Annotated in this window: 50 protein-coding genes (2 of these 50 running past the window's edge); 26 read left to right on the forward strand and 24 right to left on the reverse strand. The window is 60.7% G+C overall.

All coding sequences use genetic code 11. The features are described from left to right. The 3 genes in view from AB9L16_RS09480 to AB9L16_RS09490 are tightly spaced (at most 24 nt apart) and all read right to left on the reverse strand, a layout consistent with a single transcriptional unit that may run on beyond the window. On the reverse strand, positions 1-335 hold the 5' portion of the coding sequence (locus AB9L16_RS09480) for an acetyl-CoA C-acetyltransferase (RefSeq protein WP_375123425.1). 847 nt of this gene lie to the left of the window's left edge; 335 of the gene's 1,182 nt are visible here — the first part of the coding sequence; the start codon lies at positions 333-335; its stop codon lies beyond the left edge, outside the window. Between the two features lie 11 nt (positions 336-346). Continuing rightward, on the reverse strand, positions 347-1,012 hold the full coding sequence (locus tag AB9L16_RS09485; RefSeq protein WP_016774134.1) for a CoA transferase subunit B: 666 nt from the start codon (positions 1,010-1,012) through the stop codon (positions 347-349). Between the two features lie 24 nt (positions 1,013-1,036). Continuing rightward, a complete protein-coding gene (locus tag AB9L16_RS09490) occupies positions 1,037-1,735 on the reverse strand; it encodes a CoA transferase subunit A (RefSeq protein WP_110645843.1) in 699 nt (232 codons plus the stop codon). A 225-nt stretch (positions 1,736-1,960) separates the two neighbouring features. Between AB9L16_RS09490 and AB9L16_RS09495 the strand changes: the two genes are divergently transcribed. After that, positions 1,961-2,896 carry a LysR family transcriptional regulator gene (locus AB9L16_RS09495; protein WP_252879856.1) on the forward strand — a complete coding sequence of 312 codons (936 nt, stop codon included), beginning with the start codon at positions 1,961-1,963 and terminating at the stop codon, positions 2,894-2,896. A gap of 44 nt (positions 2,897-2,940) precedes the next feature. Here AB9L16_RS09495 and AB9L16_RS09500 read toward each other — a convergent pair whose 3' ends face one another. Together AB9L16_RS09500 and AB9L16_RS09505 are read right to left on the reverse strand one after the other, a co-directional pair. Next, positions 2,941-3,558 carry a DNA-3-methyladenine glycosylase family protein gene (locus tag AB9L16_RS09500; protein WP_375123426.1) on the reverse strand — a complete coding sequence of 206 codons (618 nt, stop codon included), beginning with the start codon at positions 3,556-3,558 and terminating at the stop codon, positions 2,941-2,943. Between the two features lie 58 nt (positions 3,559-3,616). Beyond that, the gene (locus tag AB9L16_RS09505; protein WP_375123427.1) at positions 3,617-4,699 is read right to left on the reverse strand and encodes a bifunctional transcriptional activator/DNA repair enzyme AdaA; all 1,083 of its coding nucleotides are present in this window, start codon (positions 4,697-4,699) and stop codon (positions 3,617-3,619) included. Between the two features lie 109 nt (positions 4,700-4,808). Between AB9L16_RS09505 and AB9L16_RS09510 the strand changes: the two genes are divergently transcribed. Then, positions 4,809-5,240 carry a VOC family protein gene (locus AB9L16_RS09510; RefSeq protein ID WP_375123428.1) on the forward strand — a complete coding sequence of 144 codons (432 nt, stop codon included), beginning with the start codon at positions 4,809-4,811 and terminating at the stop codon, positions 5,238-5,240. Here AB9L16_RS09510 and AB9L16_RS09515 read toward each other — a convergent pair. Beyond that, a complete protein-coding gene (locus AB9L16_RS09515) occupies positions 5,222-6,340 on the reverse strand; it encodes a carboxylate-amine ligase (protein ID WP_375123429.1) in 1,119 nt (372 codons plus the stop codon). The genes AB9L16_RS09510 and AB9L16_RS09515 overlap by 19 nt on opposite strands. A gap of 161 nt (positions 6,341-6,501) precedes the next feature. Here AB9L16_RS09515 and AB9L16_RS09520 point away from each other — a divergent pair, with 161 nt between their 5' ends. The 4 genes from AB9L16_RS09520 to AB9L16_RS09535 all read left to right on the forward strand — a co-directional run bounded on the left by AB9L16_RS09520 (position 6,502) and on the right by AB9L16_RS09535 (position 10,625). Next, positions 6,502-6,777 (forward strand): hypothetical protein, encoded by a 276-nt coding sequence (locus tag AB9L16_RS09520; RefSeq protein WP_122746962.1) that lies wholly within the window; start codon positions 6,502-6,504, stop codon positions 6,775-6,777. A gap of 194 nt (positions 6,778-6,971) precedes the next feature. Continuing rightward, positions 6,972-7,577 carry a biliverdin-producing heme oxygenase gene (locus tag AB9L16_RS09525; protein WP_041478637.1) on the forward strand — a complete coding sequence of 202 codons (606 nt, stop codon included), beginning with the start codon at positions 6,972-6,974 and terminating at the stop codon, positions 7,575-7,577. After that, complete coding sequence (locus AB9L16_RS09530; RefSeq protein ID WP_375123430.1) at positions 7,574-9,811, forward strand: ATP-binding protein; 2,238 nt, start codon at positions 7,574-7,576, stop codon at positions 9,809-9,811. Before AB9L16_RS09525 ends, AB9L16_RS09530 begins: the two co-directional genes overlap by 4 nt. Positions 9,812-10,037: 226 nt before the next feature. Beyond that, complete coding sequence (locus AB9L16_RS09535; protein WP_122750638.1) at positions 10,038-10,625, forward strand: LysE family translocator; 588 nt, start codon at positions 10,038-10,040, stop codon at positions 10,623-10,625. Between the two features lie 143 nt (positions 10,626-10,768). Here the strand turns inward: AB9L16_RS09535 and AB9L16_RS09540 are convergent, their stop codons facing one another. Continuing rightward, the gene (locus tag AB9L16_RS09540; protein ID WP_375123431.1) at positions 10,769-11,602 is read right to left on the reverse strand and encodes a helix-turn-helix domain-containing protein; all 834 of its coding nucleotides are present in this window, start codon (positions 11,600-11,602) and stop codon (positions 10,769-10,771) included. Between the two features lie 167 nt (positions 11,603-11,769). Between AB9L16_RS09540 and AB9L16_RS09545 the strand changes: the two genes are divergently transcribed. Continuing rightward, positions 11,770-12,162: a GFA family protein gene (locus AB9L16_RS09545; protein WP_375123432.1), complete on the forward strand. Its 393-nt coding sequence runs from the start codon at positions 11,770-11,772 to the stop codon at positions 12,160-12,162. A gap of 1,107 nt (positions 12,163-13,269) precedes the next feature. Here the strand turns inward: AB9L16_RS09545 and AB9L16_RS09550 are convergent. After that, positions 13,270-14,100, reverse strand: a complete 831-nt coding sequence (locus AB9L16_RS09550) for an alpha/beta hydrolase (RefSeq protein ID WP_323621748.1) — start codon at positions 14,098-14,100, stop codon at positions 13,270-13,272. Positions 14,101-14,347: 247 nt separating this feature from the next. Between AB9L16_RS09550 and AB9L16_RS09555 the strand changes: the two genes are divergently transcribed. Genes AB9L16_RS09555 through AB9L16_RS09570 form a run of 4 tightly spaced genes read left to right on the forward strand, consistent with a single transcriptional unit; the run spans position 14,348 to position 18,585 of the window. Then, the gene (locus tag AB9L16_RS09555; RefSeq protein ID WP_041478642.1) at positions 14,348-14,803 is read left to right on the forward strand and encodes a (2Fe-2S)-binding protein; all 456 of its coding nucleotides are present in this window, start codon (positions 14,348-14,350) and stop codon (positions 14,801-14,803) included. Between the two features lie 22 nt (positions 14,804-14,825). Then, complete coding sequence (locus tag AB9L16_RS09560) at positions 14,826-16,988, forward strand: molybdopterin cofactor-binding domain-containing protein (RefSeq protein WP_375123433.1); 2,163 nt, start codon at positions 14,826-14,828, stop codon at positions 16,986-16,988. A gap of 1 nt (position 16,989) precedes the next feature. Beyond that, positions 16,990-17,568 carry a hypothetical protein gene (locus AB9L16_RS09565; protein ID WP_375123434.1) on the forward strand — a complete coding sequence of 193 codons (579 nt, stop codon included), beginning with the start codon at positions 16,990-16,992 and terminating at the stop codon, positions 17,566-17,568. 54 nt (positions 17,569-17,622) lie between these two features. Beyond that, on the forward strand, positions 17,623-18,585 hold the full coding sequence (locus tag AB9L16_RS09570; protein WP_095179571.1) for a sensor domain-containing diguanylate cyclase: 963 nt from the start codon (positions 17,623-17,625) through the stop codon (positions 18,583-18,585). Between the two features lie 266 nt (positions 18,586-18,851). Here the strand turns inward: AB9L16_RS09570 and AB9L16_RS09575 are convergent, their stop codons facing one another. The 9 genes from AB9L16_RS09575 to gloB form a co-directional block, all read right to left on the reverse strand. Then, on the reverse strand, positions 18,852-22,019 hold the full coding sequence (locus tag AB9L16_RS09575) for a hypothetical protein (RefSeq protein ID WP_375123435.1): 3,168 nt from the start codon (positions 22,017-22,019) through the stop codon (positions 18,852-18,854). Between the two features lie 107 nt (positions 22,020-22,126). Continuing rightward, entirely contained in the window at positions 22,127-22,921 is a 795-nt protein-coding gene (gene fabI, locus AB9L16_RS09580) for an enoyl-ACP reductase FabI (RefSeq protein ID WP_003202751.1), read from the reverse strand. 19 nt (positions 22,922-22,940) lie between these two features. Further along, positions 22,941-24,551, reverse strand: a complete 1,611-nt coding sequence (locus AB9L16_RS09585; RefSeq protein ID WP_375123436.1) for an ABC transporter ATP-binding protein — start codon at positions 24,549-24,551, stop codon at positions 22,941-22,943. A gap of 1 nt (position 24,552) precedes the next feature. Beyond that, entirely contained in the window at positions 24,553-25,572 is a 1,020-nt protein-coding gene (locus AB9L16_RS09590; protein ID WP_016774153.1) for an ABC transporter permease, read from the reverse strand. Position 25,573: 1 nt separating this feature from the next. Further along, complete coding sequence (locus AB9L16_RS09595) at positions 25,574-26,647, reverse strand: microcin C ABC transporter permease YejB (RefSeq protein ID WP_095179573.1); 1,074 nt, start codon at positions 26,645-26,647, stop codon at positions 25,574-25,576. Positions 26,648-26,651: 4 nt separating this feature from the next. Further along, on the reverse strand, positions 26,652-28,493 hold the full coding sequence (locus AB9L16_RS09600) for an extracellular solute-binding protein (protein WP_252885761.1): 1,842 nt from the start codon (positions 28,491-28,493) through the stop codon (positions 26,652-26,654). After that, positions 28,490-30,322: an extracellular solute-binding protein gene (locus tag AB9L16_RS09605; protein ID WP_056784667.1), complete on the reverse strand. Its 1,833-nt coding sequence runs from the start codon at positions 30,320-30,322 to the stop codon at positions 28,490-28,492. Before AB9L16_RS09605 ends, AB9L16_RS09600 begins: the two co-directional genes overlap by 4 nt. A gap of 328 nt (positions 30,323-30,650) precedes the next feature. After that, positions 30,651-32,114, reverse strand: a complete 1,464-nt coding sequence (locus AB9L16_RS09610) for a transglycosylase SLT domain-containing protein (RefSeq protein ID WP_041480626.1) — start codon at positions 32,112-32,114, stop codon at positions 30,651-30,653. A 99-nt stretch (positions 32,115-32,213) separates the two neighbouring features. Continuing rightward, positions 32,214-32,981 (reverse strand): hydroxyacylglutathione hydrolase, encoded by a 768-nt coding sequence (gene gloB, locus AB9L16_RS09615; protein WP_375123437.1) that lies wholly within the window; start codon positions 32,979-32,981, stop codon positions 32,214-32,216. 66 nt (positions 32,982-33,047) lie between these two features. On the opposite strand from gloB, the gene AB9L16_RS09620 reads away from it, so the two are divergent. The 4 genes from AB9L16_RS09620 to AB9L16_RS09635 all read left to right on the forward strand — a co-directional run bounded on the left by AB9L16_RS09620 (position 33,048) and on the right by AB9L16_RS09635 (position 36,270). Beyond that, positions 33,048-33,806 (forward strand): class I SAM-dependent methyltransferase, encoded by a 759-nt coding sequence (locus AB9L16_RS09620; protein WP_041480625.1) that lies wholly within the window; start codon positions 33,048-33,050, stop codon positions 33,804-33,806. A gap of 91 nt (positions 33,807-33,897) precedes the next feature. Further along, positions 33,898-34,368, forward strand: a complete 471-nt coding sequence (rnhA, locus tag AB9L16_RS09625; protein WP_375123438.1) for a ribonuclease HI — start codon at positions 33,898-33,900, stop codon at positions 34,366-34,368. A gap of 212 nt (positions 34,369-34,580) precedes the next feature. Further along, positions 34,581-35,339, forward strand: coding sequence for a DNA polymerase III subunit epsilon (gene dnaQ, locus AB9L16_RS09630; RefSeq protein WP_041480624.1), 759 nt, complete (start codon positions 34,581-34,583; stop codon positions 35,337-35,339). Between the two features lie 316 nt (positions 35,340-35,655). Next, the gene (locus AB9L16_RS09635) at positions 35,656-36,270 is read left to right on the forward strand and encodes a GNAT family N-acetyltransferase (RefSeq protein WP_375123439.1); all 615 of its coding nucleotides are present in this window, start codon (positions 35,656-35,658) and stop codon (positions 36,268-36,270) included. On the opposite strand, the gene AB9L16_RS09640 is transcribed toward AB9L16_RS09635, so the two are convergent. After that, complete coding sequence (locus AB9L16_RS09640) at positions 36,236-37,129, reverse strand: LysR family transcriptional regulator (RefSeq protein ID WP_375123440.1); 894 nt, start codon at positions 37,127-37,129, stop codon at positions 36,236-36,238. The genes AB9L16_RS09635 and AB9L16_RS09640 overlap by 35 nt on opposite strands. Before the next feature lie 85 nt (positions 37,130-37,214). Then, on the reverse strand, positions 37,215-37,445 hold the full coding sequence (locus tag AB9L16_RS09645) for a hypothetical protein (protein ID WP_071171849.1): 231 nt from the start codon (positions 37,443-37,445) through the stop codon (positions 37,215-37,217). Between the two features lie 183 nt (positions 37,446-37,628). Between AB9L16_RS09645 and AB9L16_RS09650 the strand changes: the two genes are divergently transcribed. Both AB9L16_RS09650 and AB9L16_RS09655 read left to right on the forward strand, forming a co-directional pair. Further along, the gene (locus tag AB9L16_RS09650) at positions 37,629-38,186 is read left to right on the forward strand and encodes an NADPH-dependent FMN reductase (protein ID WP_039763234.1); all 558 of its coding nucleotides are present in this window, start codon (positions 37,629-37,631) and stop codon (positions 38,184-38,186) included. 149 nt (positions 38,187-38,335) lie between these two features. After that, on the forward strand, positions 38,336-39,619 hold the full coding sequence (locus AB9L16_RS09655) for an arsenic transporter (protein ID WP_375123441.1): 1,284 nt from the start codon (positions 38,336-38,338) through the stop codon (positions 39,617-39,619). 110 nt (positions 39,620-39,729) lie between these two features. Here the strand turns inward: AB9L16_RS09655 and AB9L16_RS09660 are convergent, their stop codons facing one another. After that, entirely contained in the window at positions 39,730-40,680 is a 951-nt protein-coding gene (locus AB9L16_RS09660; RefSeq protein ID WP_375123442.1) for a DUF1853 family protein, read from the reverse strand. Positions 40,681-40,794: 114 nt separating this feature from the next. Between AB9L16_RS09660 and AB9L16_RS09665 the strand changes: the two genes are divergently transcribed. Genes AB9L16_RS09665 through pepN form a run of 6 tightly spaced genes read left to right on the forward strand, consistent with a single transcriptional unit; the run spans position 40,795 to position 47,312 of the window. Then, the gene (locus AB9L16_RS09665; protein WP_041480619.1) at positions 40,795-41,685 is read left to right on the forward strand and encodes an NAD(+) kinase; all 891 of its coding nucleotides are present in this window, start codon (positions 40,795-40,797) and stop codon (positions 41,683-41,685) included. Further along, a complete protein-coding gene (locus tag AB9L16_RS09670) occupies positions 41,685-42,656 on the forward strand; it encodes a metallophosphoesterase (protein WP_375123443.1) in 972 nt (323 codons plus the stop codon). Before AB9L16_RS09665 ends, AB9L16_RS09670 begins: the two co-directional genes overlap by 1 nt. Next, positions 42,653-43,522 carry a rhomboid family intramembrane serine protease gene (locus AB9L16_RS09675; protein WP_375123444.1) on the forward strand — a complete coding sequence of 290 codons (870 nt, stop codon included), beginning with the start codon at positions 42,653-42,655 and terminating at the stop codon, positions 43,520-43,522. Before AB9L16_RS09670 ends, AB9L16_RS09675 begins: the two co-directional genes overlap by 4 nt. 34 nt (positions 43,523-43,556) lie before the next feature. Next, entirely contained in the window at positions 43,557-43,817 is a 261-nt protein-coding gene (locus AB9L16_RS09680) for a YeaC family protein (RefSeq protein ID WP_095179581.1), read from the forward strand. Further along, positions 43,814-44,644: a DUF2797 domain-containing protein gene (locus tag AB9L16_RS09685; protein WP_375123445.1), complete on the forward strand. Its 831-nt coding sequence runs from the start codon at positions 43,814-43,816 to the stop codon at positions 44,642-44,644. The genes AB9L16_RS09680 and AB9L16_RS09685 overlap by 4 nt, the downstream gene beginning before the upstream one ends. Positions 44,645-44,654: 10 nt before the next feature. Then, positions 44,655-47,312 (forward strand): aminopeptidase N, encoded by a 2,658-nt coding sequence (gene pepN, locus AB9L16_RS09690; protein ID WP_375123446.1) that lies wholly within the window; start codon positions 44,655-44,657, stop codon positions 47,310-47,312. A 186-nt stretch (positions 47,313-47,498) separates the two neighbouring features. Here the strand turns inward: pepN and katG are convergent, their stop codons facing one another. Continuing rightward, positions 47,499-49,775 (reverse strand): catalase/peroxidase HPI, encoded by a 2,277-nt coding sequence (gene katG / locus AB9L16_RS09695; RefSeq protein WP_310215757.1) that lies wholly within the window; start codon positions 49,773-49,775, stop codon positions 47,499-47,501. A 260-nt stretch (positions 49,776-50,035) separates the two neighbouring features. Between katG and AB9L16_RS09700 the strand changes: the two genes are divergently transcribed. Beyond that, on the forward strand, positions 50,036-50,464 hold the full coding sequence (locus tag AB9L16_RS09700) for a hypothetical protein (RefSeq protein ID WP_095179584.1): 429 nt from the start codon (positions 50,036-50,038) through the stop codon (positions 50,462-50,464). Positions 50,465-50,473: 9 nt separating this feature from the next. On the opposite strand, the gene AB9L16_RS09705 is transcribed toward AB9L16_RS09700, so the two are convergent. Next, positions 50,474-52,684, reverse strand: coding sequence for an LTA synthase family protein (locus tag AB9L16_RS09705; protein WP_252883574.1), 2,211 nt, complete (start codon positions 52,682-52,684; stop codon positions 50,474-50,476). Between the two features lie 327 nt (positions 52,685-53,011). On the opposite strand from AB9L16_RS09705, the gene AB9L16_RS09710 reads away from it, so the two are divergent. Then, positions 53,012-54,028 (forward strand): ABC transporter substrate-binding protein, encoded by a 1,017-nt coding sequence (locus tag AB9L16_RS09710; RefSeq protein ID WP_150742724.1) that lies wholly within the window; start codon positions 53,012-53,014, stop codon positions 54,026-54,028. Positions 54,029-54,248: 220 nt separating this feature from the next. On the opposite strand, the gene AB9L16_RS09715 is transcribed toward AB9L16_RS09710, so the two are convergent. Further along, positions 54,249-54,728 carry a copper chaperone PCu(A)C gene (locus tag AB9L16_RS09715; RefSeq protein ID WP_375123447.1) on the reverse strand — a complete coding sequence of 160 codons (480 nt, stop codon included), beginning with the start codon at positions 54,726-54,728 and terminating at the stop codon, positions 54,249-54,251. Continuing rightward, positions 54,728-55,333 carry an SCO family protein gene (locus tag AB9L16_RS09720; RefSeq protein ID WP_016774221.1) on the reverse strand — a complete coding sequence of 202 codons (606 nt, stop codon included), beginning with the start codon at positions 55,331-55,333 and terminating at the stop codon, positions 54,728-54,730. Before AB9L16_RS09720 ends, AB9L16_RS09715 begins: the two co-directional genes overlap by 1 nt. Before the next feature lie 273 nt (positions 55,334-55,606). Here AB9L16_RS09720 and AB9L16_RS09725 point away from each other — a divergent pair, with 273 nt between their 5' ends. Beyond that, positions 55,607-56,468, forward strand: partial view of a Gfo/Idh/MocA family protein gene (locus AB9L16_RS09725; protein ID WP_375123448.1) — the 5' portion only. The gene runs 65 nt beyond the window's last position; the window shows 862 of its 927 coding nt (coding positions 1-862); it begins with the start codon at positions 55,607-55,609; the stop codon falls past the right edge of the window.

Below are 56,468 nucleotides of genomic sequence, written 5' to 3' on the forward strand. Positions count from 1 at the left end.
GCGATGATCACCTCGGCGTCGCCGCAACGGATCGCTTGCGCGCCCAGGTGCAGAGCCTTGAGGCCGGAACCGCAAACCTTGTTCAGGGTCATGGCCGGTACGGCGTGGGGCAGGCCAGCCTTGATTGCGGCTTGACGTGCCGGGTTCTGCCCGGCGCCAGCGGTGAGCACCTGGCCCATGATCACTTCATCGACCTGCGCACCGTCGAGGCCGGTCTGCTCGAGCAACTGGCGGATCACCGCCGCGCCCAGGTCTACTGCGGATACATTGGCCAGGGAGCCCTGAAAACTGCCGATCGCGGTACGCGTGGCGGCAACAATGACGACGTCTTGCATGTGCGAATTCCTCACTGGGCAGCGAACTGCATTTCCGGTACGTGATCCGGGACGATCAGTTTACCAGCGGTTTTGGCGACGATTTCCTCAACACTGACGCCAGGTGCGCGTTCCTTGAGGACAAAAGCGCCATTTTCGATTTCCAGATAGGCGAGGTCGGTCAGCACGCGCTTGATGCAGCCGGCACCGGTCAGCGGCAGGCTGCATTTGGCCAGCAGCTTGGACTCACCGTCCTTGGACGCGTGGGTCATGATGACAATGATGTTGTCGGCGCCGGCCACCAGATCCATCGCGCCGCCCATGCCCTTGACCAGTTTGCCGGGGATCATCCACGAAGCGATGTTGCCTTCAACATCCACTTCAAAGGCACCAAGGACGGTCAGGTCGACATGGCCGCCGCGGATCATCGCGAAGGATTCGGCGGAATTGAAGATCGACGCGCCGATCCGAGCCGTCACCGTTTGTTTACCGGCGTTGATCATGTCGGCATCGATGGTTTCTTCGGTCGGGAACGGGCCCATGCCGAGCAGGCCGTTTTCCGATTGCAGCATGACTTCCATGCCTTCGGGGATGTAGTTGGCGACCAGGGTCGGAATGCCGATGCCGAGGTTCACGTAGTAGCCGTCCTGCATTTCGCGGGCGACGCGCTGAGCCATTTGTTCGCGGGTAAGTGCCATGTTGTTGTTCTCCGTAGGCCTGAATTATTTGCGGACGGTGCGCTGTTCGATGCGTTTTTCGAACGTGCCGCAAATGACCCGGTCGACGTAGATGCCCGGGGTGTGGATCTGCGTCGGGTCGAGTTCGCCGGGCTCGACGATTTCCTCGACTTCGACCACGGTGATCTTGCCGGCGGTCGCGGCCAGCGGGTTGAAATTCTGCGCGGTGTGACGGTAAACGACGTTACCGAAATGGTCGGCCTTCCAGCCTTTGACGATGGCGAAGTCGCCGGTGATGGATTCTTCCATCAGGTACTTGCGGCCCTTGAACTCGCGCACTTCCTTGCCTTCAGCAACCGGGGTGCCAACGCCAGTGGCGGTGAAGAACGCCGGAATGCCGGCGCCGCCCGCGCGCATCTTCTCGGCGAGGGTGCCTTGCGGGGTGAGGATGACTTCGATCTCGCCCTTGAGCAGTTGCTCTTCAAACAGCTTGTTCTCGCCGACGTAGGAGGCGATGACTTTGCTGATCTGGCGGTCGGTGAGCAGCACGCCAAGGCCGAAACCATCGACGCCGCAGTTGTTGGAAACCACGGTGAGATCACGGGTGCCCTTGCGCTTGATCTCGGCGATCAGGTTTTCCGGAATGCCGCACAGACCAAAGCCGCCGGCGATGACTGTCATGCCGTCTTCCAGCCCGGCCATCGCTTCCTCGTAGGAATACACACGCTTGTCGAAACCTGCCATAGGCACCTCTTTTATTATTTGCGGGCGGCTGGCTAGCCGAATGACTGGAGTGTCTCTCTGCTGGATATATTTGTTAAGTTGATTTTTCCGGTTGATTGATTGATAAATCTCACCAATACGCGTTCGGCGATGATCGTTCCCACGCAGGAGCGTGGGAACGATCAGGGCCATCGCATCACGGCTTGCAGCTTGACGCTTGCCGCTCGCAACTGGAGCAAAGCGACCATGACCATCAAACAGATCCGGGCCTTTCTCGCCGTGGCCCACAGCCTCAGTTTTGCTGTGGCCTGCGAGCGTCTGCACCTGTCGCAGTCAGCGCTCAGCCTGACCATCAAGGCGCTGGAAGAGGGCCTGGGAGGGCGTCTGTTCAGCCGCAACACGCGTAATGTCGCGCTGACCCCGGAAGGCGAGTCCCTGCTGCCGCTGGCGCGCCGCTTGATCGCCGACTGGGACAACGCCGAAGACGAGATGCGCCAGCGTTTCAGCCTGCAACGCGGACGCGTGACGCTGGCGGCGATGCCGTCGTTTGCCGGCAATCTGCTGCCGCCGATTCTCAAGAGCTTCCGCGCGCGTTATCCGAACGTCAACGTGACGGTCAACGACGTGATCAACGAGCAAGTGCTGGAAATGGTCCGCGATCGTCAGGTTGAACTCGGTGTGGCGTTCGCGCCGATGCAGAGCACATCGATGACGTTCACGCCTTTGTATGTCGATCGTTTTGTCGCCGTGGTGCCGGCCGATTCAGCGCTGGCCGGTCGCGCCGACATCGATTGGCAGACCTTGCTGGAGCAACCGTTCATCACCCTGCAGCGGCCATCAACGGTGCGGGTGATGCTGGAAGAGCATTTGCAGGCGCGCGGAATGAAGTTGCCGGTGGAGTTCGAGAGTCATCAATTGGCGACGGTCGGGCGAATGGTTGCCAGCGGGCTTGGGGTCAGCGCGGTGCCGGCATTGTGCGCGGGGCAAATGCGTGAGCTGGGCGCGCATTGCCTGACCTTGAATGATTCGGTGGAACGGGCGATTGGTGTGTTGACCGAGCCGGGCAATGACCTGTCGGCGGCGGCGCAGGCGTTGTTCGAGATTCTCAAGGCTGAAGATTTGCAGCGCCAGTTCGATTTCCCCCTCACCCCAGGAACGCGGAAACAGAGCGTCGAACGCTGATTCAGTGTGGGAGCGAGCCTGCTCGCGAAGAACGATAACGCGGTCTAAACCTTGGCCACGCGCCACAGATACCAGGCCGCGACCGTCCGATAAGGCTTCCACGCCTGGCCAATCTCGATCATCTGTTTGCGCGTTGGCTGCACCTCCAGTCCCTTCAAGCGCCGATATCCCTCACGCACGCCAAAATCATCCGCCGGCAGGATGTCCATGCGTTCGAGGCTGTAGATCAACAGCATCTCCACGGTCCAGCGGCCGACCCCGCGCAGGCTGGTCAGGCGTTCTATCATGGTTTCATCGTCCATCGCCCGCGCAGTCGGGTAATCCGGCACCACGCCATCCAGCGTCGCCTGGGCGATCCCTTGAATCGTCGCAATCTTGCTCGCCGAAAAACCACAAGCACGCAGTCGCTCGACCTCGGTAGCCAGAATCTGCTGCGGACGCGGAAACGCCTGGCCGGGGAACAACTCCACCAAACGCCCAAGGATCGCATCGCCGGCCTTGGCGTGCAGTTGCTGATAGGCAATCGCCCGGACCAGCGATTCATAAGGGTCGCGTGCCGGATGTGGCTGATGCAGACATGGCCCGACGCTGCTGACATGGCGCTGCCAGTCAGTGTCTATCGCGGCCAGAAAAGCGCTGGCCGTCTCATACATGTCAGCCATCTTGCGGTGATTCGAACGTACTCATCGAAATCCTTGTTTGCGTGTTGGATCGCATGGCTCAAAAAGCCAATTGTTGAGTCATTTGCAGCGCAGCGTTTTCCAGCCTGAGCAGGAATGCCTTGCGCGGTTGTCCGCCACCATAGCCGGTCAGCGATCCGTCTGCGCCGATCACTCGGTGGCACGGCACCACAATCGACAGGCGATTGTGCCCGTTGGCCAGGCCGACGGCACGGCTGGCGCCGGGTTTGCCCAAGCCTGCCGCGATGGCGCCGTACGTGCTCGTGCGGCCATAGGGAATTTGCAGCAGCGCCGCCCACACCTCGCGTGCAAAAGCGCTGCCGGGCAGGTGCAGCGGCACGCTGAACTGAGTCAGTTTGCCGGCGAAATAATCCGCCAGTTGCACCTCAATCTGCTGCAAGTGGGCGTTATGCCCCGGCGCAACCGCGTAGCCATAACGATTCTGCAGCGCTTCGACTTCGCGGGTCAGCGCCGGTCGATCGAGAAACTCCAACAACACCAGCCCACGCTGCTCAGCCATGGCGATCATCGGCCCCAGCGGCGTGGTCAGGCGGGTGAACAGCAACGGCTCACTGTTGGCCGCACGGCCCGGGGTGATGTGGAAGGACTTCTGAAACGCATCGCGAAAACCGCTGAGCGACTCGTAGCCGGAGTCGAACGCCGCGTGATCGATCGAAGTGCCTTGCCTGATCCCGCCCAGGGCCATGCCAAGGCGACGTGTGCGCAGCCAGGCGTGGAAGGTCATACCGAAGTGCTGCTTGAACCAGCGTCGCAGTTTCAGCGGTTCGATGCCCTCGGCGAGCAATTGCGCATCGCTCCAGCGCCGTTCGGGATCGGCGTCCACCGCATTGAGCAGGCGCTGCACCCAGTCCGGGGCAATGGCTGCCGCGTCCAGCGGTTTGCAGCGCAGGCAGGCGCGGTAACCAGCGCACAGGCATTCGTCGGCGTGGGCGAAGAATTCGACGTTTTCCGGTTTCGGCTTGCGCGCCGTGCAACTGGGACGGCAAAAGATCCCGGTGGTTTTCACGGCGGTGAAGAACACGCCTTCATAGGCAGTGTCGCGCTCGAGCATGGCGCGAACCATTTCGGCGTGGGGCGGCAGGACAGCGGCTGGTATGTTCATGGCCAGAGAGTAAATCCGCTTTGTCGATGGCTCCACCGAAAAATCGACAGTGAATTTTTTCCCTTGTGCAGCACAATGAGCGGGTCGCCGCTTTCGAGGAAGCCAACTCATGCATCCGTTTTCCATTCAGCACATCGATCATATCGTCCTGCGCGTCGCCGACCTGCAACGCAGCATCGATTTCTACGCCAGGGTGTTTGGCGCCGAAGTGGTCAGGCATAACCAGCCACTGGGGCTGGTGCACCTGCGGGCCGGTACGTCGATGATCGATCTCGTCGATTTGGCGGGCGAACTCGGGCGCAAGGGCGGTGGCGCGGCGCAGGCGCAGCGACGCAATGTCGACCACTTCTGCCTGCGCATCGAACCGTTCGACGAAGCCGCGCTCATCGCCCATCTGCAATCGTTCGGGCTGACCGTTGCACAAGCCGCCAGGCGTTTTGGCGCCGAGGGTTACGGCTTGTCGCTGTACTGTTTTGACCCGGACGGCAATCAGGTCGAACTCAAAGGCCCGTCCGAGAGCGATCAGCCAGCGGTTTCCTGAAGCAGCAGCTCGGCCACTTGCCCGAGGGCCGAACGGCCGTTTTGCGCTTGTTCAGACGCCAGATTGAACAGCGCCAGTTGCCGATCGGCGCTGGTGCCGCTGTCGATGATCGTCCGCGCACGCTCGAACAACTGCGCCGCGCCCAATACCTGTGCCGTTTCGGCAAAACGCTGCTCGGCCAGTTCCAGCCATTGCGCGAGCGAACAGTCGCCGTCGATGCCTTCGACCAAAAAGCGCGCATGAATCCCCTGATGTTTGGCCCGCCAGCGATTTTCCTCCAGCATCGAACGTGCGGTCTGGTCATAGAGCAATCCTGGCCGCCGCTGCGCACTGGCGTGAGCCACCAATACGCGGAAAAACGCCGCCAGGGTCAGCGCATCGTCGACGCGAGGGCAAGCGTCGGTCATACGCAGTTCCAGGGTCGGAAAACGCGCGGCCGGGCGCACGCCCCACCAACACTCGCCGGGCTTGCTGATCGCGCCGATACGCATGAGCAACGCCAAGTGTTCGTCGTAATGGCGCTGATCGGCAAACAGCGGCGGGATGCCCATGCGTGGCCACTCGTCACACGCGGTCTGCCGATAGCTCATGAAGCCGCTGGCGGCGCCATCCCAGATCGGCGACGAACAGCTCAGTGCCAACAGCAGCGGCGTCCAGGGCAGCACTTCGTTCATCACCGCAATGCGATCCAGCGGCTCTGCCACCTCGACGTGCACATGCAGCCCCGACAACACGCTGCGCCGGGCAACATGGCCGTAGCGCTCGAACAGATGATGGAAATGTTCCTCGTCGGTCGGAACCTGCTCGCGCCAGTCGGCCAGCGGATGACTGCCGGCGCTGAGCACGCCCAGAGCAAACGGTTCAAGGGCTGCACCCAAGGCCTGACGGCTGCCACGCAGAAAATCACTGGCGTGCTCGAAATCGCTGAATACCGGCGAAGCCACTTCGATCTGCCCCTGAAACATCTCCGTGGCAAACCACACACCCAGCGCCGCCCGGCAAGCCTCGATGGCCTGTGGCGGCGGACTGCCGATCATGCGCAGGCTCTGCAGGTCAGTGAGAAAGTACTCTTCCTCAATGCCGAATCGCGGGTGGCTCATGACGGTGCTCGAGCAAGTGGTTCTCTTGAGAACCGTGCGCCGTTGCGGTGGTTCACGCCAGGCGACCAGTGCCCCGCGAATGCACCGTTGGTCTTGTCCATTGCACTTGAGCGGCCAGGGCGTTTCCAAACAAGTCCGATCAACGTGTTCTGGAGGCAGACATGAGCAACCCATCCAGCAACGACAAAGCACTTAACCAAACCGTCAATCCCAACGACGACGGCTTCGCCATCGGCACGGCCGGGCGTGATGAAGACCCTAACGCCACCACCGACTGGGATGTCAGTCGTGACAACGAAGATGTCATGACGCCGGACGATACTCGCGGCCTGCCCGGTTATCCCGGGGCCGAAAAAAACAATCCTTCGAAACCCGTTGCCGACAGCAGCGTACCGGCCAACGGCGACCCATCGGTGCAGAACGACGGCGCTGATTGAGGTGGTCAGCAGTGGCGGGATAGTGGCGTCGGTCGAACTTTTCTGATCCGGCGCCACTCTGAACCTGTCATAGGGTCGCAGTTCGACAGAAAAAACGCTTCGGCAGTCAGAAAAAGCTGCGTGGCGTGATAAATTCCCCCCACGTCGAGCCCACCCAGAATGGCCCCTGCCGGGTCCCACCAAGAGCGATCTACATGCAAGCAAAGGCCCGTGAGGTTTATGTGCCACCGGTGCTGCAAGATCTGCGGGCCGGCACAGCCGAACTGCACATCGCACTGGAAAAACGCCTTCCTTTTTTTACCGATACCCTCGATACCCCCGCATTCGAGCGCTTGATGGCGGCCTATTACGGTTTTTATCAGCCGCTGGAACGGGCGTTGCTCGCCAGTGGCGCTGTCCCGGATGATTTCGATCTGACGCCTCGTTTGAAGGCCGAGACCTTGCACGCCGACCTGCGCGCACTGGGCGCGACGACCAATGATTTGCCGCTGTGCGAGGACTTGCCGGTGATCGACTCCAGCGCCGCCAGTCTCGGTGTTTTGTACGTGCTCGAGGGCGCCACTCTCGGCGGACAGATCCTGCGTCGGGAGATCGCCGCGCGGCTGAATCTGGACGCCGACAATGGCGCTGCCTTCCTCGATGTCTACGGCGCGGCCACCGGGCGGCGCTGGCGCGAGTTCATCGAATACCTGAGCAACCGGCCCATGGCGGCCAGCGAACGCGCGGCCGTGGTCAGCGCAGCACAAACCACATTCAGCTGTTTCGAGCAGTGGCTCGAGCGCCAGGAGGTACTGGCATGAACCCGCAAGACCCACAAGCCTTTGAAGAACTGCTGGCCAACTGTGCCGACGAGCCGATCCGCTTTCCTGGCGCGATCCAGCCCCATGGTTTGCTGCTGACCCTGACCGAGCCTGCGCTGCAGATCATTCAGGTCAGCGCCAACGTCGAAGCCCTGCTGGCCCGCGCGCCCGAATCCTTGATCGGCCAGCCGCTGCACAGCCTGATCGGCGCCGAACACACCGCGCACGTGCTCGAAGCCTTGCAGCAGACAGCGTTTTCCGAGGCGGCGCCGCTACGATTCGAGCTCAACGGCACTGAATTCGAAGGTTTGCTGCACCGCCATCAGGGCGTGCTGATTCTCGAGCTGGAAATTCATGTGAAGAATTTCCAGCCGCGCAACGTCGCCGGGGTCAATACCCACCTGGGCCGCATGCTCCAGCGCCTGCAAGCGGCGACCACGCTGCAGGCCCTGTACGACATCAGCGTCAAGGAAATCCAGGCGATGACCGGTTACGACCGGGTGCTGATCTATCGCTTCGAGGAAGAGGGCCACGGTCAGGTCATCGCCGAAGCGTCCGATCCGTCGATGGAAGTGTTCAACGGCCTTTTCTTCCCGGCTTCGGACATTCCCGAGCAGGCGCGCGAGCTGTATCGCACCAACTGGTTGCGGATCATCCCCAACGCCGATTATCAGCCAGTGCCACTGGTGCCGAAGCTGCGCCCGGACACGCAGACGCCGCTGGACCTCAGTTTCGCCACGCTGCGCAGCGTCTCGCCGATTCACTGTCAGTACATGAAGAACATGGGCGTGCTGTCGTCGATGAGCATTTCGCTGCTCAAGGGCGACAAGCTCTGGGGCCTGATCAGCTGCGGCAATCGCCAGCCGCTGCACGTGCCGCATGAATTGCGCATGGCTTGCCAGACCATCGGCCAGGTCCTGTCGTTGCAGATCAGTGCCATGGAAACCCTTGAACTGACCCGCCAGCGTGAAGAGAAGGTCGAAGCGCTGGCGCGGCTCAATCAGGCGATGGTCGATTCGCCGCAAAATGTTTTCGACGGCCTCGCCCAGCAGCCAGCGACGCTGATGGCGCTGGTCAATGCCGGCGGCATCGCGATCATCGAAGACAAGCAGTTGCACCGTTACGGCAACTGCCCGGCGCCGGAAGAAATTCGCGCGCTGCACAAGTGGTTGCAGGCGCGCGGCGAGCCGGTGTTCGCCAGCCATCACCTGTCCAGCGTTTACCCGCCGGCGGCGCAGTATCAGTCTGTGGCCAGCGGTGTGCTCGCCATGAGCCTGCCCAAACCGGTGGACAACGGCGTGCTGTGGTTCCGTCCGGAAGTGAAGGAAAACATCAACTGGAGCGGTGACCCGCGCAAGCCGCTGGATCTGGAAACCTCCGACGCCGGGATGCGCCTGCGTCCGCGTACTTCGTTCGAGATCTGGATGGTCGAGATGGCCGGGATCTCCACCAAGTGGAGCCACGGTGACCGGTTCGCCGCCAATGATCTGCGCCGTTCAGCGCTGGAAAACGATCTGGCCCGTCAGGTACGTCGCGAGCAGGCGGCTGTGCAGGCGCGCGATGATCTGGTGGCGGTGGTTTCCCACGACCTGCGCAACCCGATGACGGTGATTTCGATGCTCTGCGGCATGATGCAGAAAGCCTTCAGCTCGGAAGGCGCGCACACTTCGCGGCGTATCTCCACTGCAATCGACACCATGCAGCAGGCCACGGCGCGGATGAACACGCTGCTGGAAGACCTGCTCGATACCTCGAAAATCGATGCCGGGCGTTACTCGATCACCCCGCAGGCGCTGGAGGTCGGGCACATCTTTGAAGAGGCACAAGCGTTGCTGTCGCCTCTGGCCCATGACAAGGACATCAGCATTTCCTTCCAGGCCGATCCTGACCTGCGCATCCACGCCGACCCCGAGCGGCTGTTTCAGGTGCTGTCGAACCTGGTGGGCAACGCCATCAAGTTCACCCCGCGCATGGGCACCGTCGGCGTACACGCGAAATCGGTGGGCGACGAGATCGTGTTCATCGTGCGTGACAGTGGTGAAGGCATTCCCAAGGAGCACTTGCCGCATGTGTTCGACCGCTACTGGACGATAAAGGAAGGCAACCCGACCGGCACTGGCCTGGGTTTGTACATCACCCAAGGCATCGTCGAAGCCCATGGCGGCCAGATCGTCGCCGAGAGCGAGCCGGGGCAGGGCAGCGAATTCCGCTTCACCGTGCCGCGCCTCGCCTGAGTGCCCCCTGTAGGTTTTGATCGTTCCCATGCTCTGCGTGGGAATGCCTCTACGGACGCTCTGCGTTCGGCTCTGAATGGGACGCAGAGCGTCCCGGGCTGCATTCCCACGCAGAGCGTGGGAACGATCAGATCAGATTCGTATCCTCAGGGTCATTTTCTTCAATACCGCAAATCCCCCGCTCGCTACCGTAGCCACCTCGTTCCTCGATTGAAGCAGGTGTGCAATGAGTCTGATTCTTTCCATGGCGGCGTTTGCCCTCGCCGCATCCATCACCCCCGGGCCGGTCAATATCGTCGCCTTGAGTTCCGGCGCGCAGTACGGTTTCCGCGCCAGCCAGCGGCACGTGGCCGGGGCGACGTTGGGGTTTGTGCTGTTGCTGGTGCTGATGGGCTTGGGCCTGCATGAGGTGCTGCAATTGTGGCCGTTCATGACCCGCGTGGTGCAATGGGCCGGGGTGGCGTTCCTGTTGTTCATGGCCTGGAAACTGGCCAGCGATGACGGCCAACTGAACACCAGCGAGTCCGGCCGTGCGCCGTCGATGCTCTATGGCGCGGTGATGCAATGGCTCAACCCCAAGGCCTGGCTGGCATGCGTCGCCGGCATGGGCGCGTTTGTCGCCGACGGCGAGGCGCGGCTGGTCTGGCAGTTTGCGGCGGTGTATCTGGTGATCTGCTATCTGTCGGTGGGCTGCTGGGCGTATGCCGGGACGTTTTTGCGCGGTTATCTGAGCAATGCCGCCGGGATGCGCTGGTTCAATCGGTTGATGGCGTTGTTGCTGGCGGTGAGTGCGCTTTATTTGCTGTTCACTTGATTGACAGGCCCACCACAACCCCCTGTGGGAGCGAGCCTGCTCGCGAATGCGGTGGATCAGTCAGTGAAGTGTTGAATGACACACCGCTTTCGCGAGCAGGCTCGCTCCCACAAGGGGGGTAGTGTTCAACTTCGAGTATGAAGTCAGCCGCGATACTGCCCCGGCGTTGCCGCCAGATGTTGTTTGAACGCTCGCTGAAAATGCGCCTGATCGGCAAACCCGGCCTGGAGCGCGACATCGGCAATCAACTGGCCGCTGCGCAAGCGCTCGCGGGCGAACTGGATGCGCTGGTTGACCAGGAAGGCATGGGGCGTCATCCCGTAGCGCTGCTTGAACGCGCGAATCAGGTATGACGGCGACAGCTGCGCCGCCGCGCAAATCGCCTCGAGGCTGAGCACTTCGGTGCAATGTCCCCGGATGAAATCAGCGGCGCGTTCCAGCTTGAAATTCGGCTCATCGACGGGCTCATCCGCCGGATTGAGGCGGACCTGCAAATCACTGAAAAACTCTACCGCCGCGCTGTGTTTCGCCAGCGCCTCCATTTGGTCGTCGAGCAAAACCTCATACAACCCCATCAATTTGCCGAACAGCTCGGCATCAGCCAGATGCGTGTCGGAAAATCGCCGGAATTCCAGCTCCCCGGCAAACCCCAATTGATGCTGCAAATCCGTCAGCCACGGCGTTTCGACATACAACATCACGTACGACCAAGGCTGATCATCGATCGGATTGCAGGCGTGTACATCGCCGGGATTCATCAGCACCACGGTGCCGGCCGCCACCTCAAATTGCGCCTGCTCATGCACATAGGTACTGCGCCCGGCGGTGATTGCGCCGATGGAAAAGTGCGCATGGGAATGCCGCGCATAACAGACTTCACGCCCATCCGCGATCGCCCGCGCTTCGATGAAGGGCAGGGCGTCGTCGCGCCAGAAGCGCGGGGCTTTCTCGGGGTTTTTCGCAGCGGCGTGTTTCATCGTGATCGTCCCGGCAGGTCAGCGTCCGAGTGTATTAGCTCTGGCCGGCGAATGCCCGTTGCAGTGCGGCAACATTGAGTTCTTTCATCTGAAACATCGTCTGCATTGCAGCGCCGACTGTTATAGGCTCTGGGGGCGTGACACCACGAGCGCGATGGAGCTGAACCATGACTGCATTTACCGGCGGATGCCTGTGCGGCGATGTGCGTTTTGAAGCCTCTGGCGAGCCTTACCGGGTCGGGCTGTGCCATTGCCTGGACTGTCGCAAGATCCACGGTGCGCTGTTTCATGCCTCGGCGATTTTTCCTGAGGACGCGGTGACCATCAGCGGTGAAACCCATGAGTATCAAGGGCGGCACTTTTGCCCGCGCTGTGGTTCGTCGGTGTTCAATCGCAGTGGTGATGAGGTCGAGGTGAACCTCGACGCGCTGGATGCGCCGGATCAGTTGAAGCCGACCTATGAGAGCTGGATTGTGCGGCGTGAATCGTGGTTGCCGGATTTTCCGCTGGCCAGGCATTACCGTGGTGATCGTGAAGGCAAAGGGCGGGCAGAGGGGTAGGGGATTGATTCAGCCTTCAGCACGCTTGCGATTTCTGTGGGGGCGAGTCTGCTCGCGAAGGCTTTTTGTCAGGCGGTGGTTTTTTTTGAGTGAGTACATATCCGTTGCTGCGGTAACGGCTGCTTATGGTTCCGCCCTTACGGCGGGTCACCTTTTTCAAACGCCAAAAAGGTAACCCAAAAGGCTTGCTCCTGCGTTCGGCCCTCGCAGGCTCGGGTTCCTTCGCTGCGGGATCGATCCGGGCGCAGCGGCTCCGGTTTGCTTCGCTGCACCTCCTTCCGCTGTGTCTGGCTGCGCCAGACGGTCGCTGCGCTCCCACGCCCGGATCAATCCCTCCACTCAGCCTTCCGACGTCGCCGGTGGATCAAGATCAAAAGCAGGCGAGCTGACACTCGGCCTAAGGCGAACGCGGAGACTGTAGGAGCTGCCGAAGGCTGCGATCTTTTGCTCTTGCTCTTGCTCTTGCTCTTGCTCTTGTAGGAGTGAGCCTGCTCGCGATAGCTATCTCAAAGATACGAATGAACAGCAGATCTACCCTGATCCCTGTGGGAGCTGGCTTGCCAGCGATGGCGGCCTTGTAGCCGACCAGTCTCTGACGGATATACCCAATCCCAACTGTGGGAGCTGGCTTGCCAGCGATGGCGGCCTTATAGCCGACCAGTCTCTGGCGGATATACCCAATTCCAACTGTGGGAGCTGGCTTGCCAGCGATGGCGGCCTTATAGCCGACCAGTCTCTGGCGGATATACCCAATTCCAACTGTGGGAGCTGGCTTGCCAGCGATGGCGGCCTTATAGCCGACCAGTCTCTGGCGGATATACCCAATTCCAACTGTGGGAGCTGGCTTGCCAGCGATGGCGGCCTTATAGCCGACCAGTCTCTGACGGGTACACCCAATTTCAACTGTGGGAGCTGGCTTGCCAGCGATGGCGGCCTTGTAGCCGACCAGTCTCTGACGGATATACCCAATCCCAACTGTGGGAGCGAGCCTGCTCGCGAAAGCGGAGTGTCATTCGCAGATAATTGGACTGTAGAGACGCCTCGCGGGCAAGCCCGCTCCCACAGGGGATCAGTGTTTGCCAATTGCAGTAAGCCTGATTGAGGCGGTTACCCGCGAATAAACGCCAACAAATCAGCATTGATGGTTTCCGCTTGCGTCGTCGGCATGCCATGCGGAAATCCCGGGTACGACTTCAGTGTGCCGTTGGGCAGCAGTTTCGCCGATAACGGTGCGGAGTTGGCGTAGGGCACGATCTGGTCATCCTCGCCGTGCATCACCAACACCGGCACGGTGACTTTTTTCAGGTCTTCGGTGAAGTCAGTCTGCGAGAACGCGACGATGCCGTCGTAGTGCGCCTTGGCGCCACCGATCATGCCCTGGCGCCACCAGTTGGCGATGGTCCCTTCCGACGGCTCGGCGCCAGGGCGGTTGTAGCCGTAGAAAGGTCCGCTCGGCACATCGCGATAAAACTGCGCACGATTTGCCGCCAACTGCGCCTGAAAGCCATCGAACACCGATTTCGGCAAACCGCCCGGGTTGCTTTCGGTCTGCACCATCAGCGGTGGTACGGCGCTTATCAATACCGCTTTGCTGACCTTGTCCTGACCATGCCGGGCGATGTAATGGATCACTTCGCCGCCGCCGGTGGAATGGCCGACGTGGACAACGTTGCGCGTACCCAGATGATTGACCACCGCCAGCACATCGTCGGCGTAGTGATCCATGTCGTGGCCGTCCCAGACCTGGCTTGAGCGGCCATGCCCGCGTCGATCATGAGCAATCACCCGAAAGCCCTGTGCCAGGAAAAACAGCATTTGCGCATCCCAGTCATCCGAGCTGAGCGGCCAGCCGTGGTGGAAGTGGATCACCGGCGCGTCGCGCGGCCCCCAGTCCTTGTAGAAGATGTCGACGCCGTCTCGAGTGGTGACAAAGCCCATATTCGTTACTCCTGACCTGTGATGGACAACCGCGAGGTTCGCGGGCCGGTTGCGCAGAGATACGACGACTCAGTGCGAGCCGTTATCAACTGTAGGAGCAAAGCCGGGGTCTGCATGACCGCTGGTCACAACGTGTGGCTTGCTGCGCAAATTAGGCTTTGCTGAAAGGGATAAGCGCGGGCGTCCGTAGGTTTTTGCGACCACAGCGACGCCCCTTTGCAATACGTGAGTCTGAGGAAATCACCCGATGCTGACCCTGAATATCAATGGCAAGGACCAAGAGCTCGATGTCCCCGCCGACATGCCGCTGCTCTGGGTTCTGCGCGATATCGCGCACCTGACCGGGACCAAGTTCGGTTGCGGCATGGCCCAGTGCGGCGCCTGCACCGTGCACGTCGACGGCGCGCCATTACGCTCCTGCATTACCCCGGCGACTGCCGTCGCCCATGGGCAGAAAATCCTCACCATCGAGGGCTTGTCCACCGATGGCTCGCACCCGGTGCAGCAGGCCTGGGCCGAGCTGGACGTGGTGCAGTGCGGTTATTGCCAGTCCGGGCAGATCATGTCCGCCGCCGCGTTGCTGGCGAAAATTCCCAAGCCCACCGACAGCGATATCGATCAGGCGCTCTCCGGCAATATCTGCCGCTGCGGCACCTATCCGCGCATTCGCGCTGCGGTCAAACGCGCCGCCGAAATCGGCTGATTCATTCTGTGGGAGATGAACGATGAACAGTCCCGTATCGCGTCGCGGTTTTCTCAAGGGCAGCGCACTGTTAAGCGGCGGCCTGATGGTGGCGTTTGTGGTGCCCGGGGCCAACCGCTTTGCCCGGGCGGCAGAAAATCAGAACAAGACCTTCGCGCCCAACGCGTTCCTGCGCATCGCGGCGGACAACAGCGTCACCGTGCTGCTCGGTCATTCGGAAATGGGCCAGGGCATCTGGACCGGCCTGACCATGCTGATCGCCGAAGAACTGGACGCCGACTGGTCGAAAATCCGCGTCGAGCACTCGCCAGCCTCAGCGGCGGATTACGGGTTGCCAGCATTTGGCGGCATGCAGATCACCGGTGGCTCGACGTCGACCTGGATGGAATTCGACCGCTATCGACTGGCCGGGGCGACGGCACGGCAGATGCTGGTGGAAGCGGCTGCGAAACGTTTCGACGTCGCGCCGTCGACGATTCGCACTGAGTCCGGCGTGGTCATCGTCGGGGACCACCGCGCGACCTACGGCGAACTGGCCGATGCCGCCGGGCAACTGCCGGTGCCTGACCCGAAAACCATCACTTTCAAGGAAGCCAAGGACTGGAAAGTCATCGGCAAACCGACCAAGCGTCTCGACACCCCGGAGAAGATCACCGGCCGCGCCAGATTCGGCATGGACGTGCAGTTCGAAGGCCTGATGACCGCGATGGTCGCCCGCGCGCCGGTGTTTGGCGCCACGGTGAAAACCTTCGAAGGCGCCGCAGCGCTGGCCATTCCCGGCGTGCACAAGGTTGTGCAGGTGCCCAGCGGCGTAGCGGTGGTGGCCGAGCATTTCTGGGCGGCGAAGCTGGGCCGTGATGTGCTGAAGGTCGATTGGGACCTGGGGCCGTTGGCCGGCATGAGCAGTGAAAAGCTGCTGGAGAGTTTCCGCAAACTGGCGGCGACGCCGGGCACCTCGGCCACGCAGGCTGGAGATGCCAAGGCCAATTTCGGCAAAGCCGCGAAAAAAATCGAGGTCGAATACAGCGTGCCGTATCTGGCCCACGCGCCGATGGAACCGCTCAATTGCACGGTGAAAATCAGCGCCGGCAAATGCGAAATCTGGACTGGCACGCAGTTTCAGACCCTCGACCAAATGGTCGCCAGCAAGATCACCGGGCTCAAGCCCGAGCAGGTCGAAATTCACACGGAATTTCTTGGTGGTGGCTTCGGTCGCCGTGCCAATCCGACTTCGGATTTCGTCGCCGAAGCGGTGCAAGTGGCGAAAGCGGCGGACCTGCCGGTGAAAACCGTGTGGGCGCGCGAGGACGACATTCGCGGCGGCTACTACCGCTCGATGTACCTGCACAAGGCGCAGGTCGGGCTGGGTGCTGATGGTTTGCCGATGAGCTGGCAGCATGTGCTGGTCGGCCAGTCGATCATGGCCGGGACGATGCTCGAGGCAGCGATGGTCAAGAACGGCATCGATGCCACCTCGGTCGAGGGCGTGGCCGACAGTCCGTACATCAAGGATCTGCCTCATCATCAGGTCGATCTGCATTCGCCGCAGACCGGCATCAATGTGTTGTGGCTGCGTTCGGTGGGCCACACCCACACGGGTTTTGTCATGGAATCGCTGATCGATGAACTGGCGACGGCGGCGGGCAAGGATCCGGTGGAGTACCGACGAACGCTGCTCAAAGCGCACCCGCGCCACCTTGGCGTGCTCAATCTGGCGGTGGAGAAGGCCAATTGGGGCGCACCGTTGCCGGACGGGCATGCTCTGGGCGTGGCGGTGCACGAGTCGTTCGGCAGCTACGTGGCGCAGGTCGCCGAGGTTTCGCAGGACAATCTGGCGATCCGCGTGCATCGGGTGGTCTGCGCGGTGGACTGCGGCATTGCGGTTAATCCGCAAAGCATCGCCGCGCAGATGGAATCGTGCATCACCTTCGGTCTCGGCATGGCGTTGCACAGCAAGCTCACCGTCAAGGACGGCGGCGTCGTGCAATCCAACTATCACGATTATCAGGTGCTGCGGCTCAACGAAATGCCGGTGGTGGAAGTGCACATCGTCCCCAGCAGCGAAAAACCCGGCGGCATCGGCGAGCCCGGCGTGCCACCGACCGCGCCGGCGGTGGCCAACGCAGTGTTCGCCTTGACCGGGCAGCGCCTGCGCGAACTGCCACTGCAATTGTCGGGGGTGTGAGATGAAACGACATCTTGTGTTGGGCACCGTCGTGTTGCTGGGCCTCGGTGGCTATGCCTCGGACCTGTTTGCCGAGGATCAGCAGGCCTTGAAAGCCTTCGACACGGTGCAGAAAGTCTTTCAGAGCCCGCGCTGCCAGAACTGCCACATCCCCGGCGATTCGCCGTTGCAGTTCGACGCCGGCATCCCTCACGCGATGAATGTAGTGCGCGGCATGGATGGCAAGGGCGCCGCTGGTTTGCCCTGCGCCACCTGTCATGCTGAAAGCAATCCGCCGGCCAGTTATGGCCCCCATGCGCCGCCGGGTGCGCCGCACTGGAGCCTGCCGCCAGCGGCACACAAAATGGCCTGGATCGGCCTGCCCTCGGACAAGCTCTGCGCGATGATCAAGGACCGCGCGAGCAACGGCGATCGGGATTTTGCCGCACTGTTAAAACACGTCAGCGAAGACAAACTGGTGCTCTGGGGCTGGAATCCCGGGGCAGGGCGCGCACCGGTGCCGGTGCCGCACGATATTTTCGTCGCGCAGTTCAAACTCTGGGCCGATGCCGGCGGGCCGTGTCCGGTGGCGCAAATGTGATGCCCCGACGATTAAGCGCTACGCTGAACGCATGACTGTCTACGGAGTGTGCGCATGCTGGTGCCCGGAAAACCTGCCAATGAAGCTGCACGAATCGACGCCTTGCACGGCCTCAACCTCGACTCGGCCCCTGAAGAGCGTTTCGATCGTCTGACGCGCCTGGCCAAGCGCCTGTTCAACGTGCCGATCGCCCTGGTCACGCTGGTCGACAAGGATCGCCAGTGGTTCAAGTCCTGTGTGGGTCTGGATGTCAGCGAGACGTCCCGCGATGTCTCGTTCTGCGGCCATGCGATTTTGCAAAACGAGTTGATGCTGGTGCCCGATGCGCTGGAAGATTTGCGCTTTCATGACAACCCGTTGGTCACCGGCGCACCGAATATTCGCTTTTACGCCGGTTATCCATTGACGGTGCCGGACGGTAACAAAATGGGCACCCTGTGCCTGATCGATACCAAACCCCGCCATCTCGACGACGAAGAGCGTGCCTTGTTGCGCGACCTCGCGGAGATGGCCGAGCAAGAGCTGACGGCGGTGCAGATGGCAAGCATGGATGAACTGACGCTGCTGTCCAATCGCCGTGGTTTCAAGCAACTGGCCCAGCATGCGCTGGATGCCTGCGCACGTTTGAACCGACCGGCGACGCTGTTGTTTTTCGATCTCAACGACTTCAAGCAGATCAACGATCTGTACGGCCATGCCGAAGGCGACAGCGCGCTGAAGACCTTCGCCGATGTGTTGCGCATTGCCTTTCGCGAGAGCGATGTTGTCGGGCGCTTGGGTGGTGATGAGTTCGTCGCGTTGCTGACCGGCTCGAGCCACGTTGAAACCACGCGGATCATGGCGCGGCTCAAGGAAATCCTCGAAGAGCGCAACGCCACGCTGCACCGCGGTTATGCGATTCGCTTCAGCGTCGGCCAGATCGAATACGACCCCAAACGCCACGAAACCGTTGATCGCCTGCTCGCCGATGCGGATGGCGCGATGTATGCGCACAAGCAAGCTCTGAAAGGCTGCTAGCACCGGCACCATCGCTGGCGAGCCAGCTCCCACAGAGTCCAGTGACGTTAATGAGGTGTGAGTTCACCTTGAATCCCGTGGGAGCGGGCTTGCCCGCGATGGCGGTGGGTCAGGCAATTTGATGCTGGCTGATGGAATGTCTTCGCGAGCAGGCTCGCTCCCACAGGTCTCGATGGCGCGGAGGATTTTTCAGTTCAGCACCATCTATGTGGGAGCGAGCCTGCTCGCGAACGCGTCAGCCGATCTATCGCCGGATTCGCCAGTGCTCAGCGCTTGGGCGGGCTCAGCTTCTGGTAAAACGCCAGCCATTTCTCGTGACTGGCAGCGGCATCCTCGAGTTCGGGCACGCGCAATGCGTCTTGCAAGGCTTGCGCTTTGAAAGCATCGAACAGATGCCTGACGGCAGTGCTGGCGATGGCGTTGACTGTGTTGGAGGCGAAGGTATCGGGCACGGCGGCGCGCTCCTGTTGCGCCAGGGGGGCGCCCTGAATATCGAGGCGAGTAAGGAACGCGTTACAAGTGGCATTCAAGCGAGGCTGGGAGCCGTGCCTGTAGGCTTCGGCGTCGAGGGGCAGCGATTTCGCCGCATCATTTGCCCCCGATGGTTTGAGTAATGCAAGGTCGATATCGCGACGCAGCACCACTTCATTCCTGCCAGTGAAAATCTCGAAGACTCTGGCTGGACTCCCACTCAGCAGCGACAAGATGCCGAATGGCGCAGTGCTGGCGTCAGCCAGCTTGTCCGTGGCTGCCGATACTGGCCGCAGGGCGAGCAGTTCCAGCTCGTGATCTTCGATGTCGATTCGCTGCGCGAACGGCAAGCGACAGAACGCTTCCTTGAGAAATGCGATATGTGCGTCCTTCATTTGCCTCAGGCGTGCGCTCAGTGCCGCATGGAAGTAGGTCGCCACATTGTGCAGTCTGGGCAACGAGGCAAGCATGGGGGCCAGTTGCAACTGTGCATTGCTCGATTGCCATCCCGCCAGCTTCCCTGTCAGCTTGCCGGCGACATGCAATTCGCTCAGCGAGTAATGCGCTGAAAAGGTCTGCGGGTTGGCGTCTGCAACAAACAGCGCCTTCTCCGTGAGGTAGGGGGAATCGCTGAACACCTTGCGCAGATCGGCCAGGGCAACCGTGACGGGAGTGGGCGGTGCCGAAAGGAACGCCCGCCGATAAAGATCGTTCAACAGGCGATTGTGGTTGCGGAACAGGACATCGGCCTGCTTCAGCGTCGTGGCGTCATAAACAGTCACCGGAAATTCGGCATTGCGCTGGATCAGCCCTCTGGCAACCGCCCAGTCAACGACCAGTGAGGCACAGGAATCCTCGCGCAGGAATTTGTAGAAGTGCGTGGGGGCCGGGCCTTTGGTCAGTTGGTTCAGTTGCTCATAGCTCATCAGGCGTGCCACACCCGGCATTTGGCTTTCGATATACAGCACGACCTGCTTCAGCCTGACCCAACGCGAACAGCTCATGTAACAGAGTGATGGCGGAATATGCCGGGTCAGAAACTCCGGCGCTATACCGGACAACAACAGATGGGTGGCCAACGTCTTGTTTTTGACCGATGCAAGAGCGGGCTGCCGATCAATGAAGCGGCGTACCTCGTCATAGCTGTCGCCCCAGAAATCACGCCCCTCCAGACGTTGCACGACAATACGGTTCAAATCCTCACCCGCGTTCGGCTCCAGGCTGAGAATCAATGCAGCGAGCAACAGGCGATCGCGGTTGGTGGCCAGCAGGCGTTTCTCCTGCGCCGGAGCGCCCAGAGTCTTCACCAGCAGATTGCCCAGCGTTTGCGCGCGCGGTGTGATCAGAATACGGCTGATCAGGTAGTCGGCTTTTGCCTGGAGCGTTTTGAGCGGCAGATCGGTATCGACACCCTCACTGATGTAGTCGATCAACGGCGGCGAGTCTACGGGTAAAAACGCCTGTGTGGTGTCGATGATGCTCTGACGCTGTTGCGCCGTGAACCGTTCGGTTTGTGTCCACGGCTGGCCGAGCAGATACCAGTGATTCATATGCCCGGGGCGGGTGTGCAGATTGATCCTGAACCATTTCACCAGCGCGAGGGCTTGCTCGACAGTATTCGGCAAAAGCAGATTGTAGAAGCGCAGCATTTGCCCAAGGGTGACTTTACCGCTTGAACGCAAGGCGCCGCCGGCTTTGCTTGCCTTGGCCTTGAGCTGGTCGCGAAAGAGTTTCAGATCAGCCTGTTTTTCCACCTGCGCCGTCAGGGTGACCCAGCCTTTTACGCTGGCAGTACCGACATGACCGGATTCGGTGACGAGCAATTGACTGTCGGCGGGCAGTCCGTGCTGCTGCAGGATGGCTTGAAAATCCTCATCGGCGCTGAGTGTCTGCAATTGACGCTGGCCATACTTCATCCGTCCCGCCAGCGCGGAATCCGGATGGGGCTCGCTGATTTCCTCGTAATCGATCTTGGCCTTGGGCGCTTTGTTCCAGCTCAGCGCTTCAAGGCGTCGCACGATGTGCCGGTTATCTTCCAGAGCGCCAAATTCTTCACGATAACTGCGGATGGGGTCGTTGCTTTGCACGTAATCGCTGACGTAGGGCAGCGCCGGCCAGCTTTGCTGGCGCAGGCGTTGCGCAAGTGCCCTGGCTTCGCGAGCATCTTGCGGCAACGCAAACTCATAGCGGCCCAGAAGCTCGCCCAGTTTGAGGCGCGGCCCTCTGGCGGGTGCAGAAACAGAGGCCGAAGTGAGCGTTACCGGGGTGTCGAGAAAGCCTCGCTGCTCGAAAGGGTCGCTCGCCAGCAGCACTTCATCGATTCGATTGGCGATCGCCCGAAAGTCTTCCAGTTGCGCGTTGCGTTCCTTCACTAGCGCCGACGTGCTCTGGCCGTTTTCATCGATGGCCGCCAGCCCGGTTTTCTTCAGCTCGGCGAGGATGACTCGGGCCTGAATCTGGTTTTGCGGTTCCGGGTAACCGTAGAACGCCAGCACCACTTGCCGTGGAAACCGATACAGCGGGTTGGCGGATTTACCGCCGATGTAGGGCAGGCCCAGCCCCGCAGGATCGATACGCTGGGAAATCGACAGCAGCATCGGCGCCATCTGCCACCAGCCTGAATCATCTTCCAGCGTGAACGTGCGAACGCCGTTGGAGCCGTTCGAGGGTGATTGCGCTTGCAGGGTATCGCCCTTGATCTGCAGGGTATCCAGATCGATGTTAAAGCCACTGGCCCAATCGAGAAATTCAGGGCGTTCGAGGGCGCTCCAGTAAAGCTCCATCCATTCGCGCAGCCGGCATGCACGGGGAACCTCCAGCGTGCGCGCCGGTGTGGCGGCGCTGACCACCGGTACGGCGGTCAATTCTGCGATGAGATTGTGAATCAGCGTCTGTTCGTGTACCGGTGTGTCGTCCATCTGCGCCTCCCTGGCGGCTGATAAGCATCGAGCGCCGAGTATCAAAGGCAGGGCAGGGTGGTTGGCGGTACATATGTAGTTGGGCGAGCTTTTCTGCAGGCATAAAAAAAACCCGCCGGATCCGGCGGGTTTTTCTATGGGCTACAGGAAGATCACTCTTCGATGTTGCCCATCGCGGTGGTGTTGAAGCCGCCGTCGACGTACATGATTTCACCGCTGATGCCCGACGCCAGGTCGGAGCACAGGAAGGCGCCGGCGTTGCCGACTTCTTCGATGGTGACGTTGCGGCGCAGCGGAGTCTGCGCTTCGTTGGCGGCCAGCATCTTGCGGAAGTTCTTGATGCCGGAAGCGGCCAGGGTGCGGATCGGGCCAGCCGATACGCAGTTGACGCGGGTGCCGTCCGGACCGAGGGAACCGGCCAGGTAACGGACGCCGGCTTCCAGCGAGGCTTTGGCCATGCCCATCACGTTGTAGTTCGGCATGGTGCGCTCGGCGCCCAGGTACGACAGGGTCAGCAGGCTGCCGTTGCGGCCTTTCATCATTTCGCGACCGGCCTTGGCCAGGGCCACGAAGCTGTAGGCGCTGATGTCGTGAGCGATGCGGAAACCTTCACGAGTGGTGGCTTCGGTGAAGTCGCCGTCCAGTTGGTCGCCCGGGGCGAACCCGACGGAGTGCACGATGCAGTCCAGACCGTCCCACTTCTTGCTCAGCTCTTCGAAGACCTTGGCGATTTCTTCATCGCTGGCCACGTCGCACGGGAAGCACAGCTCAGGGCTCGAACCCCAGCCTTGTGCGAACTCTTCGACGCGACCCTTGAGTTTGTCGTTCTGATAAGTGAAGGCAAGCTCAGCGCCCTCGCGATGCATGGCGGCAGCGATGCCGGATGCGATGGACAGCTTGCTGGCGACACCGACGATCAGTACGCGCTTACCGGCGAGAAAACCCATGTGTTGCTCCTCTTTCAGGTTATTGCGCAGTGGCTGGTGCCAGAAAAGCGGCTTCCAGCAACTGCTGTGTATACGGATGTTGGGGGGCGGCAAAGATACTTTGCGCGTCTCCCTGTTCGACCACTTGGCCATGCTTGACCACCATCAGCTGGTGGCTCAGCGCTTTGACGACAGCCAGGTCATGGCTGATGAACAAATACGTCAGGTTGTACTTGGCTTGCAGTGAACGCAACAGCTCCACCACTTGCCGCTGCACCGTCCGGTCGAGCGCCGAAGTCGGCTCGTCCAGCAGGATCAGCGCCGGTTTCAGCACCAAGGCCCGGGCAATGGCGATTCGCTGCCGTTGCCCACCGGAAAATTCGTGGGGGTAGCGGTGCCGGGTTTCCGGATCCAGACCTACCTCCTTCAATGCCGCAATGATCGCCGCTTCCTGTTCGGTCGCGGTGCCCATCTTGTGTATCCGCAGGCCTTCGCCAACGATGTCGTTGACGCACATGCGCGGGCTCAGGCTGCCGAACGGGTCCTGAAACACCACCTGCATCTCCCGCCGCAGCGGGCGAATCTCGTTCTGCGTCAGGCAGTCTAGCTGCTTGCCTTCAAAGCGGATCGCGCCTTTGCTGCCGATCAGCCGCAAAATCGCCAGACCGAGGGTGGATTTGCCGGAACCGCTTTCGCCGACGATCCCCAGGGTCTGGCCCTGAGGCAGGCTGAAATTGATGCCGTCCACTGCCTTGACGTAATCCACCGTGCGTTTGAGCAGGCCTTTCTTGATCGGGAACCAGACTTTGAGGTCCTCGACTTCGAGCAGCGGCGCGCCGATTTCATTGCTCGCCGGGCCGCCGCTGGGCTCCGCGCCGAGCAATTCCCGAGTGTACGGATGCTGCGGCGAACGGAACAGCTCTGCGCACGATGCCTGTTCGACGATGCAACCGCGCTGCATGACACATACGCGATGCGCAATTCTTCGCACCAGGTTCAAATCGTGACTGATCAGTAGCAGCGACATGCCCAATCGGGCCTGAAGATCCTTGAGCAAATCGAGGATTTTCAGCTGAACGGTCACGTCCAGCGCGGTGGTCGGTTCGTCGGCGATCAGCAATTCCGGCTCGTTGGCCAGGGCCATGGCGATCATCACCCGCTGCCGCTGGCCGCCGGACAATTCATGGGGCAGGGCCTTGAGACGCTTGTGCGGCTCGGGAATGCCGACCATTTCCAGCAGCTCCAGCGTGCGTTTGGTCGCCACTTTGCCACTCAGGCCCTTGTGGATGCTGAGCACTTCGTTGATCTGCTTCTCGATCGAATGCAGCGGATTGAGCGAAGTCATCGGCTCCTGAAAGATCATGGCGATGCGGTTGCCACGAATATGGCGGATGGTTTTCTCGCTCAAATCCAGCAGGTTCTGCCCGGCGTAATTGATGCTGCCGGCCGGATGCCGCGCCATAGGGTAGGGCAGCAGGCGCAGGATCGAATGCGCCGTTACCGATTTGCCCGAGCCCGATTCACCGACCAGCGCCAGGGTTTCGCCGCGCTTGATATCGAAGCTCACGCCTTCGACCACGCGGTGCACGCGCTCGCCGAAACCGAATTCGACGGCGAGGTCGCGCACTTCGATCAGATTGTCCTGATTCATTTCACTTCCTCGGGTCGAAGGCATCGCGAGCGGACTCGCCGATAAACACCAGCAGGCTCAACATCAGTGCCAGTACGGCAAACGCGCTCATGCCCAGCCATGGCGCCTGCAGGTTGGATTTGCCTTGCGCGACCAGTTCGCCCAGCGACGGACTGCCGGCCGGCAAGCCGAAGCCGAGGAAGTCCAGCGCGGTCAGGGTGCCGATGGCGCCGGTGAGGATGAACGGCATGAAGGTCATGGTCGAGACCATGGCGTTGGGCAGGATGTGGCGGAACATGATCGCGCCGTTCTGCATGCCCAGCGCGCGGGCGGCGCGCACATATTCCAGATTGCGCCCGCGCAGGAACTCGGCGCGCACCACATCGACCAGGCTCATCCACGAGAACAGCAGCATGATGCCCAGCAACCACCAGAAATTCGGCTGGACGAAACTGGCAAGGATGATCAGCAGATACAGCACCGGCAGCCCCGACCAGATCTCGAGAAAACGCTGCCCGGCGAGATCGACCCAGCCGCCATAAAAGCCCTGTAGCGCCCCGGCAATCACGCCGATGATCGAACTCAGCACGGTCAGCGTCAGCGCAAACAACACGGAAATGCGGAAACCGTAGATCACCCGCGCCAACACATCGCGGCCCTGATCGTCAGTGCCCAGCAGGTTATCCGCCGAGGGCGGGGCGGGCGCCGGGACTTTCAGGTCGTAGTTGATGCTCTGGTAGCTGTAGGGGATCGGCGCCCACAGAATCCACGCGTCCTTGGCCTTGAGCAGTTCGCGGATGTACGGGCTCTTGTAGTTGGCTTCCAGCGGAAATTCGCCGCCGAACGCGGTTTCCGGATAGCGCTTGATCGCCGGGAAATACCAGTTGTTGTCGTAATGCACGACCAGCGGTTTGTCGTTGGCGATCAGTTCGGCGCCCAGACTCAGGCCGAACAGAATCAGGAACAGCCACAGCGACCACCAGCCACGCTTGTTGGCCTTGAACAGTTCGAAGCGCCGGCGGTTGAGAGGGGACAGGTTCATCTCAATGCTCCCGGCTGGCGAAGTCGATACGCGGATCGACAAAGGTGTAGGTCAGATCGCCGATCAGTTTCACCACCAGCCCGAGCAGGGTGAAGATGAACAGCGTGCCGAACACCACCGGGTAATCGCGATTGATCGCCGCCTCGAAACTCATCAGGCCGAGGCCATCGAGAGAGAAGATCACTTCCACCAGCAACGAGCCGGTGAAGAAGATACCGATGAATGCCGACGGGAAACCGGCAATCACCAGCAGCATGGCGTTGCGGAACACGTGGCCGTAGAGCACGCGATGGCGGGTCAGGCCCTTGGCCTTGGCGGTGACCACATACTGCTTGTTGATTTCGTCGAGAAAGCTGTTCTTGGTCAACAGGGTCATGGTCGCGAAGTTGCCGATCACCAGTGCGGTGACCGGCAATGCCAGGTGCCAGAAGTAATCGAGGATCTTGCCGCTCAGGCTCAGCTCATCGAAGTTGTTCGAAGTCAGCCCGCGCAGGGGGAACCAGTCCAGATAACTGCCGCCGGCAAACACCACGATCAGCAGGATCGCAAACAGAAACGCCGGGATCGCATAGCCGACGATGATCGCCGAACTGGTCCAGACATCGAAGTGGCTGCCGTGCCGCGTGGCCTTGGCGATGCCCAGCGGGATCGACACCAGGTACATGATCAGCGTGCTCCACAGCCCCAACGAGATCGACACCGGCATCTTTTCCTTGATCAGGTCGATGACCTTGGCGTCGCGGAAGAAACTGTCGCCGAAATCCAGCTGCGCGTAGTTCTTGACCATGATCCACAGACGTTCCGGGGCCGATTTGTCGAACCCGTACATGTGCTCGATTTCCTTGATCAGCGCCGGATCCAGCCCCTGCGCGCCACGGTAGGACGAGCCGGCCACCGCCACTTCGGCACCGCCGCCGGCAATCCGGCTGGTGGCGCCTTCGAAGCCTTCGAGCTTGGCGATCATCTGCTCGACCGGCCCGCCGGGCGCGGCCTGGATGATCACGAAGTTGATCAGCAGAATGCCGAACAGGGTCGGGATGATCAGCAGCAGTCGCCGAAAGATATACGCCAGCATCTGATTACTCCGTGCCCGCAGGGTCGGCTTGCAGTTGGGTTTCGACTTCTACGGCAGGCTTGGCGTCAGGCTTGACCCACCAGGTGTTGATGCCGATGTCGTACTTGGGCGAGGTTTTCGGGTGGCCGATGTGGTTCCAGTAAGCCACGCGCCAGCTCTTGATGTGCCAGTTCGGCACCACGTAGTAGCCCCATTGCAGAACACGATCCAGCGCGCGAGCGTGGGCAACCAGACTTTTGCGCGAGTCGGCGTTGATCAGGCTTTCCACCAGTTGATCAACGGTCGGGTCTTTGAGGCCCATGCTGTTGCGGCTGCTCGGTTTGTCGGCGGCGGCGCTCATCCAGTACTCGCGCTGCTCGTTACCCGGCGAATTGGACTGGGGAAAGCTGCCGACCATCATGTCGAAATCCCGCGAGCGCACGCGGTTGATGTACTGCGAGACGTCGACGCGGCGGATGACCAGATCGATGCCTAGGTCGCTGAGGTTGCGCTTGAACGGCAGCAGCACCCGTTCGAATTCGGTCTGGGCGAGGAGGAATTCGATCACCACCGGTTTGCCAGTGGCGTCGACCATTTTGTCATCGACGATTTTCCAGCCGGCCTCTTGCAGCAATTGATACGCCTCACGCTGCTGGGTGCGGATCATGCCGCTGGCGTCGGTCTTGGGATTTTCGAAGGCTTCGCTGAACACCTGGGCCGGCAGTTTGCTGCGAAACGGTTCGAGGATCGTCCGTTGCTCGGCGTCGGGCAGGCCGGTGGCGGCCATTTCCGAGTTCTCGAAGTAACTGCGGGTGCGCACGTAGGCGCCGTTGAACAATTGCTTGTTGGTCCATTCGAAGTCGAACAGCAGCCCGAGAGCCTGACGCACGCGCACATCCTGAAACACCGGGCGGCGCAGGTTGAAGACGAAGCCCTGCATGCCGGTCGGGTTGCTGTTGGGGATCAGTTCCTTGATCAAACGGCCCTCGGTGACCGCCGGAACGTTATAGGCGCTGGCCCAGTTCTTCGCGGTCATCTCCAGCCAGTAGTCGAACTGTCCGGCCTTCAGTGCTTCGAGGGCGACGGTGTTGTCGCGGTAATAGTCGGTGGTCATCGTGTCGAAGTTGTAGAAGCCACGGTTGACCGGCAAGCCCTTGCCCCAGTAATCCTTGACCCGCTCGTAACGTACCGAACGGCCGGCCTTCACTTGGGTGACCTTGTACGGGCCGCTGCCCAGCGGGATTTCCAGATTGCCCTTGTTGAAGTCGCGACTGGCCCACCAGTGTTTCGGCAGGACCGGCAACTGGCCGAGGATCAGCGGCAGCTCGCGGTTGTTGCTGTGCTTGAACTTGAACAAGACTTTCAACGGGTCTTCGGCAATCGCTTCGGCGACGTCGTTGTAATAGCCGCGAAACATCGGCGAGCCTTCCTTGGTCAGCGTCTCGAAGCTGAACACCACGTCTTCGGCGCGCACCGGGTGGCCGTCGTGGAAGCGTGCTTCCGGGCGCAGGTAGAAACGCACCCAACTGTTGTCGTCGGCTTTCTCGATCTTGCTGGCAATCAGGCCGTATTCGGTGAACGGCTCGTCGAGGCTGTGTTTGGTCAGGGTGTCGTAGATCTGGCCGATGTCATCGGCGGGCACGCCTTTGTTGATGAACGGGTTGAGGCTGTCGAAGCCACCGAAGCCGGCCTGACGGAATACGCCGCCCTTGGGCGCATCAGGGTTCACGTAGTCGAAATGCTTGAAATCGGCCGGGTATTTCGGCGGCTCGTTGTACAGGGTCACGGCGTGTTGCGGGGCGGCCCAGGCCAGCCCGGCGAACAGCAAGCCGCCGGCCTGCACGAGCAGGGTGCGAACAGCATTCATCGATCTTTCTCCGAAGACTTCAGCCACCATGCGCTCAGGCCCAGGGTGTAGGGCGGCGTGGTGACAAAGGCCAACCGGTTGCGGTAGGCCAGACGGTGATAATTGAGGTACCAGTTGGGAATGCTGTAGTGCTGCCAGAGCAGCACGCGGTCGAGCGCTTTGCCGGCGGCGACCTGCTCGTCGCGGGTGCGAGCGGCGAGCAACTGTTCGAGCAGGTGATCGACCACCGGATTGGCGATGCCCGCGTAATTCTTGCTGCCCTTGACGTTCACCTGGCTGGAGTGGAAGTACTGCCACTGCTCAAGGCCCGGGCTCAGGGTCTGGCCGAGGGTCATCGAGATCATGTCGAAATCGAATTGGTCGAGGCGCTGTTTGTACTGGGCGCGATCGACGGTACGCAGGCGCGCGTCGATGCCGATGCTGTTGAGGTTTTCGATGTACGGCTGATAGAGCCGCTCCAGGCTCGGGTTGACCAGCAGCAGTTCGAAACGCAGCGGTTGGCCGTCTTTGTCTTGCAGGCGCTGGCCGTGGAGCTTCCAACCGGCCTCGGCGAGCAGGGCGAGGGCTTTGCGCATAGTCTCGCGCGGAATGCCACGGCCGTCGGTTTTCGGCAGGGTGAACGGCTCGGTAAACAGCCTGGCCGGCAGTTGCTCCTTGTAGGGTTTGAGCATCAGCCATTCATGGCCGACCGGCAGGCCGGACGCAGTGAATTCGCTGTTGGGGTAGTAGCTGCTGGTGCGTTTATAGGCATCGCTGAACAGCGCACGGTTGGTCCACTCGAAATCGAACATCAGGCCCAACGCTTCGCGCGTCCTGACATCGGCGAAGGTCGCGCGGCGGCTGTTCATGAACAGGCCCTGAGTCTGGGTCGGGATCTGATGCGGGATCTGCGCCTTGATCACCTCGCCACGACGTACAGCAGGGAAGTTGTAGCCGTTGACCCAGTTCTTCGCCTGATGCTCGATGTAGATGTCGAACTCACCGGCCTTGAACGCTTCGAAGGCGACATCGCTGTCGCGGTAGAACTCGACTTCCATGCGATCGAAATTGTACTTGCCGCGATTGACCGGCAGGTCCTTGCCCCAGTAATCCTTGACCCGCTCGAAAATCAGCTGCCGCCCCGGCGTGACCGACGTGATGCGGTACGGCCCGCTACCCAGCGGCGGTTCGAAGGTGGTGGCTTTGAAGTCGCGGTCTTTCCAGTAATGCTGCGGCAGCACCGGCAACTCGCCAAGGCGCAGGATCAGCAGCGGATTGCCCGAGCGCTTGAACACGAAACGAATGCGTTGTTTGTTGAGGATGTCGACCCGTAGCACTTCCTGCAAGGCCGTGCGATACAGCGGATGACCGTCCTTGAGCAGCGTTCGATAGGAGAACGCCACGTCGTAGGCGGTGATCGGCGCGCCGTCGTGAAAGCGTGCTTCGGGGCGCAAATTGAAGACGACCCAGCTGCGATCTTCGCTGTACTCCACCGATTGTGCGATCAAACCGTAGCTCGACGCCGGCTCGTCGCCGGACGGCGAATACTGTCCGGTACCGACCATCAGCGGCTCGTTGAGCTCGTTGATGCCGTACTGGAGAAAATTGGCGGTGGTAACCGGGCTGGTGCCCTTGAAGGTGTACGGATTGACCGTATCGAAGGTGCCGAACGCCATCACCCGCAACGTACCGCCCTTGGGCGCTTGCGGGTTGACCCAGTCGAAGTGGGTAAATCTGGCCGGGTACTTGAGCGTGCCGAACTGCGCATAACCATGACTTTCGGTAATCGTCGCGCTTGCGGGTGAGCTCAAGGCCAGGCTGATCAGGAGCAGGGAGAGGGCACGCTTCAAGTCAGATCCGATCCAGCGGCTTGGGCTTTGTGGGCCGTACAGTAACAGCTTGTCTGGACAGGAAAAAGATGCGGGTTAATGCCGGGTTAATCGTTTGCGCGAAGAGCCCCTCACCCTCTCCCGGAGGGAGAGGGGACTGATCGTGGTGTCTGGGCGAGTTGCACCGACGTGCGATACCGAGTCGAAGTCAGTTTCTGAAAAGCCCCCGATCGGCTCCATTTCCCCCTCTCCCCCCTGGGGGAGAGGGCTGGGGTGAGGGGGATGAATCTAAAGCACACCACAAAAACTTCATCCAAAAAAAGCCCCTGAAATATCAGGGGCTCTTCAATCAGTGCGGCTGATAAACCGTAAGCATCTGCCCCGGCTTCAACGCCTTGCCCGCACCCGGGTTCCAACGCTTGAGATGTTGCATCTCGACGTTGAACCGCTTGGCCACCACATACAGGGTGTCGCCGCGCTTGACCTTGTACTGGGTCTGCTGCTTGCTCTCGTCCTTGCCTTTGGTCTTGGTATTTGCCGCGACCACGGTGTTGACCCGACCGGACTTGCGCGCCGGGGCACGCTTGGTGTTGTCCTGCATGACCAGGGTCTGGCCGACCTTGAGATTCTTGCCGGTCAGCTTGTTCCAGCGCTGCAGATCCTTGACTTCGACCTTGTTGGCCTTGGCGATGGAGCCGAGGTTGTCGCCACGCTTGACCCGATAGGCGCGCTTGAGCTGCGCCACTTCCGACGGATCGGCGCCTTCGAACACCGGTTTCAGCGAGCGTGGGCTGATCAGTTCGTCCGGGCGCATGGTCTGCAGACTGGCGGTCAGCAGTTGCGCCTTGGACGTCGGCACCAGCAAGTGCTGCGGACCGTCGATGGTGGTGCGCTGTTTGAACGCGGGGTTGAGCTGGAACAGTTCGTCTTCATCGATGTTCGCCACCGCAGCGACCTTGGACAGGTCCATGCGCTGGTTGATTTCGACGACCTGGAAGTAGGGTTCGTTGGCGATCGGATTGAGGTTGACGCCATAGGCTTCCGGCGCCAGCACCACTTGCGACAGCGCCAGCAGCTTCGGCACATAGGCCTGGGTTTCCGCCGGCAGTGGCAGGTTCCAGTAGTCAGTGGGCAGGCCAAGCTTTTCGTTGCGCTCGATCGCCCGGCTGACGGTGCCTTCACCGGCGTTGTAGGCTGCCAGCGCCAGCAGCCAGTCGCCGTTGAACATGTCGTGCAGGCGGGTCAGATAATCCATCGCGGCCGTGGTCGAGGCGGTAATGTCGCGACGACCATCATAAAAACGCGTCTGGCGCAGGTTGAAATAACGCCCGGTGGACGGAATGAACTGCCACAGGCCCACCGCATCGGCGCGGGAATAGGCCATCGGGTTGTAGGCGCTCTCGATCACTGGCAGCAGGGCCAGCTCCAGCGGCATGTTGCGCTCTTCTAGGCGTTCGACGATGTAATGAATGTAGAGACTGCCGCGTTCGCCGGCATTCTCGAGAAAAGAGGGGTTACTGGCGAACCACAGGCGTTGTTGCTCGATGCGCGGATTGACGCCAAGGCCTTCCTGCAACTGGAAGCCCTGACGCATGCGTTCCCAGATGTCCTGGGGCGCCACGGGAGTGGGCTTCTCGGTCAGCCAGATCGGCTTCTGCTTGGCTCGCGCAGCAATGTTCGGCGTATGCGTCGCTTCAGTCTGCGGAGCGTGGCTGGAGCAACCCGCCAGCGTGGCGGACACAGCCACCGCGATGGCTTGCGCCAGGCGGGTCAAAGCATCTGAATTGACGGACTTACGTATGGATGACGACATTGGCTGGAAGTAAGTTCCGGGCAAAAATGTCGGGCGATTCTAGAAAGCGCACCCCCTGCGGTCAACCATTGAGAATTTTTGTCCCGGCCGGCGCGCTTGTCAGAACTTGTCTTTCCATGCCCGCAGAGCCGCAAATACCTCGCTCGGCTCCCGGTTTTGAGCGCCTTCCCGTTCGTCCACTTTTTGTGTAACCAATGTTTCAGAAGTGCGTAAAAACGGATTGGTCAGCTTTTCCAGGGCCAAAGTCGACGGCAATGTCATCACGCCGTTCTGCCGTTGCTGCGTGACCTTTTCCAGACGGGCGGCGACTTCCGGGTTGCCCGGCTCGACGGCGGCGGCAAATTTCAGATTGCTCAAGGTGTATTCATGGGTGCAGTAGACCAGCGTATCTTCCGGCAGGGTCGCGAGTCGGCTGAGCGAGTGGTACATCTGCTCGGGTGTGCCTTCGAACAACCGGCCGCAACCGGCGGCGAACAGGGTGTCGCCGCAGAACAGCAGGCCGTGGTGGTAATAGGCGATGTGCCCCAGGGTGTGACCGGGCACCGCATAGACGTCGAAGTCCCAGCCGAGCACGCTGACGCTGTCGTTGTCCTTGAGCGCTACGTCGCGCGCCGGGATGCTTTCGCTGGCCGGGCCGTAGACCTTGGCGCCGGTCGCGGCTTTCAGGCGCTCGACGCCGCCGACATGGTCATGGTGATGGTGAGTGATCAGAATATCGCTGAGCACCCAGCCCGGATGCGCGTCAAGCCACGCCTGCACCGGGGTGGCGTCGCCCGGATCGACCACCGCGCAACGCTGGGTCTGGTGATCCTGTAACAACCAGATGTAGTTGTCGGTGAACGCGGGCAGGGCACTGATCTGTATCATCGTCGGAATTCGCCAAGCAGAAAACATTGGCGCATCTTAGTAGTTCCTGGCGCGTTGGAGAATGACATGACCGATAAAGCGTTCGCTCAGGCCGATCCCGACTGGCTGGCATTGATCAGCGCCGCCCGCGAATGGCTGTCGGGGCCGCTCGGGCAATTTCTGCTGGATGAAGAGCGGCGCATGCTCGATGACGAGCTCGGCCGCTTCTTCGGCGGTTATCTGGTGCATTACGGGCCGTCCGCCGAAACCCCGCCGGCCGCGCCGCAAGTGCAGCGCAACGTGCGTCTTGGCGCACCGTTGCCCGGAGTCGAGATCGTTTGCGAAGAGCAGGCCTGGCCGTTGAGCGAGCACGCTGCCGACGTGGTGGTGATGCAGCATGGCCTGGATTTCTGCCTGTCGCCCCACGGCTTGCTGCGTGAAGCGGCGAGCAGCGTGCGCCCCGGCGGGCATCTGCTGATCATCGGCATCAACCCCTGGAGCACCTGGGGGCTGCGGCATTTCTTCGCCAATGATGCCCTGCGCAAGGCGCGCTGCATCTCGCCGTCGCGGGTCGCCGACTGGCTCAATCTGCTCGGCTTTGCGCTGGAGAAACGCCGCTTCGGGTGCTATCGTCCGCCGCTCGCGTCACCCAAGTGGCAGAACCGCCTGGCCGGCTGGGAACGCAAGGCCGGTGACTGGCAATTGTCTGGCGGTGGCTTCTATCTGCTGGTGGCGCGCAAGATCGTGGTGGGTCTCAGGCCGTTGCGCCAGGAACGCCGCGAGCCGATGGGCAAGCTGATTCCGCTGCCGATGGCCAAGGTCAACCGCCGCCGCATCGAACCGTAAATCTTCTTTTATTTGTGGCCGGGCTTGTCCCGGCCGCGGTCATTGTCGATCCGTGATTGGCAGGACAGGCATTTTTTCTGGAAAGACTGGCATGAGCAAAAGCGTGGAAAGCGTCGATACCGTAGAACTGTTCACCGACGGCGCCTGCAAGGGCAACCCCGGCCCCGGCGGCTGGGGCGCGCTGCTGGTGTGCAAGGGCGTCGAAAAGGAACTGTGGGGCGGCGAGGCCAACACCACCAACAATCGCATGGAGCTGCTCGGCGCGATTCGTGGCCTGGAAGCGCTCAAGCGCCCCTGCGAAGTGCTGCTGGTCACCGACTCGCAATACGTGATGAAAGGCATCAACGAGTGGATGGCCAACTGGAAGAAGCGCGGCTGGAAAACGGCTGCGAAAGAGCCGGTGAAGAATGCCGATCTGTGGAAAGAGCTGGACGAGCAGGTCAACCGCCACAAAGTCACCTGGAAATGGGTGCGCGGGCACATTGGCCATCACGGTAACGAGCGGGCTGACCAATTGGCTAACCGTGGGGTCGATGAAGTTCGCGGTTACAAGCAGAGCTGATTCGCTTCTAACCGTGGCGTGGCCGTTCGCGAGCAGGCTCGCTCCCACATTGGAATGCTTTCCCCTGTAGGAGCTGCCGAAGGCTGCGATCTTTTGATCTTGTTGCAGGAAAAATCAAAAGATCGCAGCCTTCGGCAGCTCCTACAGGGTTCGAGTCCAGCGTGTTAACATCCGCGCTTTTGCACGATTGACCCGTTGAGAGCTGAGCACTGATGGCCACCAGATCCGTTGTACTCGATACCGAAACCACCGGCATGCCGGTGACCGATGGTCACCGGATCATTGAAATCGGTTGCGTCGAACTGATCGGTCGGCGCCTGACGGGCCGGCACTTTCACGTTTATCTGCAACCGGATCGCGAGAGCGACGAAGGCGCGATCGGTGTGCACGGCATCACCAACGAATTCCTCGTCGGCAAGCCGCGCTTTGCCGAAGTCGCCGACGAGTTCTTCGAGTTCATCCAGGGCGCGCAGCTGATCATCCACAACGCGGCGTTCGACGTTGGCTTCATCAACAACGAATTTGCCTTGATGGGCCAGCACGATCGCGCCGATATCACCCAGCATTGCACCATCCTCGATACCCTGATGATGGCCCGGGAACGTCACCCGGGGCAGCGCAACAGCCTCGACGCGTTGTGCAAACGTTACGGCGTCGACAACTCCGGCCGTGAACTGCACGGCGCCTTGCTCGACTCGGAGATTCTCGCCGACGTCTACCTGACCATGACCGGCGGCCAGACCAGCCTGTCGCTGGCTGGCAACGCGTCCGACGGCAATGGCACGGGCGAGGGCGCCGACAACTCGGCTACCGAAATCCGCCGCCTGCCGGTCGATCGCCAGCCAGCACGCATCATCCGGGCGACCGAAGAAGAACTGGCGGCGCATCTGGTGCGGCTGGAAATCATCGCCAAATCGGCGGGAGCGCCGGCGTTGTGGACGCAGATTGCCGAGGCTGATGCGCAGGTCTGAAAGATCGAAAAATCAAAAGATCAGAAGATCAGAAGATCAAAAGATCGCAGCCTTCGGCAGCTCCTACGGGGATTGCATTCCATAGTAGGGACCAGGAAGGCAGCGATTTTTTGCGTTTGGCGACATGGAGCCAAGTTGCCACCCTCGCCACATTCGCCGCAACCCTCTACCCTGAGTGCACTGGTCAGGTGCAAATCTGCCGCCTCAGGACACTGAGCCTCATGTACAAAGAGTTGAAATTTGCGCTGGCAATCATCCATCGCGACGGTAAGGTCGACACCGTCGGCTGCGTCAAGGAATGAGGACTTTTCCCAGTATGCAACCGGTCATGAATCCGAAATACCCAGGGTTGTCGGTGCGTGTAGCCGACGAAGGTTTTGCGCCGTATATCTGGGGCAGCGACTTCAGTTTCGAGGTCGCGGCCTACGGCGCTGCCGTGCTCGGCAAACCGGTCGAGCAATGGCCGGTGACGCCAATCGTGCCGTACCGCAAGTGCTACGGCATCGATCCCGAAGAATTCAGCGCCTTTCACAACGCGCCCGACAGCGCGATTTTCATGGCGTACCTGGACGACGAGCCGGTCGGTCACCTGGTGATCAGCACCAACTGGAACGGCTTTGCCCACATCGATGAGCTGGCGGTGCATGCCCCGGCCCGTCGCCACGGCGTGGCCAAGGCGTTGCTTGATGTCGCGCAGTTCTGGAGTCGCAAGAAGAAGCTGCCGGGCATCATGCTCGAAACCCAAAACAACAATCTCGGCGCCTGTCGTCTGTATGAGCGTTGCGGCTATGTGATCGGCGGCATCGACCAGTTGCGCTATCGCGGCATCGATCCGCATACCGCTGAAGTCGCGTTGTTCTGGTATCGCCTGTTCGATAATCCGCTGGAAAAACCACTCAGCTCGACAACATCGCCTCGGCTTGTTCCGTGACGATCGCCAGCAAGGTCTGAATCGCCGCCGACGGCGCGGCATGTTTGAAGGTCAGGGCGCAGAGGCCGATCGGCACTGCCGGTGAGAGCGGGCAGACGTCAAGCCCACCGGCGCGGGCGCCCAGAGCGGTGAACGGATCGACGATGGCCAGACCTTCGCCGGCCTCGACCATGCTGCGCATCATCTGATGGGTCTGCACGCGGGTCTGAATGCTTGGCGCCGGGCGCAGCGCCTGAAGTTTGTTTTCCAGCGCCGGGCTCAGCGGATCCTGACCTTCGAGACCGACCATGGCCTGACCGGCCAGATCCGCGAGGGAAATGTATTTCTGTTTCGGCTGCAGCCAGCCGTGCGGAGCGAGCAATTGCAGCTTGCCCTGGGCCAGCGGCTGGCAGTGGATATCGGGGTGTTCGGGATCGTGCAGGCTCAGGCCCAGATCGCTTTCGCGCAGTAACAGGCTGCGAACGATGTCGCGAGTCGGCGCGCTGAGCAGGCTGCAAGGTGCGTCCGGCAGGCGTCGACGCAGAGTCGCAAGGCTTTGTGGCAGTAATTGTTGGGCCAGCGGCGGGGTGCCGATGATGCGCAGGGGTGGGGCGAGGTATTGCTTGAGGCTGTTGGCCAGACGCTGCACCGGCTCAAGTGCCTCATAAATGTGCGCGATTTCCGCTTGCAGGGCGCGCGCTTCGGGCGTCGATTGCAGCCGACCGCGAACGCTGGCGAACAACATGAACCCCAACTGACTCTCGGCTTCGCGCAAACGCTCTTCGACCTCGGTCACCGGCAGTTGCAGCCATTCGGCGGCGGTGCCCAGGTGACCGGTCTGCAAGAGCGCCTGAATCACTTCGATGTGGCGTAAACGCATGCGTGAAGTCCATGTTCAGCAGGTGGGGTCAGACGCTGAATCCTACCCCAAGTCCGCTCGCATGACTTCTGCTCATAACGCTAGGTTATTGAGCGACGGTTGGCTCAGGTTCGCGGATCAGGGTAATGCCTGATTGCACCAGGAGAAACTCGCTGTCACTGACCTTGTTGACCCGATCGCCAATGGCGAGTTTGTAAATGGGCTCCGAGCCAGTGGATCCGTCTGCAGACGGGTTCGATTCCTGGAATTCATGCACGGAATAAACGCGGCCTTCCGCATCTCTTGCATGAAACTGACCGACGAGTACTGCTGCCATCTGCTTAGAACCTCTGGAGATAAAACGCTTGATTTGCGGCTTTGTAGACCGTCAGCAAGCTCGGTAAGTTTTCCTACAGGAAAAAAATATTCCTCGCGCAGGAAAAACCAATGACCACTGGTGAAAATGTCACTGGATCATCTATAACTAGCGACTCTTCCCACGGACCATCGAGAGTCATCCATGAGCAATGTCTACAACGTCGCTGTAGTGGTCGGTAGCCTGCGCAAAGCATCGATCAATCGCAAAGTCGCACTGGCCCTCGCCGAACTGGCACCGGCCAATCTCAAGCTCGAGATTGTCGAAATCGGTGAACTGCCGCTGTACAACGAAGACATCGACGGCGATTCTCCGCCGGCAGCCTACAGCACTTTCCGTCAGAAAGTGGCGTCATCCGACGCGGTGCTGTTTGTCACCCCCGAGTACAACCGCTCGATCCCGGCACCGTTGAAGAACGCCATCGACGTTGGTTCCCGTCCTTATGGCCAGAGCGCGTGGAGTGGCAAACCCGGCGCGGTGATCAGCGTATCGCCAGGCGCCATCGGTGGCTTCGGCGCCAACCAGCACCTGCGCCAGACCTTTGTTTTCCTTGATATCCATTGCCTGCAACAGCCGGAAGCCTACCTGGGCGGCGCCGGTAACGCGTTCGACGAAGCGGGCAAACTGAGCGACTCGGTGAAGCCGTTCCTGCAAAAATTCATCGATGCTTACGGCCAGTTCGTCGAGCAACACAAGAAATAAGCTCACCGAAACGCACTGTGGGAGCGAGCCTGCTCGCGAAGGCGGACTGTCAGATAACAATTTCGCGTCTGACAAACCGCTTTCGCGAGCAGGCTCGCTCCCACATTTGTTCGATTTCCACCCGTTTCGCTATTTGAAGGCTTCTGCGAATGCTCGCTGCGTCACTGATTTTCCTGCTGACCATCACCCTCGTCATCTGGCAACCCAAAGGTCTCGGCGTCGGCTGGAGTGCAACGTTGGGCGCCGTGCTGGCGTTGATTTTTGGCGTCGTTCACCTCACGGACATCCCGCTGGTCTGGCAGATCATCTGGAACGCCACCGGCACCTTCGTCGCGCTGATCATCATCAGCCTGTTGCTCGACGAGGCTGGCTTTTTCAATTGGGCGGCGCTGCACGTGGCGCGTTGGGGGCGGGGCAGTGGGCGCAAATTGTTTGCCTTCATGGTGCTGCTCGGCGCGCTGGTCTCTGCGCTGTTCGCCAATGACGGCGCGGCGCTGATTCTCACGCCGATCGTGATTTCGATGCTGTTGGCGTTGCGCTTTTCACCGGCGGCGACGCTGGCATTCGTCATGGGCGCCGGGTTCATTGCCGACACGGCGAGCCTGCCGCTGGTGGTATCCAACCTGGTCAACATCGTTTCGGCGGACTTCTTCCACATTGGCTTCAACCGCTATGCAGCGGTGATGGTGCCGGTGAACTTCGTCAGCGTGGCGGCGACGTTGGGCATGTTGCTGTGGTTTTTCCGTCGCGACATCCCGGCCGCTTACGATCCGGAACAGCTGGAAAACCCGCACACCGCGATCCACGACAAAGCGACGTTCTACGCCGGTTGGGCGGTGTTGGTGATCCTGTTGATCGGCTGCTTTGCCCTCGAACCGCTGGGCATTCCGATCAGCGCAATTTCGGCGGTGTGCGCCGCGCTGCTACTGGGTATTGCCGCGCGCGGCCACAAGATCTCCACGCGCAAGGTTATGAAAGAAGCGCCGTGGCAAATCGTGATTTTCTCGTTGGGCATGTACCTGGTGGTGTACGGCCTGCGCAATGCCGGACTCACCGGTTACCTCGCCGGGTGGCTGGACGTATTCGCCGGCCACGGGGTGTGGGGCGCGGCGATGGGCACCGGGGTGCTGACGGCGCTGCTGTCGTCGATCATGAACAATCTGCCAACGGTACTGATCGGCTTGCTGTCGATCGACGCCAGTCAGGCCAGCGGCGTGATCAAGGAAGCGATGATCTACGCCAACGTGATCGGCAGCGACCTGGGGCCGAAGATCACTCCGATCGGCAGCCTGGCGACCTTGCTGTGGCTGCACGTGCTGGAGCGCAAAGGCATCCATATTGGCTGGGGCAATTACTTCCGTGTCGGGATTGTGCTGACGGTGCCGGTGTTGCTGGTGACGTTGGCGGCACTGGCGGTGCGGCTTTCGCTGTAGACCGGGGTGGGCCCAATCGCTGGCAAGCCAGCTCCCACAGATTTGTATTCATCGCGAAACCTGTGGGAGCTGGCTTGCCAGCGAAGGGGCCAGTTCAGGCACTACAAATCTCAGGTTTGGCCGGGGACATTCGGCCAAAGATCCGCCACCAGAAACAACCGCTCCGCCTCTTCCCATTCGCCCTGGGCATTCTCGGTCAGGCGTACCAGCAACTGCGCCGGGGCCAGTGCTGGCAGGTCTGCCAGCCACAAACGCAGGTGCTCATCTGTCCAGACCTGATCCGCCGGGTAATGCGCCGGCGCCAGCCACGCATGGCGGGGCAGGGGTTGCCAGCGGCCCGGCGGGCGCTGCGCGACAAACGCCGGCCAGTCCCTCTGATGCAGCCAACTGCCACGCAGATGTTGTGGATGCGCGCCGTTCGGTGAGTCGGCCTGCCCTGGCCACGGATACAGCAGATAACCGCCCAGCCACAACTGCGCGCTGAAGGTTTCGATATCCAGTGCCGCGAGCACCTCGCGGCTTTCCGGGCGCGCCGAGATCGGCAATTGATGCTCGGCCAGATGTGCCAGTTTGCGATCCAGCCGGTCATGACAACCCGGCCCCAGCCACTGCGCGGGATCGCGGCCATCGCCATCCTGCGGGCCAAGGTAGAGCTTGATCGCCAGTTCCAGATGATGCACGCCGTCGCGGTCACGCAGCAGCATGTCCAGCTCGCCGAGGGTGTGCCCAGCGCGGCGAATCGGCAGGTTGGCGGCGATCAGTTCGATGCCCGGCGCATGCTCCACGGCGAACTGCCACAGACGCTCGTAATACAGGCCCAGACGCCGGGTGCGCGCCTGCGACAGCCATTGCAGCAGGCCGTAACTGTCGCGGTCGAGCTGGTGCAGCCAATGTTCGAGGCGCTGCGGGTCGTGCACCCAGTCGCTGCCGGCAAGCGGATGGCGCTGGGGCCACGGCGTGGCGGCGAGCATCGGCGGCGCGAGGATCACCCACGCCAGGTCCCGCACTTCGGGATGGCGTAATCGATGGGGCAATTGCAACAAGTCGGGGAACAGGATCATCTTGCGAGCATAGCCTTAAACCTGAGTGCACCCTTGAGGCTGAAAGGATTTTGTCTATCTGGCGCTTTCGCCCATAATCGGGTTTTCGCGTTTTCGATTGTCCGCAGAGGTCCCATGGAGCAATTTCGTAATATCGGCATCATCGGTCGCCTGGGCAGTTCCCAGGTGCTGGATACCGTCCGCCGACTGAAACGCTTTCTGCTCGACCGTCACCTGCATGTGATCCTCGAAGACACCATCGCTGAAGTCCTGCCCGGCCATGGCCTGCAAACCTCGTCGCGCAAGATGCTCGGCGAAGTTTGTGACATGGTCATCGTCGTCGGCGGTGACGGCAGCCTGCTCGGCGCCGCGCGGGCGCTGGCCAGGCACAATATTCCGGTGCTGGGCATCAACCGTGGCAGCCTTGGCTTCCTCACCGATATTCGCCCCGACGAGTTGGAAATCAAGGTCGCCGAAGTGCTCGACGGCCACTATCTGGTAGAAAACCGTTTCCTGCTGCAAGCCGAAGTGCGTCGCCATGGCGAGGCCATCGGCCAGGGCGATGCGCTCAACGACGTGGTGCTGCACCCGGGCAAATCGACGCGGATGATCGAATTCGAGCTGTACATCGACGGCCAGTTCGTCTGCAGCCAGAAGGCCGACGGCCTGATCGTCGCGACGCCCACCGGCTCCACCGCCTACGCGTTGTCCGCCGGCGGGCCGATCATGCATCCCAAGCTCGACGCTATTGTGATTGTGCCGATGTACCCCCATACCTTGTCGGGACGGCCGATCGTGGTCGATGGCAACAGTGAGCTGAAAATCGTCGTGTCCAAAGATATGCAGATCTACCCGCAGGTGTCCTGCGACGGCCAGAACCACTTCACCTGCGCACCGGGCGACACCATTACCGTGAGCAAGAAAGCGCAGAAGCTGCGCCTGATTCATCCGCTCGATCACAATTACTACGAGGTGTGCCGCACCAAGCTTGGCTGGGGCAGCAAGCTGGGGGGCGGAGGCGACTGATGCTCGATCCCGCGCGCAGTTACGACCTGATCGGTGACGTGCACGGATGCGCCATGACCCTTGAACACTTGCTGGACCGTCTCGGTTATCACAAGCAGGGCGGGGTCTGGCGGCATCCGTCACGCATGGCGGTGTTCGTCGGCGACATCATCGACCGTGGCCCGCGCATTCGCGAGGCGCTGCACATCGTTCACGACATGGTCGAGGCGGGGCAGGCGCTGTGCATCATGGGCAACCACGAATTCAACGCGCTCGGCTGGGTCACCCCGGCGCCACCGGGCAGCGGCAAGCAGTTCGTGCGCGAACACACCAAGCGCCATGCGCGGCTGTTGCAGGAAACCCTGAGCCAATTCGAGGACCATCCCGGTGACTGGCATGACTTCCAGCAGTGGTTCTACGAGTTGCCGCTGTTCGTCGATGCCGGGCGGTTTCGCGTCGTCCACGCCTGCTGGGATGCCGGGCTGATCGAGCCGCTGCGGGCGCTGTTCCCCAATGGCTGCGTCGATGAGCATTTCCTCCAGGCCTCGGCGGTGCCCGGCAGCTTCGCCTGCACTGTGTTCGACCGCTTGCTGCGCGGCACCGACATGCGCCTGCCCGGTGGCCTGACTATGACCAGCGGCGACGGTCTGGTGCGTTCGTTCTTCCGCACCAAGTTCTGGGAAGACAACCCGAAAACCTATGGCGACATCGTGTTCCAGCCCGATGCACTGCCCGAACCTGTCGCGCAGACGCCGCTGACGTCCACTGAAAAGAATTCCCTGCTGCGCTACGGCGTCGACGAGCCGTTGCTGTTCGTCGGCCACTACTGGCGCAGCGGCAAACCGGCGCCGATCCGCCCGAACCTCGCGTGCCTGGATTACAGCGCCGTGCTCTACGGCAAACTGGTGGCCTATCGTCTGGACCAGGAAACGCGCCTGGATCCGCAAAAATTCGTCTGGGTCGATGTCGAGCGGCCGGAGGTGCTGCAATGAGTGCGGTAGCGGTATTGCGCCTGCCGTTGGCGGTGGATCTGAGCGGTTTTGTCAAACTGCTGCAACGCATGCAAGTGCCCCATCGCGTCAGCGAAGAGGCGGGCGAACAGGTGCTGTGGGCACCAGAAGAAATCAGCGAGGACGTGCGTTCCTTGTACGAGCGCTTCCCGGCCGGCGACCCGGATCAGCAACTGGACCTACCCATGGGCCAGACCTTCAAGCGCCCGAGCTTCGCCGAGCAGCTGAAACACGCCAAAGCCACCGGGTTGATTCTGCTGTTGAGCCTGATCGTCGGTGGTCTGACCTTCCTCGGCGAAAACCTCGAGACCTTGCGCTGGCTGACCTTCCTCGATTTCCGCGTGATCGGTGAGTACATCCACTTCACGCCGCTGGCCGACAGCCTCGCGGCGGGGCAGTGGTGGCGGCTGGTCACGCCGATGCTGATCCACTTCGGCATCCTCCATCTGGCCATGAACGGTATGTGGTACTGGGAGCTGGGGCGGCGCATCGAGTCGCGCCAGGGCAGCATCAACCTGATCGGCCTGACGCTGCTGTTCAGTCTGGTGTCCAACTACGCGCAGTTCGTCTGGAGCGGCCCGAGCCTGTTCGGTGGGCTGTCCGGCGTGCTTTACGGCTTGCTCGGGCATTGCTGGATCTTCCAGCTGCTGGCGCCGAACCCGGCCTATCGTTTGCCGCGCGGCGTGCTGGTGATGATGCTGGTGTGGCTGGTGGTGTGCATGTCCGGGCTGATCTCGCTGATCGGTTTCGGCCAGATCGCCAACGCCGCGCACCTGAGCGGGTTACTCATCGGATGCCTTACCGGTTTGTTGGGCGGTTTGTATAACCGCCGTAAACTGGCCGCCTAACATTTTTGTTTCAGCAAAGAGCACGGAGACCCTGATGTCCTCTTTCAACGACATGATCAACAACATCACCCCGGACATCTACGAAAGCCTGAAGCTGGCCGTGGAAATCGGCAAATGGTCCGACGGCAACAAACTCACTGTCGAACAGCGCGAGCTGTCGTTGCAGGCGATGATTGCCTGGGAAACCCAGAACCTGCCTGAAGACCAGCGCACCGGTTACATGGGCCCGCAAGAATGTGCGTCGAAGTCGATCGAAGTGCCGAACATCCTGTTCAAGTCGGATGCCATCCATTGATCGAGATTGGCCGCGGTGCAATCAGCAAAATGTCGGCGCGTCTGGACGGGTCGAACGTGCAGTACGCGTTTCGTCTGGATGACGTCGAGGTGCCGGTCAATCCGTTGATCGGCAGCACGCTGCGTCTGGAGTTTTTGGGGGCGATTCACTGCACCCATTGCGGGCGCAAAACCAAAACCAGTTTCAGTCAGGGCTATTGCTACCCGTGCATGACCAAACTGGCGCAGTGCGACCTGTGCATCATGAGTCCGGAGCGCTGCCACTTCGACGCCGGCACCTGCCGCGATCCGGAGTGGGGCGAGAAATTCTGCATGACCGACCATGTGGTTTACCTGGCCAATTCGTCAGGCATCAAGGTTGGCATCACCCGTGCTACGCAGTTGCCGACCCGCTGGCTCGACCAGGGCGCGAGTCAAGCCTTGCCAATCATGCGCGTATCGACACGCCAGCAATCGGGGTTTGTCGAAGACCTGTTCCGCAGCCAGGTGGCGGACAAGACCAACTGGCGCGCGTTGCTCAAAGGTGATGCGGCGGCGGTGGATCTGCCCCAAGTGCGCGATCAGTTGTTCGAAAGCTGCGCCGAGGGCCTGCAAGGCTTACAGGAGCGATTCGGCCTACAGGCGATTCAGACGATTGCCGATGTCGAACCGCTGGAAATCCGCTATCCCGTCGAGCAATACCCGGCGAAAATCGTCAGCTTCAACCTGGACAAGAACCCGATTGCCGAAGGCACGCTGCTGGGGATCAAGGGCCAGTACCTGATCTTCGACACCGGCGTGATCAACATTCGTAAATACACGGCTTACCATCTCGCCGTGCATCAATAAGGATTCCAGCATGCGCACCGAACAACCGAAGATGATTTACCTCAAGGACTATCAGGCTCCCGAGTACCTGATCGACGAAACGCACCTGACCTTCGAGTTGTTCGAGGACCACAGCCTGGTTCACGCGCAACTGGTGATGCGCCGCAACCCGGAACGCGGCGCCGGCCTGCCGCCGCTGGTGCTCGACGGCCAGCAACTGGAGCTGCTGTCGGTAACGCTGGCGGACCAGGAGCTGAGCGCCGCTGACTATCAAGTCTCCGACAGCCACCTGACGCTGCAACCGACCAGTGAAACCTTCACCCTCGACACCAGCGTGCGCATCCATCCGGAAACCAATACCGCGCTGGAAGGCCTGTACAAGTCCGGCACCATGTTCTGCACTCAGTGCGAGGCCGAAGGCTTCCGCAAGATCACCTATTACCTCGACCGCCCGGACGTGATGAGCAAGTTCACCACCACCGTCGTGGCCGAACAGCACAGCTACCCGGTGCTGCTCTCCAACGGTAACCCGATCGCCTCCGGCCCCGGCGAAGATGGCCGGCACTGGGCGACCTGGGAAGATCCGTTCAAGAAACCGGCGTACCTGTTTGCGCTGGTCGCCGGTGATCTGTGGTGCGTCGAAGACACTTTCACCACCATGAGCCAGCGCAATGTCGCGCTGCGCATTTATGTCGAGCCGGAAAACATCGACAAGTGCCAGCACGCGATGAACAGCCTGAAGAAATCCATGCGCTGGGACGAAGAGGTGTACGGTCGCGAGTACGATCTGGACATCTTCATGATCGTCGCCGTCAACGATTTCAACATGGGCGCGATGGAGAACAAGGGCCTAAACATTTTCAACTCCAGCGCCGTGCTGGCCCGCGCCGAAACCGCGACCGACGCCGCGCACCAGCGGGTCGAGGCGATCGTCGCCCATGAATACTTCCACAACTGGTCGGGCAACCGCGTGACCTGCCGCGACTGGTTCCAGTTGTCGCTCAAGGAAGGCTTCACGGTGTTCCGCGATGCCGGTTTCTCCTCGGACATGAACTCGGCGACGGTCAAGCGCATTCAGGACGTGGCCTATCTGCGTACTCACCAGTTCGCCGAAGATGCCGGGCCGATGGCCCACGCCGTGCGTCCGGACAGCTTCATCGAGATTTCCAACTTCTACACCCTGACCGTGTATGAAAAGGGCTCGGAAGTGGTCGGCATGATCCACACCCTGCTGGGCGCCGAAGGCTTCCGTAAGGGCAGCGATCTGTATTTCGAACGCCACGACGGTCAGGCCGTGACCTGCGACGACTTCGTCAAGGCCATGGAAGATGCCAATGGCGTTGATCTCAGTCAGTTCAAACGCTGGTACAGCCAGGCTGGTACGCCGCGTCTGGCCGTCAGCGAGTCCTACGACGCTGCGGCGAAAACCTACAGTCTGACCTTCCGCCAGAGCTGCCCGCCGACCCCGGACAAGGTAGAAAAACTGCCGTTCGTGATTCCGGTCGAGCTCGGCCTGCTCGACAGCCAGGGCAATGAAATCGCCCTGCGTCTGGCTGGTGAAGCTTCGGCACAAGGCACCACTCGGGTGATTTCGGTGACCGAAGCCGAGCAGACCTTCACTTTCGTCGACATCAGTGAACAGCCGTTGCCGTCGCTGCTGCGCGGCTTCTCCGCACCGGTGAAACTGAGCTTCCCGTACAACCGCGATCAACTGATGTTTCTGATGCAGCACGACAGCGACGGCTTCAATCGCTGGGATGCCGGTCAGCAACTGTCGGTGCAAGTGCTTCAAGAGTTGATCGGCCAACATCAGAAAGGCGAGAGCCTGAAGCTCGATCCGCGTCTGGTGTCGGCACTGCGCACGGTGCTGTCCGACGAGTCGCTGGATCAGGCGATGGTTGCCGAAATGCTCTCGCTGCCGGGTGAGGCCTATCTCACCGAGATCAGCGAAGTGGCTGACGTCGAGGCGATTCACGTCGCGCGCGAGTTCGCCCGCAAGCAACTCGCCGAAGGCTTGTTCGAAGCGCTGTGGCTGCGTTATCAGGCCAACCGCGATTTGTCGAAAAAGACTCCGTACGTGGCCGAAGCCGAGCACTTCGCCCGTCGCGCCTTGCAGAACATCGCCCTGTCGTACCTGATGCTCAGCGGCAAGCCGGAAGTGTTGGCAGCGGCGCTGGAGCAATTCGAGGCTGCCGACAACATGACCGAGCGCCTGACCGCGCTGGCGGTGCTGGTCAACTCGCCGTTCGAAGAGCAGAAGGCCCTGGCACTGGCCAGCTTCGCCGAGCACTTCAAGGACAATCCGCTGGTCATGGACCAGTGGTTCAGCGTGCAGGCCGGCAGCACCTTGCCGGGCGGTTTGGAGCGGGTGAAGGCGTTGATGCAGCACCCGGCGTTCAACATCAAGAACCCGAACAAGGTGCGGGCATTGATCGGCGCGTTCGCCGGGCAGAACCTGATCAACTTCCACGCGGCGGACGGTTCCGGTTATCGCTTCCTTGCCGATCTGGTGATCGAACTGAACGGCTTCAACCCGCAGATCGCCTCGCGCCAACTGGCCCCGCTGACCCGCTGGCGCAAATACGACAGCGCGCGTCAGGCGTTGATGAAGGCTGAGCTGGAGCGGATTCTGGCGTCCGGGTCGCTGTCCAGTGATGTGTATGAAGTGGTGAGCAAAAGCCTGGCGTAACGCCGATTAAATGTTTGGGGCGTTTAATTGATCGTTCCCATGTTCTGCGTGGGAATGCCTCTCTCGACGCTCTGCATCGGCTTTGGGACGCAGAGCGTCCCTTGCTGCATTCCTTTGCTGCGCGTGGGAACGATCAACAAAAAAATGCCGCTCAACGAGCGGCATTTTCATTGGCACAACAAACAGCTATTTACGCAGATCAAACCGATCCAGATTCATCACCTTCGTCCATGCCTTGACGAAATCGTTGACGAACTGCGCCTTCGCGTCGGAACTGGCATAGACCTCGGCCAATGCGCGCAATTGCGCATTCGAGCCGAACACCAGATCCACTCGAGTCGCCGTCCACTTTGGCGCCCCGGTCTTGCGGTCACGGCCTTCAAACTCATCGGCATCCCGTGACGTTGGGGTCCACTCAACTCCCATGTCCAGCAGGTGGGTGAAAAAGTCATTGCTCAGCGTTTCGGTTTTATCGGTGAACACGCCATGCCGGGTCTGGCCAACATTGGTGTTCAATACCCGCAAACCACCCAGCAGCACGGTCATTTCCGGTGCGGTGAGAGTCAGCAACTGGGCCTTGTCGATCAGCAGCGTTTCCGCCGCAACCGTGTATTTGCCTTTGCTGTAATTGCGGAAACCATCGGCGATCGGTTCGAGGAAGCCGAACGATTCAACATCGGTCTGCTCCTGCGAAGCATCGACGCGGCCTGGCGAGAACGGCACCGACACTGAATGCCCGGCGTTCTGCGCGGCTTTTTCCACTCCGGCATTACCGGCCAGGACGATCAGGTCCGCCAGCGAGATTTTCTTGCCACCGGCGGCGCCGTTGTTGAACTCGCTCTGAATGCTTTCCAGCGTGCTCAGCACTTTGTCCAGTTGTTCGGGCTGGTTGGCCTGCCAGAACTTCTGCGGGGCCAGACGCAAGCGTCCGCCGTTGGCGCCACCGCGCTTGTCCGAACCGCGGAAGGTCGATGCTGCAGCCCACGCGGTCGAGACCAGTTGCGACACCGACAGTCCTGAATTCAGCACCTTGTTTTTCAGCGCCGCAGCGTCGCTGTCATCAATCAGCGGGTGCGTCACGTCGGGCAGCGGGTCTTGCCAGAGCAATTCCTCTTGTGGCATTTCCGGGCCGAGGTAGCGAGAGAGCGGCCCCATGTCCCGATGGATCAGCTTGTACCAAGCGCGGGCAAATGCGTCGGCGAGCTGATCGGGATTGGCCAGGAAACGCCGGGAAATCTGCTCGTATGCAGGATCGAAGCGCAACGCCAGGTCGGAGGTGAGCATGGTCGGCGAGAGCTTCTTGTTCGGATCGTGAGCGTGGGGAACGGTGCCTGCACCCGCGCCGTTTTTCGGTTGCCACTGATTGGCGCCCGCCGGGCTTTTGGTCAGCTCCCACTCGAAGCCGAACAGGTTTTCCAGATAGTTGTTGCTCCACTGCGTTGGCGTGGTGGTCCAGGTCACTTCCAGACCACTGGTGATGGTGTCGGCGCCTTTACCGGTGCCGAAGGCGTTTTTCCAGCCCAGACCCTGTTGCTCCAGACCGGCCGCTTCCGGTTCGGGGCCGACATTGTCAGCCGGGCCGGCGCCATGGGTCTTGCCGAACGCGTGGCCGCCGGCGATCAGGGCCACGGTTTCTTCGTCGTTCATGGCCATGCGGCCGAAGGTTTCGCGAATGTCCTTGGCCGAGGCCACCGGATCCGGGTTGCCTTCCGGGCCTTCAGGGTTGACGTAGATCAGGCCCATCTGCACGGCGGCGAGGGGATTTTCCAGATTGCGTTCGCCCTGATCGGTGCGGCTTTCTTCACGGCCATGCAAATCGGGCTCAGCCACCAGCGTGCCGTCACCGGGCTCTTGCACTGGGCCATTGCTCTTGCCGTAACGGTTGTCGCCGCCCAGCCACTCGGTTTCCGAACCCCAGTACACGTCTTCATCCGGTTCCCAGACATCGGCGCGGCCCCCGGAAAAACCGAAGGTCTTGAAGCCCATGGACTCCAGCGCGACGTTGCCGGTGAGCACGATCAGGTCGGCCCAGGAAATGTTGCGCCCGTATTTCTGCTTGATCGGCCACAGCAGGCGGCGGGCCTTGTCGAGGCTGACGTTGTCCGGCCAGCTGTTGAGCGGGGCGAAGCGTTGCTGACCGGAGCCGGCGCCGCCACGGCCGTCGGCGGTGCGATAGGTCCCGGCGCTGTGCCAGGCCATGCGCACGAACAGTGGGCCGTAATGGCCGAAATCGGCTGGCCACCAGTCCTGAGAATCAGTCATCAGTGCTTTGATGTCTTGTTTCAGCGCCTGGAAGTCGAGGCTTTTGAAGGCTTTGGCGTAGTCGAAGTCCTGGCCCAGTGGATCGGACTTGGGGGAATGCTGGCTGAGGATTTTCAGATTGAGTTGATTCGGCCACCAGTCACGGTTCGTCGTACCGCCGCCGGCGGCGTGGTTGAACGGGCATTTCGATTCGTTTGCCATGTTCGGATCCCTATCAGGTCTGCGGCCGGCTCGTGCCGACTTCGGACTGGTAAGGCTAGACCCGAGTTGGCAAGTCGGCTAATAGCCGCAGTCTTGGCAGGCGATAGGCAGGCTCTTTTGCTACCTCGATATCGTGATGCAAAAGCGGCGTTATTTCGAAGCGATCTTAAAAACTGTCAGCTTTGACAGTGGTTGATACCACGCAATCACAATATGTTGGAGTCAACGCAACGTCACCTTCACCTCAAGGGAATATCGACATGTCTCAGGACGAAACAAGTGACCTTCTGAACAAACGAAATGCTACCGGTAGCTTTGTCGCGTTTCTCGATGACGTTAAATTTTTGGAGAGCAAGTTATGTGTTTATGCAGAGACCGAGACGGAATTTATCATCATCGGAACTGACGATTTTATACACACGGTCGAGTTGTCTGTGCCGAATGCGTTGGAGGGAGATGGTCCTCACACAGTGACTTTTCCAACCATGGGACGGTATTGGAAGGTTATGATCAATCATTTTGACCAACCCATTATTGAGGGTGAACTCATCGTCACCTTTGCCAATTTTCGCAAAAACGTAGCAGGCACTTTTGCTCTGGATCTGGGAAAAGCCAGGAAAGTGACAGGCAAATTCGATCTTACACTCGATACCCCGAAGCAAAGTGACAGGCGAGTGCAGCCTTTATAGATAAAAACGTCAACTCGATTGCGCGGTGTCGTCCTCGGGCACGTCATCAAGAATGTCATCCTGCCCAGGCAGTTCAGTGATCACGCTGAAGTCCGATACTTCAACCGCGCCATTGCCGTAGCCCAGCAAATGAAAGGAGAAGGCTTTGCGCGGCTGCGGGTTTTCAAAGCTGAAATCCATCTCCAGCGGCTGATCCGCCGTGGCGACCATTTCTGCTGGCAGGCCCAGTTGCACGTCCTGTTCAAATTCCTTGGCCTTGAGCTGAATGTACGCCGCCTGCTGCGGATCGACCGAGCGCACGGTCAGGCGCACGCGGGTGTGCGAGCCTTTGGGCATTTCCAGGTATTGCGCGCCGATCAGGTTGTCGGCCCAGTCATCCTTGATCTGCGCTTGCAGAGGGATGATGTTGTTGCTGCCGAACTGGTAGCGATGATTGAGCGGTGTGCGCAGCAAGGACAGGTCCAGCGCATCGGCGCGCGCGGCGATTTGCCGGGCCGGGTGGCCGCTGTAGGTGCCTTTGTATGTGGCACTTTCGGCGATGAAGCCGGTGCTTTGGTAATAGCGGCAGCGGCGCGGCAGATCGCACTCGGAGAAGATGCCCTGACCGTTGTGGTAGCGCAGTTTGCCGTTGGTGAACGACATGATTTCTCGCCCCGAATCGTAGTCGCGAAACAGCGACCGCCCGCTCAGCGCAGTCGGCACCGGCAGGTCGAAATAGTCGAGGATCGAGGTGCTCAGATCGACGTGACCATAAACCCCGGCATTCAGGCGCGGCAGTTGCGCCTGCTCCGGTGCCAGCGTCAGGTTGAAACCCCACGAGGAGGCCAGCCGCACGCCGTCGATGCCATGGGATTCATCCGAGGTGATCACCACCAGTGTGTCCTTGAGAACGCCCTGGCGCTCCAGCCCTGAAAGAAACTGATCCAGCGCATCGTCGAGATAACCGACGGCAGCCTGCTTGGGCGTCTCATAACGCTGCAGATAATCCTCCGGTGCGGAGTAGGGCTGATGGGTGCCGACCGTCAGCAGGGTCAACATCCACGGCTGCTTTTGCTTTTTCAACTGGCCGACGTAATCCAGCGCACCTTCAAAAAACGCCTTGTCATCCTTGCCCCACGGGAACTCCAGATAGTTGCTGTTGCTGAACCATTCCAGGCCGTGGGTCGCATCGAAACCGATGTGCGGCATGATCTTGTCTTTGGCCATGAAGCGCAGGCCGGCGCCCTGCAAGTAATGAGTGCTGAAGCCGTGTTCGCGCAGCTGCGCCGGCAGGCAGGCCTGGTTGCGTTCGTTGAGGGTGAGCATTTCCACGCCTTTGGGCGTGCCGTTGTTGAGCTTGTCGTAGTCACCGCACAGCATGGCGTACAGACCGCGAATGGTCTGATGGGTGTGCAGCACGTAATCCGGAGTGTTCATGCCGCGCTCGGCCCAGCGGCTGAGGTTGGGCATCAAGTCTTGCTGGTAATGACTGCCGATCGCTTCGCGGTTGGCGCGGATGTAGGCGCCGGGAATGCCTTCCAGGGCAATGATCAACACATTGCGCGCCTGACCCGGCGCGGCGAGCAGCTTCTGGCCAATGAGATCGACGTCGGTGAGCCCGGCCATCGCCGGTGTCGGTTCTTCGACGTCGCCGTCCAGCCACTCCTCGGCCTGGATCTGTAGGTCGGCCACTTCGCTGGCGAGCAATTGATGCGGCAGGTTGTACAAACGCCAGGCATCGCCGTCATTCGGCCACAGGTTTTGCGCGCCCCAGTGGGCGGCGAACAACACGATCGGCGCGGCCCAGGCAGCGCGCGGCAATGCCGGACGAGCCAGGCCGCGACCCATAAATTGGGCCAGCAGCCAGAAAACCAACGCAACCAGCAAGGCAATGGCCAGGGCAGGGTGCGCGAGTCCGCCGCCAGTGGAGTTCTCGACGAACTGCGGGTCGATCAGATAGTGAATATCCGAAGGCGTCGGCAGGCGGCCGACGGCGCTGACCAATTCTGCCGTGGCGATCGCCAGCAGCGCCCAAAACACCAGCACCGGCAAGGCCAGCCACCACATACGGCGATGCAGCGCTACCACCAGCAGACTACCCACGGCCAGATCCGACAAAAAGCCCAGCGGTGTCGACCAGCCCAACGCTGCACGCAGGCACACCGGCACGATCATTACCAAAACGATTAGAGAAAGAAGGCGGGCATTCGGCCGCCGCAGCCAGTTGAAAAGAGCGCTCACAAAAAAGGCCTGCTTGTCATCAAAGGGTCAAAAAAGTGTGGGTGATGATATCAAGGGCAGGAAGGCTGATCGGCTTTTTAAAACCTGCGGCCGGCGATCCCCGAAACGGCGCGTGCCCATAGCGGGCGTGGGTTGTGGGGCGCAGTGCCATTTTTCCCGAGGGCAGTTTTTTGTTTCAGACTGTTGTAGGTTCATCCACTGCTCCTGAATCCAGCAGCAGACGTCAAATCGCTCAGTGCTATCGATATGCGATAAGGATATTTAATTTCTGTTTTTTATAGCTATAAAGTCAGGCCTTTCAGCCCACCCCCATGCTGCGAGGTTGTCATGGCCACACCGTTCAAACGTTCTGCGCTGACTCTGTTGGCCGCTACTCTGGCAGCGGGTGCGCTGTTCAGTAGCGGCGCCCAAGCCGAGGGTAAGATCAGCATCGCCCAGCAATTCGGCATTGGTTATCTAATCCTTGATGTCGTGCGCGATCAACAACTGATCGAGAAGCACGGCAAGGCTCAGGGGCTGGACATCAAGGTCGACTGGAACAGCATTTCTGGCGCCACGGCCATGAATGAGGCGCTGCTCACCGGAGCGCTGGACGTCGTCTCGGCCGGCGTGCCGCCTATGCTCACAGTGTGGGACCGCACCAAGGGCAAGCAGAACGTCAAAGCCATCGCCGCGCTGGGGTCGATGCCCAATTACCTGCTGACCAACAACCCGAACATCAAAACCCTCAAGGACTTCAGCGACAAGGACCGTATTGCCGTGCCGGCCGCAGGCGTAGGTTTTCAGTCGCGCACCCTGCAGATTGAAACCGCCAAGGAGTTCGGCGACGACCAGTTCAAGAAATTCGATAACATTTCAGTCAGCCTGCCGCACCCGGACGCCACCGCCGCGCTGATCGCCGGCGGCTCGGAAATCAATTCGCATTTCTCCAGCCCACCGTTTCAGTACCAGGCTCTGCAAAACCCGAACGTGCATAAAGTGCTGAGCTCCTACGACATCCTCGGCGGCCCGGCGACGTTCAACGTGCTCTACACCACGGAAAAATTCCACGACGAAAACCCGAAAACCTACAAGGCCTTCTACGACGCACTGGCCGAAGCCGAGCAGATCATCAAAGCCGACAAACCCGCCGCTGCCCAAGCCTACATCCGCGTCGAACAATCGAAACTGCCGCTGGCTCTGGTCGAGCAAATCGTCAAAGACCCGGAAATCGACTTCACCGTTGTGCCACAACGCACGTTTATCTATGCCGAAAAATTGCAGGAACTGGGTGTGTTGAAAAACAAGGCGGCGAGCTGGAAGGATTACTTCTTTGAAGAAGCGCATGGTGGTGCGGGGAGTTGAGGGATTGGGCATCACCCGGAACTACTGTAGGAGTGAGCTTGCTCGCGAAAGCGGAGTTTCAGCCACAGATGAGTTGACTGACCTGACGCCTTCGCGAGCAGGCTCGCTCCCACAGGTTTAGCGGCGTAAGCCTTCTTCCGGCCAATAAAAAACGGGGCGGCCCGATCATCGATCAGGCCGCCCCGTTTATGTGTCGGGCGAACAGTCTTTCCGTCAGCGATCAATGCATCTTGCTGTGATCGTGGCCGCCCATGTTGGTCAGCGCGCGAACCGGTGCTTTGACTTCGATGGTTTCTTTCTCGCCCTTGGTGTTTTCCACTGTCAGGGTCAGCGGCACGCTGTCGCCTTCCTTCAACTGACCATTCAGGCCCATCAGCATGACGTGGTAGCCGTTCGGGTCGAAGCTCACGGCTTTGCCGGCAGGCAGCTCAACGGACTTCACCGGGCCCATGGTCATCACATCGTTCTTCATGCTCATTTCATGAATCTGAACGTCCTTGGCCACTGGCGAGGCAACGCTGAGCAGCTTGCTGTCGCTGTCGGCAGTGACGGTCATGAACGCGCCGCTGGCGGACTGGGTCGGCACGGTGGCACGGACCCAGGCATCGTCGACTTTGGTCTGCGCCGACACCTGGAAGGCCAGGCCGAGCAGGGACAGTGCACATACGGTGCGTTTGAGGTGATTCAGAACGGGATGCATCAGCAGACCTCCATAACAGTAAGCAAATCTTCCGTGCACTCTTGGGCTGTCAGCGAAGTGGACAGGCCCAGGCGCAACTCACCACGCGAGTCGTAGACGTAGCTGGTGGACGTATGGGAGATGGTATAGGTGTCGCCGGCCGGGACTTTCTCGTAGAACACGTCGAATTCCTTGGCGGTGGCCTTGGTTTCCTCAAGTGTGCCGTACAGCGCGACGAAGCTCGGATCGAAGGCTTTGACGTAGGCGTCGAGGATCTGCGGCGTGTCGCGCTCAGGGTCGAGGGTGATGAACACCACTTGCAGACGGTCGCCGTCGCGGCCCATGAGTTTCTTGATCTGCGCGGCGCGGGCCAGGGTGGTGGGGCAAACGGCCGGGCATTGGGTGAAGCCGAAAAAGATCATCGGCATCATCCCGCGAAAGCTCGACAGCGACATGGTTTCGCCTTCGGGATTCTTCAGCTTGAAGGTGCGTCCGAGGATCTTGTCGCTCAGATCCTTGCCGTACTTGTACGACAGTTGGCCACGGGTATCGCAACCGGCGAGCAGGCCGAGCCCGAGCACGCCCATTCCCGCAAGTACCTTGCGGCGAGTCAACAAAGCCGTCATCTAATACCGCCTTTTGCAGCCCGCGAGTCGGCAGGACTGGCGGGGGGTTAACCGTAAAAGCGCCGCATGATAGCAAACTGAGGCTGATCGCCGGCTGCCGATCGCCGCGCGGTGCGGGATCGGACGACAAAAGGTGTAAGAAGAAATGACGAATAAGCGATGCGTTCGCCGCGACCAAACTTGATTTAAATAGTATGACGATTGGACGCGAGCGCAGAAACACGTACTCTTGCCGCTGCGCTGCAAAGACCAAAACAACAACAGGAGTCTGTAATGCAACCGATTCGTCTCGGCCTGGTGGGCTACGGCAAGATCGCCCAGGATCAACACGTTCCCGCCATCCTCGCCAACCCGGCGTTCCAGTTGGTGGCGGTCGCCACCCAGGGCAAACCTTGCGCCGGGGTGGAAAACTTCCAGTCGCTGGGCGAGCTGCTCGAGAACGGCCCGACTGTCGACGCAATTGCGTTCTGCACGCCGCCACAGGGGCGCTTCGCACTGGTGCAACAGGCGTTGGCGGCCGGCAAGCACGTGCTGGTGGAAAAACCGCCCTGTGCGACATTGGGCGAGGCTATGGCCCTGGTCGATCAAGTCGCCGATCAAGGCGTCAGCGCTTTGTTCGCCTGGCATTCACGCTACGCACCGGGCATCGCCGCCGCCCGCGACTGGCTGGCCAGCCGCACCCTGCAAAGCGTACAGATTGACTGGAAGGAAGACGTGCGCAAGTGGCATCCGGGTCAGGCATGGATCTGGCAACCGGGCGGCCTCGGCGTCTTCGACCCGGGCATCAACGCCTTGTCGATCATCACCCACCTGCTGACGCTGCCGCTGTTCGTCGAAGCCGCCGAACTGCGCGTGCCGAGCAACTGCCAGTCGCCGATTGCCGCCTCTATCAAAATGTCCGATGCGCGTCGGCTCGACGTGCGCGCCGAGTTCGACTTCGACCATGGCCACGACGAACTGTGGAGCATCGAAATTCGCTGCGTCGAAGGCGTCCTGCGTCTGGACAATGGCGGCGCCGTGCTGAGCATCGACGGCGTGCGCCAAAGCGTCTCGGAGGAGGGCGAGTACGCAGCGGTCTACCGCCACTTCCAGCAACTGATCGGCGACAAGGCCAGCGACCTGGATCTGCAACCGT

The sequence above is a fragment of the Pseudomonas sp. LW8 genome (genome assembly GCF_041956865.1).
Lineage (GTDB): Bacteria > Pseudomonadota > Gammaproteobacteria > Pseudomonadales > Pseudomonadaceae > Aquipseudomonas > Aquipseudomonas siliginis.

What these genes read in the sequence shown, in the direction of transcription:
- AB9L16_RS09485 (WP_016774134.1), bottom strand. Translation starts at nt 1,012, where the DNA reads ATGGCACTTACCCGCGAACAAATGGCTCAGCGCGTCGCCCGCGAAATG.
- AB9L16_RS09490 (WP_110645843.1), bottom strand. Translation starts at nt 1,735, where the DNA reads ATGGCAGGTTTCGACAAGCGTGTGTATTCCTACGAGGAAGCGATGGCC.
- AB9L16_RS09495 (WP_252879856.1), top strand. Translation starts at nt 1,961, where the DNA reads ATGACCATCAAACAGATCCGGGCCTTTCTCGCCGTGGCCCACAGCCTC.
- AB9L16_RS09500 (WP_375123426.1), bottom strand. Translation starts at nt 3,558, where the DNA reads ATGGCTGACATGTATGAGACGGCCAGCGCTTTTCTGGCCGCGATAGAC.
- AB9L16_RS09505 (WP_375123427.1), bottom strand. Translation starts at nt 4,699, where the DNA reads ATGAACATACCAGCCGCTGTCCTGCCGCCCCACGCCGAAATGGTTCGC.
- AB9L16_RS09510 (WP_375123428.1), top strand. Translation starts at nt 4,809, where the DNA reads ATGCATCCGTTTTCCATTCAGCACATCGATCATATCGTCCTGCGCGTC.
- AB9L16_RS09515 (WP_375123429.1), bottom strand. Translation starts at nt 6,340, where the DNA reads ATGAGCCACCCGCGATTCGGCATTGAGGAAGAGTACTTTCTCACTGAC.
- AB9L16_RS09520 (WP_122746962.1), top strand. Translation starts at nt 6,502, where the DNA reads ATGAGCAACCCATCCAGCAACGACAAAGCACTTAACCAAACCGTCAAT.
- AB9L16_RS09525 (WP_041478637.1), top strand. Translation starts at nt 6,972, where the DNA reads ATGCAAGCAAAGGCCCGTGAGGTTTATGTGCCACCGGTGCTGCAAGAT.
- AB9L16_RS09530 (WP_375123430.1), top strand. Translation starts at nt 7,574, where the DNA reads ATGAACCCGCAAGACCCACAAGCCTTTGAAGAACTGCTGGCCAACTGT.
- AB9L16_RS09535 (WP_122750638.1), top strand. Translation starts at nt 10,038, where the DNA reads ATGAGTCTGATTCTTTCCATGGCGGCGTTTGCCCTCGCCGCATCCATC.
- AB9L16_RS09540 (WP_375123431.1), bottom strand. Translation starts at nt 11,602, where the DNA reads ATGAAACACGCCGCTGCGAAAAACCCCGAGAAAGCCCCGCGCTTCTGG.
- AB9L16_RS09545 (WP_375123432.1), top strand. Translation starts at nt 11,770, where the DNA reads ATGACTGCATTTACCGGCGGATGCCTGTGCGGCGATGTGCGTTTTGAA.
- AB9L16_RS09550 (WP_323621748.1), bottom strand. Translation starts at nt 14,100, where the DNA reads ATGGGCTTTGTCACCACTCGAGACGGCGTCGACATCTTCTACAAGGAC.
- AB9L16_RS09555 (WP_041478642.1), top strand. Translation starts at nt 14,348, where the DNA reads ATGCTGACCCTGAATATCAATGGCAAGGACCAAGAGCTCGATGTCCCC.
- AB9L16_RS09560 (WP_375123433.1), top strand. Translation starts at nt 14,826, where the DNA reads ATGAACAGTCCCGTATCGCGTCGCGGTTTTCTCAAGGGCAGCGCACTG.
- AB9L16_RS09565 (WP_375123434.1), top strand. Translation starts at nt 16,990, where the DNA reads ATGAAACGACATCTTGTGTTGGGCACCGTCGTGTTGCTGGGCCTCGGT.
- AB9L16_RS09570 (WP_095179571.1), top strand. Translation starts at nt 17,623, where the DNA reads ATGCTGGTGCCCGGAAAACCTGCCAATGAAGCTGCACGAATCGACGCC.
- fabI (WP_003202751.1), bottom strand. Translation starts at nt 22,921, where the DNA reads ATGGGTTTTCTCGCCGGTAAGCGCGTACTGATCGTCGGTGTCGCCAGC.
- AB9L16_RS09585 (WP_375123436.1), bottom strand. Translation starts at nt 24,551, where the DNA reads ATGAATCAGGACAATCTGATCGAAGTGCGCGACCTCGCCGTCGAATTC.
- AB9L16_RS09590 (WP_016774153.1), bottom strand. Translation starts at nt 25,572, where the DNA reads ATGAACCTGTCCCCTCTCAACCGCCGGCGCTTCGAACTGTTCAAGGCC.
- AB9L16_RS09595 (WP_095179573.1), bottom strand. Translation starts at nt 26,647, where the DNA reads ATGCTGGCGTATATCTTTCGGCGACTGCTGCTGATCATCCCGACCCTG.
- AB9L16_RS09600 (WP_252885761.1), bottom strand. Translation starts at nt 28,493, where the DNA reads ATGAATGCTGTTCGCACCCTGCTCGTGCAGGCCGGCGGCTTGCTGTTC.
- AB9L16_RS09610 (WP_041480626.1), bottom strand. Translation starts at nt 32,114, where the DNA reads ATGTCGTCATCCATACGTAAGTCCGTCAATTCAGATGCTTTGACCCGC.
- gloB (WP_375123437.1), bottom strand. Translation starts at nt 32,981, where the DNA reads ATGATACAGATCAGTGCCCTGCCCGCGTTCACCGACAACTACATCTGG.
- AB9L16_RS09620 (WP_041480625.1), top strand. Translation starts at nt 33,048, where the DNA reads ATGACCGATAAAGCGTTCGCTCAGGCCGATCCCGACTGGCTGGCATTG.
- rnhA (WP_375123438.1), top strand. Translation starts at nt 33,898, where the DNA reads ATGAGCAAAAGCGTGGAAAGCGTCGATACCGTAGAACTGTTCACCGAC.
- dnaQ (WP_041480624.1), top strand. Translation starts at nt 34,581, where the DNA reads ATGGCCACCAGATCCGTTGTACTCGATACCGAAACCACCGGCATGCCG.
- AB9L16_RS09635 (WP_375123439.1), top strand. Translation starts at nt 35,656, where the DNA reads ATGCAACCGGTCATGAATCCGAAATACCCAGGGTTGTCGGTGCGTGTA.
- AB9L16_RS09640 (WP_375123440.1), bottom strand. Translation starts at nt 37,129, where the DNA reads ATGCGTTTACGCCACATCGAAGTGATTCAGGCGCTCTTGCAGACCGGT.
- AB9L16_RS09645 (WP_071171849.1), bottom strand. Translation starts at nt 37,445, where the DNA reads ATGGCAGCAGTACTCGTCGGTCAGTTTCATGCAAGAGATGCGGAAGGC.
- AB9L16_RS09650 (WP_039763234.1), top strand. Translation starts at nt 37,629, where the DNA reads ATGAGCAATGTCTACAACGTCGCTGTAGTGGTCGGTAGCCTGCGCAAA.
- AB9L16_RS09655 (WP_375123441.1), top strand. Translation starts at nt 38,336, where the DNA reads ATGCTCGCTGCGTCACTGATTTTCCTGCTGACCATCACCCTCGTCATC.
- AB9L16_RS09660 (WP_375123442.1), bottom strand. Translation starts at nt 40,680, where the DNA reads ATGATCCTGTTCCCCGACTTGTTGCAATTGCCCCATCGATTACGCCAT.
- AB9L16_RS09665 (WP_041480619.1), top strand. Translation starts at nt 40,795, where the DNA reads ATGGAGCAATTTCGTAATATCGGCATCATCGGTCGCCTGGGCAGTTCC.
- AB9L16_RS09670 (WP_375123443.1), top strand. Translation starts at nt 41,685, where the DNA reads ATGCTCGATCCCGCGCGCAGTTACGACCTGATCGGTGACGTGCACGGA.
- AB9L16_RS09675 (WP_375123444.1), top strand. Translation starts at nt 42,653, where the DNA reads ATGAGTGCGGTAGCGGTATTGCGCCTGCCGTTGGCGGTGGATCTGAGC.
- AB9L16_RS09680 (WP_095179581.1), top strand. Translation starts at nt 43,557, where the DNA reads ATGTCCTCTTTCAACGACATGATCAACAACATCACCCCGGACATCTAC.
- pepN (WP_375123446.1), top strand. Translation starts at nt 44,655, where the DNA reads ATGCGCACCGAACAACCGAAGATGATTTACCTCAAGGACTATCAGGCT.
- katG (WP_310215757.1), bottom strand. Translation starts at nt 49,775, where the DNA reads ATGGCAAACGAATCGAAATGCCCGTTCAACCACGCCGCCGGCGGCGGT.
- AB9L16_RS09700 (WP_095179584.1), top strand. Translation starts at nt 50,036, where the DNA reads ATGTCTCAGGACGAAACAAGTGACCTTCTGAACAAACGAAATGCTACC.
- AB9L16_RS09710 (WP_150742724.1), top strand. Translation starts at nt 53,012, where the DNA reads ATGGCCACACCGTTCAAACGTTCTGCGCTGACTCTGTTGGCCGCTACT.
- AB9L16_RS09715 (WP_375123447.1), bottom strand. Translation starts at nt 54,728, where the DNA reads ATGCATCCCGTTCTGAATCACCTCAAACGCACCGTATGTGCACTGTCC.
- AB9L16_RS09720 (WP_016774221.1), bottom strand. Translation starts at nt 55,333, where the DNA reads ATGACGGCTTTGTTGACTCGCCGCAAGGTACTTGCGGGAATGGGCGTG.